The organism is Amycolatopsis sp. NPDC004378, from assembly GCF_053602455.1.
The window spans coordinates 334,215-389,037 of sequence record NZ_JBSGDR010000001.1; the positions used below are offsets into that span (position 1 = coordinate 334,215).

Sequence of the window (54,823 nt, forward strand, 5' to 3'; positions counted from 1 at the left end):
TCGACGTGCCGCCGACGCCGGAGCTGATCGAGGGCGTGCGGAAGCTCCCGGTCGCGGCCGACGAGCCACGACTGTCCGATGTGGACGTCACCGCGCCCGACCCCGGGTTCCGGCTGGCCCGGCTGCTGCGGCCGGTCCGCTGGCCGCTGGCCGTGGTGATCGCGCTGGTGGCGGCCGACGCGCTGGCGTCGATCGCGCTGCCCGGGCTGTACCAGTTCGGCGTCGACCACGGCGTCCGGACGGGCGTCGAGTGGATGATCTGGCTGGCCGCCGGGATCGGCGCCGCGGTGATCGCGGCCGACTGGGCCGTGGTGTTCGCGCAGACGCGCCTGACGTCCCGGGTCGGCGAGACGGTGCTGTACGCGCTGCGCGTCCGCAGTTACGCGCACCTGCAGCGGCTCGGGCTCGACTACTACGAGCGCGAGCTGTCCGGGAAGATCATGACCCGGATGACGACGGACGTCGACGCACTGTCGACGTTCCTGCAGACCGGGCTGGCCACCGCGGTGGTCAGTGCGCTGACGCTGGCCGGGATCACGGCCGCGCTGCTGGTCACCGACGCCGGGCTGGCGCTGTACGCGCTGGCGATGGTCCCGGTGCTGGCGGTGGCGACGGTGATCTTCCGGCGGGCGGCGTCGAAGGCGTACAACGAGGCCCGAGAGCGGGTCAGCGTCGTCAACGCGGACATGCAGGAGAACGTCAGCGGCCTGCGCGTCGCGCAGGCGTACACGCGCGAAGACCGTTCGGCGGAGGCCTTCGCTTCGCGCAGCGACGAGTACCGGCTGTCGCGGCTGCGGGCGCAGCGGTACGTCGCGACGTACTTCCCGCTGGTGGCGCTGTTGTCCGACCTGGCGACGACCACGGTCCTGGTCGCGGGCGCGAACCGCGTCTCGGCGGGCACCCTGTCGGCCGGCGTGCTGCTCGCGTTCCTGCTGTACCTGCAGCAGTTCTTCTCGCCGATCCAGCAGCTGTCGTCGGTGTTCGACGGCTACCAGCAGGCGCGCGTCGGCCTGAACCGGATCGGCGACCTGCTGCGGACGCCGACGTCGGTGCCGGCGGCGGAGAACGCCGTCGCGGTGCCCGCGCGGCTGCGGGGCGAGGTCTCGTTCAAGGAGGTCGAGTTCTCCTACACCGGCACGGAGGCGAAGGCGCTGGAGCAGTTCTCGCTGGACGTCGCGGCCGGGGAGACGGTCGCGCTGGTCGGCGCGACCGGCGCCGGCAAGTCGACGGCGGTGAAGCTGGTCGCGCGCTACTACGACGCCACCGGCGGCGAGGTCCGGATCGACGGCACGGACGTCCGCGAGTACGAGCTCGCCGGGCTGCGGCGCCGGATGGGCGTGGTGCCGCAGGAGGCGCACCTGTTCTCGGGCACGGTCGCGGACAACGTCCGCTACGGCCGCCCGGCGGCGTCCGACGCGGAGGTCGAGGCGGCGGTCCGGTCGGTGGGCGCGTTCGACGGCGTCGCGGCCCTGCCGGCGGGCTTCCTGCAGCCGGTGGGCGAACGCGGCCGGTCGCTGTCAGCGGGCCAGCGCCAGCTGGTCGCGCTGGCCCGGGCGGAGCTGGTGGACCCGGACGTCCTGCTGCTCGACGAAGCCACGGCGGCCCTGGATCCGTCCACCGAAGCGGCCGTGCTCCGCGCGACGGAGACGGTGTCCCGTCGCCGCACGACGTTCGTGGTGGCCCACCGCCTGGCCACGGCGGCCCGCGCGGACCGCATCGTGGTCCTGGACCACGGCCGCATCGTCGAAACCGGAACCCACGAAGAACTCCTGGCGGCCAACGGCCCCTACGCCCGCCTCTGGGCCCTCGGCTGACGTGCGCAAAGAGTCGACACGCGTGATGGGAAGGTCGACACGCGTGTCGACTCTTCAATCACGGGTGGTGCCTCTTTGGGCACGAAAGTTCGTGGCCCGGCGGGCGGGGCGCTGGGAGCATGGCGGGCATGTTCGAACAGCAACGGGCACCCGACCGGCAGGTCCGGGCCGCGCAGACCGGGACGACCGTCCGGGTCTACCAGGCCTACACCCCCGCCATCGCCGACGCCGCGCTCGAAAAACAGACTTTCGTCGCGCCGTTCAAGCGGGACCGGATGACGTGGATCAAGCCGTCGTTCCGGTGGATGGCCTACCGCTGCGGCTACGGGAGCAAGCCGGGGCAGGAGCGCGTCCTGGCGATCGACATCACCCGCGACGGCTTCGAGTGGGCCCTCGCCCACGCCGCGCTCAGCGTTCCGCGCCCCGGCCAGGACCACCACGAGTGGAAGCGGCAGCTCGAGACGAGCCCGGTGCGCGTCCAGTGGGACCCGGAGCGAGACCTCCACCACACCGCGCTGAACTTCCGCGCCATCCAGGTCGGGCTGGGCGGCGAGGCGGTCGACCGCTACGTCGACGAGTGGATCACCGCGATCACCGACGTCACGCCGCTGATGCGCGACATCTCCGGCCTCCTGGCCACCGACCAGCTGCACAAGGCGGTCAAGCTCGTCCCCCACGAGCCGCCGTACGACCTGCCGGCCGGCCTCGCGGAAGCCATCGACGCCACGGCTTAGGGCAGCGCCCGCCACTTCAGCGAGCCCATCCCCGCCGCCTCGACGTCCGGGCGACCCGCCCAGCGGAACGTCCCCGGCCGCACGTGGACGCCGGCGCCGACCAGCCAGTCCGGCTCGCCGGGCTCGACCCACTCCATCTCCTCGAAGTCCGCCGGCGTCGACCAGACGGCCGAGCACGAGTCGCACATCAGCACGACCGCTCCGGACTCCGTCACCAGCGGCCTGACCAGGCCCTGGTCCCAGAACGAAGGACATTCGACCAGCCACATCCCACCAGTGGAACCCGCCGCGGTGAACGCCCGGCGGACACCGCGCGAACCCGGCCGGAAGAGCCCGAAAACCCTGTACCCGGTCCAGCGCTTAAGGTTCCCTTAGCACATCTTGATCGAGTCAGTGACCGATCCCCTAGTGCGCCACGCCTCACACAGGCCGGTTCCATCACATCGCGGTCACCGAGGGGGTTAGCCTGGTAGGCGCATCAGCGGATTCATGATCGAGATCGAGACGGATAGAGGCGAGCCCAAGCCGTGTCCAGCAGCAGCCCTGCGTCACAGTTCGGCCCCAACGAGTGGCTGGTCGAAGAGATGTACGACCAGTTCCTCGCCGACCCTTCCTCAGTCGATGCCGCATGGCACGACTTCTTCGCGGACTTCAAGCCGACGCAGAACGCTCAGGCCAAGGCCGACTCGGCCCGGCAGCAGGCCGAGTCGAAGCCCGCGACGAACGGCCAGGCGGCGCAGCCGTCGCCGAAGGCCGTGCAGAACGCGGAGTCGGCGGCCAAGCAGGCGGCCACCAAGCCCGCTCCGGCGAAGCCGGCGCCCGCCAAGCCGGCGCCGAAGCAGGAGCAGAAGCCGAAGGCCGAGCCGAAGAAGGACGAGGCGGAGTCGAAGCAGCTGCGCGGCGCCGCGGCGGCCATCGCCAAGAACATGGACGCGTCGCTGAGCGTCCCGACCGCGACGAGCGTGCGCGCGGTGCCGGCCAAGCTGATGGCCGACAACCGCATCGTCATCAACAACCACCTCAAGCGCACCCGCGGCGGCAAGATCTCCTTCACGCACCTCATCGGCTACGCGATGGTGCGCGCGCTGAAGAGCTTCCCGAACATGAACCGGCACTACCAGCTGATCGACGGGAAGCCGTTCGCGATCACGCCGGAGCACGTCAACTTCGGCCTCGCGATCGACATGAAGGGCAAGGACGGCTCCCGCACGCTGGTCGTCGCCTCCATCAAGAACTGCGAGGACATGACGTTCCTGCAGTTCTGGCAGGCGTACGAGGAGATCGTCAAGAAGGCCCGCAACAACAAGCTGACCGCGGACGACTTCTCCGGCACCACCATCTCGCTGACCAACCCGGGCGGCATCGGCACCAACCACTCGGTGCCGCGCCTGCAGGCCGGCCAGGGCGCCATCATCGGCGTCGGCGCCATGCAGTACCCGGCGGCGTTCGAGGGCACCAGCGAGAAGACGCTGGTCGACCTCGGCATCAGCAAGATCATGACGCTGACCTCGACGTATGACCACCGCATCATCCAGGGCGCGGAGTCCGGCGAGTTCCTCAAGCGCATCCACCAGCTGCTGCTCGGCGAAGACGGCTTCTACGACGACGTCTTCACCAGCCTGCGCCTGCCGTACGAGCCGATCCGCTGGGTCGCCGACATCCCGGACGGCCCGGTCGACAAGACCGCCCGCGTCATCGAGCTGATCGACGCGTTCCGGATGCGCGGCCACCTGATGGCCGACACCGACCCGCTGAACTACCGCCAGCGCAGCCACGCCGACCTCGACGTCCTCTCCCACAACCTGACCCTGTGGGACCTGGACCGCGAGTTCCCGGTCGGCGGCTTCGCCGGCCAGGAGCGGATGAAGCTGCGCGACATCCTGGGCGTGCTGCGCAACTCCTACTGCCGCACGGTCGGCATCGAGTACACGCACATCCTCGACCCGGAGGAGCGTCGCTGGATCCAGGACCGCGTCGAGATCCCGCACGAGAAGCCGGACCCCGCGGTCCAGAAGTACGTGCTCTCGAAGCTGAACGCCGCCGAGGCGTTCGAGACGTTCCTGCAGACCAAGTACGTCGGCCAGAAGCGGTTCTCCCTCGAGGGCGGCGAGACGGCGATCCCGCTGCTGGACACGCTGCTGGACAAGGCCGCCGAGCACGAGCTCGACGAGGTCGTCATCGGCATGCCGCACCGCGGCCGGCTGAACGTGCTGGCGAACATCGTCGGCAAGCCGATCAGCCAGATCTTCCAGGAGTTCGAGGGCAACCTCGACCCGGGTCAGGCGCACGGCTCCGGTGACGTGAAGTACCACCTCGGTGCCGAGGGCAAGTACTTCCGCATGTTCGGCGACGGCGAGACGAAGGTGTCGCTGACCGCGAACCCGTCCCACCTGGAGACGGTCGACCCGGTGCTCGAGGGCATCGTCCGCGCGAAGCAGGACATCCTCGACAAGGGCGGCGAGGGCTACACCGTCCTGCCGGTCCTGATGCACGGCGACGCGGCCTTCGCGGGCCAGGGCGTCGTGGCCGAGACGCTGAACCTGGCGCTGCTGCGCGGGTACCGCACCGGCGGCACCGTGCACGTCATCGTCAACAACCAGGTCGGCTTCACGACCGCGCCGGAGCACTCGCGCTCCTCGCAGTACGCCACCGACGTCGCGAAGATGATCGGCTCGCCGATCTTCCACGTGAACGGTGACGACCCGGAGGCCGCGCACTGGGTGGCCAAGCTGGCCGTCGAGTACCGGCAGGCGTTCCACAAGGACGTCGTCATCGACCTCATCTGCTACCGCCGCCGCGGGCACAACGAGGGCGACGACCCGTCGATGACGCAGCCGGCGATGTACGACATCATCGACACGAAGCGCTCGGTCCGGAAGACCTACACCGAGTCGCTGATCGGCCGCGGCGACATCTCCGTCGAGGAGGCCGAGGCCGCGCTGCGCGACTTCTCGAGCCAGCTTGAGCACGTCTTCAACGAGGTCCGCGAGCTGGAGAAGCACCCGGCGAAGGCGAGCCCCTCGGTCGAAGAGGAGCAGCAGGTGCCGGCGAAGGTCTCGACGGCGATCACCGCCGAGACGCTGCAGCACATCGGCGACGCGTTCGTGAACGTGCCCGAGGGCTTCACCCCGCACCCGCGCGTCAAGCCGGTCATGGAGCGGCGCCACAAGATGTCGCGCGAAGGCGACATCGACTGGGCGTTCGGCGAGCTGCTCGCGTTCGGGTCGCTGGCGATGGAGGGCCGCCTGGTGCGGCTGTCCGGCCAGGACTCCCGCCGCGGCACGTTCACCCAGCGGCACTCGGTGTTCATCGACCGCAAGACCGGCCAGGAGTACTCGCCGCTGCAGAACCTGGCCGACGGTCAGGGCCGCGTGATGATCTACGACTCGGCGCTCTCGGAGTACGCGGCGGTCGGCTTCGAGTACGGCTACTCGGTGGCGAACTCCGAAGCGCTCGTGATGTGGGAAGCGCAGTTCGGTGACTTCGTCAACGGCGCGCAGACCGTCATCGACGAGTACATCTCCTCCGGCGAGGCCAAGTGGGGCCAGCGCTCGGACGTCGTGCTGCTGCTGCCGCACGGCCACGAGGGCCAGGGCCCGGACCACACCTCCGGCCGCATCGAACGCTTCCTGGCGCTGTGCGCCGAGGGTTCGATGACGGTGGCGGTGCCGTCCACCCCGGCGAACTACTTCCACCTGCTGCGCCGCCACGCCCTCGACGGCATCCAGCGCCCGCTGGTCGTCTTCACGCCGAAGTCGATGCTGCGCAACAAGGCCGCGACGTCGGCGGTCGAGGACTTCACCGGCCAGTCCCGGTTCATGTCCGTCATCGACGACGTGACGCCGGACCCGGCGAAGATCCGCAAGGTGCTGCTGACCTCCGGGAAGCTGTACTGGGAGCTCGTCGCCGAGCGGGCCAAGCGTGAAGCGGACGACGTCGCGATCGTGCGGATCGAGCAGTACTACCCGCTGCCGAAGAAGAAGCTGGTGGCGGCACTCGAGCGGTACACGAACGCGGCGCAGGTCGCGTGGGTCCAGGAGGAGCCGGAGAACCAGGGCGCGTGGCCGTTCTTCGGCCTGAACCTGCCGCGGAAGTTCCCGGAGCTGCTCTCGAAGCTCGAGGTCGTCTCGCGGCGTCCGATGGCGGCGCCGTCGGCCGGCTCGTCGAAGGTGCACGAGGTCGAGCAGAAGGCGCTGATCGCGAAGGCGTTCGACTGATCGCTTGACGGTCCGTGAAGGCCGCTTTGAGGGACTCGGAGTTCCTCGAGGCGGCCTTCACGGCTTTCCGGGGCACGCAAAACGGCGTTGCCGTCGCGTGGCGCTCGCGGCAAGGTGACGACCATGCTGATCCGCCGCGAAACGCCCGCCGACCACGCGACCGTCCACGCGATCCACAGCGAAGCCTTCCGGCGCGAACCCGGAGTCACGCCGGTCGAAGCCCCGCTGGTGGACGAGTTGCGTGCCGACGGCGACCTGGTCGACGCGCTGTCGCTGGTGGCGGTCCGGGACGGCGAGGTCGCCGGGCACGTCTGCTGCAGCCGCGCCCGGGTCGGTGAGGACACGACGTCGGCCGTCGGGCTCGGGCCGATCGGCGTGCGGCCCGCGCACCAGGCGAGCGGCGTCGGCGCGGCGCTGATGCACGCGGTCCTCGGCGCGGCGGACGCGCTCGGGTACGGGCTCGTCGTCCTGCTCGGCAACCCGGACTTCTACACGCGCTTCGGCTTCGTGACGGCCTCGACGCTGTCGATCGCGGCGCCCGAACCGGCCTGGGGCAAGCACTTCCAGGCCCGCACGCTCACCGGCTACAAGCCCACGCTGGCGGGCGCCTTCGCGTACGCGCCGGCGTTCTCCCGGATCTGAACAGGAGCCCTGGCATGTACGCACCGAGTTCGTCCGTCGGCGTCCGGATCAACCGCGAGCAGCACCCGTCCCGGCTGGTCGACCTCGCGCGTCAGGCCGAAGACGCCGGCCTCGACGAGGTCTGGCTGGTCGAGGACTGCTTCTGGGCGGCCGGGATCGCGACGGTCGCGACGGCGCTGGCCGTGACGTCGACGATCAAGGTCGGCATCGGCGTCCTGCCGGCGGTCGCGCGCAACCCGGCGATCGCGGCGATGGAGCTGGCCGCCCTGGCGGAGCTGCACCCCGGCCGGCTGATCGGCGGGTTCGGCCACGGGGTGGCGTCGTGGATGCGGCAGATCGGCGCGTACCCGGCGTCGCCGCTGGCGGCGCTGGAAGAGACGCTGGTGGCGGTCCGCCGGCTGCTGGCGGGCGACCGCGTCTCGGTGGCCGGCCGGCATGTGGACCTGGACGAGGTCGAGCTGGTGTTCCCGCCCGCGACGGTCCCGCCGCTGCTGGCGGGCGTCCGCCGGCCGAAGTCCCTGGCGGTCGCGGGTGCCGCGGCGGACGGCACGGTCCTGGCCGAGCCGTCGCCGCCGGAGTTCGTCCGGACGGCGCTGGCGGGCATCGCCCCCGGCCGCGCGCAGGACGGCGCCCCGCCCCACCACGCGGTGGTGACGTACAACTGGCTGGCGCTCGGCGACCGCGAACGAGCCCGCCGGACGGTCGCGGAGTCGCTGACGCCCGGCGCGCGCGTCCAGGTCGAAGGCCTGCCCTTCGCCGGCGAGCTGCTGGCCCTGGCCGACTCGGCGTCCACAGTGGACGAACTGGCGGCGGGCCTGCGCCCGGAGTGGATCGACCGGCTGGCCGTCTGCGGGAGCCTGGCGCAGTGCGTGGCCGCGGTCCGCGCGCTCCACGAAGCCGGGAGCGGCTCGGTGGTGCTGCTGCCGCTGCCGGAGGAACCGCCGGAGCGCGGCATCGAGGAGGCGGGCAAGGTCGCGACGGCCGTGCGGGCCTGAGGCGTCAGCGCGCGAGGCGGCCCGCGATGCCGTCGAGGAGGCAGTCGAGGCCGAGGGCGAAGGTCTGGTCGGCGTCCAGGTGGACGGCGTCGTGGATGACCTTCGCCATCGCGGGGAACTGGCCGCTCGCGAACGTCCGCGTCAGGTAGGGCCCGTAGGTGGCCTGCCACTGCCGCTTGTCCATCCCGCTGGTCCGCGCGGTGCGCCGCTCGGTGATCTCGCGGCGCACGGCGCCGATCACGTACGCGTTGACGGCGTCGATCACCGGCATGACGTCGTCCACGCCGACGCCGTCCAGCGCGGTCACCACGGCCTCGCCCCTGGCCAGCGCGTTCGGCCCGATCTGGGGCCGGCCGCCGAGCAGGTCGGCGAGCCATTCGTGCCGGTGCGCGGCCCGCCGGGTCTGCTCGGCGAGCGAGCGCAGCACCTCGCGCCAGCCGTCCCCGGCCGGCCGGATCTCCGACTGGATCGCGTCGACCATCAGGTCGAGCAGCTCTTCCTTGGTGTCGATGTAGCCGTACAGCCGCATCGGCCCGACGTCCAGTTTCGCGGCGACCTTGCGCAGCGACACCGCCGCGAGGCCGTCCGCGTCGGCCAGCCGGATCGCGGCGGCCACGATCCGCTCGCGGCTCAGCGGGGCCGGCACCGGCCGTTCCGGCGGCTCGGGCCGCTCCCACACCACCATGGACGGTGACAGTACATCGTCCCGTCCGATACAGTGTATTGACAGATACACCGTATCGGAGGGGGATCGATGACCACGAACATCGCCGTCGTCGGAGCTGGGCTCGGCGGCTTGGCGCTGGCCCGCGTGCTGCACGTCCACGGCATCGAAGCCGTGGTGTACGAACGCGAGCCGTCGCGCGACGCACGCGGACAGGGCGGCATGCTCGACATCCACTCGGGGCAGCGGGCGCTGCGCGAAGCCGGCCTGATCGAGGAGTTCTTCGCGATCGCCCGCGGCGAGGGCCAGGACATGCGGCTCCTCGAGCCGGACGGCACCCTGCTGCTGCAGGAGGACACCCCCGAGGACGCCCCGATGCTGCGGCCCGAGGTGGACCGCGCCGACCTGCGCGACCTGCTGCTGGACTCGCTCCCCCCGGACGCCGTGCGCTGGGGCCACGCGTACGCGGCCGCGAGCGACGGCGTGCTGCACTTCGCCGACGGTGGTAGTGCGCCGTACGACCTGCTGGTCGGCGCCGACGGCGCGAACTCCCGGGTCCGCGCCCTGCTCACCGGCGCCCGGCCGCGGCACCTCGGCCAGAACGCCGTCGAACTCCGCATCGCCGACGTCGACCGCACCCACCCGGGCCTGGCGGCGATGGTCGGGCGCGGCAACTACTGGGTGATCGGCGACGGGCGATCACTGGCGGCGCAGCGCAACGGCGACGGCAGCGTCCGCGTCGGCCTCAGCTTCTACAACACGGGCGAGGACTGGTTCGCGACGACCGGAATCCCGTTCGACGACCCGGCCGCGGCCCGGGCGCGGCTGCTGGACCTGTTCGCCGGCTGGGACCCCCGCTGCACCGCGCTGATCGCGGCGAGCGACGACGAGATCGTGCCGCGGTCCCTCACCACGCTCCCGATCGGCCTGACCTGGCCGTCCCGGCCGGACGTGACCCTGCTCGGCGACGCCGCGCACCTGATGCCCCCGGTGGGCGAGGGAGCGAACATGGCCCTGCTCGACGGCGCGTTGCTCGCACTCGCGCTGGCCGCGCGCCCGGACGACGTTCCGACCGCGATCGAGGAGTACGAACGCGAGATGTTCGAACGCACCGGCGCGGCCGCGCGGATGTCGGCGAGCATGCAGGAACTGCTGATGTCGCCGGACGCGAGCCGGCGGCTGCTGGAGTTCTTCCAGCCGGGCTGAGCGATCGGCTAGGACTTCAGGTTGTTGCGGGTCAAGAAGTCCTCGGCGATGTCCAGGGGGTTCCGCTTCTTCTCGGTGAACTCGACGTTCAGCTCGGTCAGCTGGTCGGTCGTCAGCGCCGCCGAAACGCGGTTCAAGGCGGCCACTTCGGACGGTGACAGCGTTCCCCGCGCCACCAGCGGCACGATGTTCTGCGCCGGGAACATGTTCTTGTCGTCGGTCAGCGGCACGAACCCGTTCGCCGCGATCGTCGACGACGTGCTGAACAGGTCCGCCACCTGGACGTCGCCGGACTTCAGCGCCGCCACCGTCACCGGTCCGCCGGTGTCGGTCGTGCGGATCTCCTTGAACTCGCAGCCGTACAGGGACTTGATCTTGTCCTTCCAGCGGCTGCTCCACTGACCCGGGCCGCCGAACACCAGCTCGCGGCACCGCGGGCCCAGGTCGGAGACCGTCCTGACGCCCGTGGACGCCAGCTGCGGGCCGACGACCAGCAGGTCCTTGTCCTCGGCGGGCGCCTGGTCCAGCACCTCGAAGCCCGGCGGGATCTTCTGCCGCAGCTGCGCGTAGACGTCCTGCGGGGTCGTCGAGGTGGCGTTCTTGTCGAAGTAGCGCAACAGGTTCCCGCTGTAGTCCGGCACCACCGACAGCGACTTGTCCTGCAGCGCCTTGACGACGACCTCGCGGCTGCCGACCGGCGGCCGCACCGTGACGTTCGTGGCGCCCGCGTTCTTCAGCGCCCCGGCGTAGATCTGGGCCAGCAGAAGACTTTCCCCGACGTCCGAAGCCCCGATGATGATGTCGCCGGACGCCCCGCCCTCGCCGCCACCCGCCAGCGGGTTGCCGCAACCGGCGACCAGCAGCACCACCGCGAGGAGAGACGCGAGCCGTTTCACGCCGTCACCTTCTTCACGGCCGACGCGAGCCGGACACCACGCGGTACCAGCGCGCGGTTCAGCAACGCGAAGAGCAGGTCGAGGACGATCGCCAGCAGCGTCGTCAGCAGCGCGCCCGCGATCACCTCGGAATAGTCCAAAATGGCCAGTCCGTCGAGCAGGAACCGGCCCAGGCCACCGAGTCCGACGTACGCGGCCACCGCGGCCGTCGCGACGAGCTGCAGCACGGCGTTGCGGATGCCGCCCAGCACGAGCGGCAGCGAGATCGGCACCTCGACCTGCCAGAGCCGCTGCCAGCCGGTCATCCCGATGCCCTGGGCGGCGTCGACCACGCCGTGATCGGTCGCCTGCAGCCCCGCGTACGTGCCGGCCAGGACCGGCGGCACCGCCAGCACGACGAGCCCGATGATCGTCGAGGTGACGCTTTCGGTGAAGAGCAGGAACAGGAACGTCACGAGGCCCAGCGTCGGCAGCGCGCGGATCACGTTGCCCGCGCCCACGAGCGCGACGCCGCCGCGTCCGGTGTGGCCGACGAACAGTCCCAGCGGGACCGCGATCACCAACGCGATCACCAGCGACAGGAACGTGTAGCCGAGGTGCTCCAGCAGCCGTTGCGGGATCCCGTCGGGTCCCGACCAGTGCGCCGGGTCGCCGAACCAGTGGACGAGGTCGGTGATCATGCGGCAGCCACCCGTTCCCACGGCGTCAGGAGGTTCCGGAGGCCGATCAGGACCAGGTCGACGACCAGCGCCAGCAGCAGGGTCAGCACGATGCCGACGACGATCGGCGAGAAGTACTCGCGCTGGAAGCCGTCGGTGAACAGCACGCCGAGGCCGCCGGTGCCGATCAGCGCGCCGACGCTGACCAGGCTGATGTTGCTGACCGACGCCACCCGCACGCCGGCCGCGAGCACCGGGACCGACAGCGGCAGCTCCACGGCGAAGAACCGGCGCACCGGCTTGTACCCGACGGCCGTCGCGGCGGCGATCACCGGCGGCGGCACCGCGTCCAGCGCGTCGAGCACCGGCCGGACGAGCAGCGCCGTGGTGTAGATGGTCAGCGCGACGACGACGTTGACGCTGTCCAGGATCTTCGACCCGATCAGGCCGGGGATGACGACGAACAGCGCGAGCGACGGGATCGTGTAGAGCAGGTTGGCCAGCACTGTGAGGACCTGCCGGGCCGGTCGCCAGCGGTGCCCGAGCCAGCCGGCCGCGATCGCCAGGACGATGCCCACGACCAGCGGGAGCAGCGCGAGGTAGACGTGGTCACCCAGGTCGCCGAGGATTCCGGCGCGGTTGTTCCCGCTGCTCAGGTACTGCCCGAGCTCGGCGAAAAAGCTCATGACGCCTGCGGCGTCGCCTCGATCACGTCCAGGACCTGTCTTGCGACCACGGCACCGAGCACACGGTGTTCTTCGTCGACGACCACGCCGAGGCTGGCGGGCGACGACAGCGCCGCGTCCAGCGCGCCCCGGATCGGCGTCCCGCGGACCCACAGCGACCCGCCGGCCACGAGGTCGTCCTCGGTGAGCGAGCCGTCCACAGTGGAGTTCGGCGGGAGCCAGCCGCGGGGCTGCTTGTCCGCGTTGACCGCGAGCCGCCAGCCGTCGCTCGCGGCCACTGTGGACCCGACCTCGACGAGCTCCAGCTCCTTGACCTCGACGCCCTCGGCGGAGAGGAACGACAGGCCGCGGTAGCCGCGGTCCTTGCCGACGAACGACGCGACGAAGTCGTCCACCGGGTGGCGCAGCACGTCGGCGGGCGTGCCGTACTGGGCGAGCTTGCCGCCGACCCGCATCACCGCGACCTTGTCGCCGAGCCGGACGGCTTCGTCGATGTCGTGCGTGACGAACACGATGGTCTTGCCCAGCTGCGACTGCAGCCGCAGCAGTTCGTCCTGCAGGCCCTCGCGCACGATCGGGTCGACCGCGGAGAACGGCTCGTCCATCAGCAGCACCGGCGAGTCCGCGGCGAGCGCGCGGGCGACGCCGACGCGCTGCTGCTGGCCGCCGGAGAGCTGGGCCGGGTACCGCTTGCCGAGCTCGCCGGGCAGCCCGACGGTCTCCAGCAGCTCCGCGGCCCGCTTGCGCGCCTTCGCCTTGTCCCAGCCCGACAGCAGGGGCACGGTCGCGATGTTGTCCAGGACCGTCCTGTGTGGAAAGAGCCCGGCGTGCTGGATGACGTAGCCGATGCCGCGGCGCAGCAGGGCCGGGTCGCCCTCGGCGACGTCCTTGCCGTCGAGCAGCACCTGGCCGCCGGTCGGCTCGACCATCCGGTTGATCATCCGCAGTGACGTCGTCTTCCCGCAGCCGGACGGGCCGACGAACACGGTGATCGTGCCGTCCTCGACCGTCAGGCTCAGCTTGTCGACGGCGACCGTCCCATCCGGGTACTGCTTGGTCACGTCGCGGAATTCGATGGCCACTTGCCCACTCCCCATGTCCGGTGGAATCGACCGTAGCCGAGTCCGCGGCGGTTGGCACGGTGTTCCGCAGGGTGGTGACTACGCTGAATGCCCGTGAAGGCACTCGACGACGTCCTCGCCGCGCACGGTGTCGGCGTCCGCCCGCTGTACCGCGTCATCGACCTCTTGCGCACCGGCGAACACGACCTCGGCGAGCTCGTCCGGCTGAGCACCGCGCCGCGCCGCAGCGTCGAGGACGTCCTCGCCGCGCTGGGCGACGACCTCGACCGCAGCGGCGACCGGCTCCGGATCGCCCCCGGTGTCGCGGCGTCGTACCTGCGGTACAGCGCGCCGCGCTTCGGCGACCCGCTCGACGAAGCCGTCGCGGCGCACGAGCTGCTGCCGAAGGTCGCCGAGTGGGTCGCGGAGGTGCCGCCGCCGCTGGCCGCGCTCGACCACGTGCAGGCGACGCCGGAGACCGTCCTGCGACGCGCGTTGTGGCTCGACGCGCACTACGACCTCGCGTCGGCGCGCGTACTGTTCCTCGGCGACCACGACCTGACGTCGCTGGCGGTGCACGCCGTCTGCCCGGCGGCGTCCCTGACCGTCGTCGACCTCGACGAGCGCGTCCTCGCCCACCTCGACGACCGCGGCGGGCGGGAGATCGCCACCGCGCACGCGGACCTGCGCGTCGGCCTGCCACCCGCGGTCACCGGCCGGTTCGACCTGGTCTTCAGCGATCCGCCGTACACACCCGAAGGCATGGGCCTGTTCGCGGCGCGCGGCGTGCAGGCGCTGCGGGAGCCGAGCGAGGGACGGCTGCTGTTCGCGTACGGCTACAGCCCGCGCCACCCGGCGCTGGGCGCGCAGGTGCAGCGGTCGCTGGCCACACTCGGGCTGACGTTCGAGGCGATCCTGCCGGGCTTCAACCGCTACTTCGGCGCGCAGGCGATCGGCAGCGCGGCGGACCTGTACGTCTGCCAGCCGACGGCGAAGGCGAAGAAAGTCCGCGGTGGCAAGGCGATCTACACACACGGGCCGCAGTCGGTCGAAGCGGCCGGGACGAAGCCGGCGCTGCTGGAGAAGCTGAAGGAAATCGCCGTCGCGGACGGGCTTTCGCTGGAGTCGCGGCCGGTGGACTGGTCGATCTCCGGGCCCGAGGGCGACGCGGTCGCGATGGACCTCTCGGCCGACCCCGGCCCGTGGCTGCTGCGCACGCTGCTGGGCACGAACGCCCGGCGCCTCGCGCTGCTGGTCCCGAACGCGCACCCGGACCTGGCTTCCCAGGCCGCGCAGGAGGCCCTCGCCGCGCTGATCGGCCGGAAGTACGCGCTGCGGTACCTGCGCAGCACCCCGGACAACCGGCACGCGGTGGTGGTCGCCGATGCGGTGGAGCAGCAGGACGAGGTCCTGACCCGCGCCCACGCGCGGCTCGCGAACGTCTCCCTCGACGTCCCCGAGGACCTCACCGACCTGCGCCTGGTCGACGTCCCCCGCCACCGCCTGGCCGAACTCCTCTGACACGCCGAAGGCGGCACTTTCACGTGAAAGTGCCGCCTTCGCGAACCGCGAGAGGTCAGTCCGTGACGCCGTCGGCTTCCGCGGCCTTCGCCACCGCCGCGGCCACCTCGGGCGCGACACGCGGGTCGAGCGGCGAGGGGACGATGCGGTCCGGGCCCAGGTCGTCCATCGCCACCGACACGATCGCCTCGGCGGCCGCCAGCTTCATGCCCTCGGTGATCGCCCGCGCGCCCGAGTCCAGGGCACCGCGGAAGACACCCGGGAACGCCAGCACGTTGTTGATCTGGTTCGGGAAGTCGCTGCGCCCGGTGGCCACGATCGACGCGTAGCGCGCGGCCACGTCCGGGTGCACCTCCGGGTCCGGGTTGGACAGTGCGAACACGATGCCGCCGCCCGCCATCCGGCCCAGCAGGGACTCGTCGATCGTCGCGCCGGACAGGCCGAGGAACACGTCGGCACCCTCGAGCGCCTCCGCCAGGCCGCCCTGGAGACCGGCCTTGTTCGTCGTCGCGGCCAGGCGCTCCTTGACCGGGTTCAGGCCCGCGCGGCCCTCGTGGATGATGCCGCGCGAGTCGAGGACGGTGACGTCGCCGATGCCGGCCTCCTGCAGGATCCGGGCGCACGCGACCCCGGCCGCGCCGGCGCCGGAGACGACCACGCGCTGGTCGGCGATCGCCCGGTCGAGGACCAGGTTGGCGCCGCGCAGCGCGGCCAGCGTGACGATCGCCGTGCCGTGCTGGTCGTCGTGCATGACCGGGCAGTCGAGGGCTTCCTTGAGCTTGTCCTCGAGCTCGAAGCAGCGCGGCGCGGAGATGTCCTCGAGGTTGACGGCCCCGAAGGACGGCCGCAGCCGGACGAGCGTCTCGACGATCTCGTCGACGTCGGTGGTGTCGAGCACCAGCGGGATCGAGTCGAGCCCGCCGAAGGTCTTGAAGAGGACCGACTTGCCCTCCATGACCGGCAGCGACGCGCTCGCGCCGATGTCGCCGAGGCCGAGCACCGCCGTCCCGTCGCTGACCACGACGACCAGCCGGTCCGCCCACGTGTACCGCTTGGCCTTGGCCGCGTCCTCGGCGATCGCGCGGCTCACCTTCGCCACCCCGGGGGTGTAGGCGATCGAAAGGTCACGCGGGCTGGCGATCGGCCGCGTCGCCGCCACCGAGAGCTTGCCGCCCTCGTGCCCGGTGAAGATCTCTTCGTCGGTGACCGGCGTGCCGGCGGGGTCGCTCATGGGGTTTCCTGTCGTCGTTTCCGTCATTCGTCCAGTGGGAATGACGGAACTCGCGGATCGGACTTGGGTCACTGGAATTTCTCCTGGGCATGCGAGCTGGGACCACGGCAAGAGGGGAAAACCGTGGTTGCGTGAGGCTCATTCAGACGTCGCCCGGCGCGAGCCGGCCTGCCGTGTCGACCACCGGCAGTTGCGCCGGGCTGATCCGAATGAGCCTCATCCCGGCACGGCAGCCCAGCGCGGTAGCGCCGGCCTGTCGGCGAGGCGTCTCGTCGGCCATCGGTGCCGTGGGTCTGGCGATGGCCGCGGACGCGGCGGTCCGGTCATTGTGACAGGTCTTGCTCCGGGGGTGACCCCTTGGTGCGGTTGAGGTCACACCACCCCCGCATTTCCGGCAATTGCCAAGACGTCCGTTCGGTTTTTTAACCGCCCGATATGGTGACGCCATGGAATTCCGCCGGTTGAGCGTCCCGGACGCCTACGAGTTCTCCCCCCGGACGTTCCCCGACGACCGGGGCCTGTTCGTCGCCCCCTTCCAGGAGGAGGCGCTGCTCGCGGCGACCGGGCACCCGCTGCGCCTGGCCCAGTCGAACCACAGCGTGTCCCGGCGCGGCGCGATCCGCGGCATCCACTTCGCCGACACGCCTCCCGGCCAGGCGAAGTACGTCTACTGCGCGCGTGGTTCGCTGCTCGACGTCGTCGTCGACGTCCGCGTCGGCTCGCCGACCTTCGGCACCTGGGACGCCGCCCGGCTCGACGCGGGCAAGTTCAACGCCGTCTACGTCGCCGAAGGCCTCGGGCACGGCTTCATCGCCCTCGAGGACGACACCGTGATGGCCTACCTGTGCTCCGAGGGCTACAACCCGAAGGGCGAACACGGGATCACCCCGCTCGACCCGGCGCTGGACCTGCCCTGGCCGGCGGACCTCGAGCAGGTCCTCTCCGAGAAGGACCGCACCGCGCCCACGCTGGCCGAGGCGCGGGAGCAGGGCCTGCTGCCGCTGTACCAGGACTGCGTCGCCTACTACGACAAGCTGCGCTCGGCCCACTGAGCACCGCGCCACCGGGTCCCGCGTGGACCCTTGCGCATTTAGTAAGCGCGCATATAGTCTGCTCGCATGGCACTTTACGAGTACGAGCACAGCGAGACGTCCACCGCCCCCGCCGCCGCGATCTGGCCGCTCTGGGCCGACACCGGCCGCTGGCCCGAGTGGGACGCGGGCGTCCGCTCGGTGGTCGTCGACGGCCCCTTCGCGGCCGGGACCAGCGGGACCATGACCATGGACGGCATGCCGCCGATCCCGTTCACGCTGACCGAGGTCACCGAGGGCCGCAGCTTCACCGACGAGACCCGGCTGCCCGACGCCCACCTGCGGTTCGAGCACGTCCTGACCGACGTCGACGGCGGCACGCGGATCACCTACCGCGTCACCGTCGACGGCCCCGAAGGCTTCGGCGAGCAGGTCACGTCGGACACCCCGGACGCCATGCGCGCGCTGGCTCGCTTGGCCGAGGCTGAGGCAAGCTCGCGGGTATGACGGCCCCCGAGTCCCGCCTGCCAGGCCCCGAGCGCAGCCCCGGCTTCCTGCTGTGGCGCGTGACGCTGGCCTGGCAGCGGGCGATGCGGGCCGCGCTGGCCCCGCACGACCTCACGCACGTCCAGTTCGTGCTGCTGACGACCACGTGGTGGCTCACCCGCTCGGGCGAGCCCCCGACCCAGCGGCAGCTGGCCGAGCAGGCCGGCACGGACACGATGATGACCAGCCAGGTCGTCCGCAAGCTGGCCGGACGCGGCCTGCTCGCCCGCGCCGACGACCCGGCCGACGCCCGCGCGAAGCGCCTGGAAGTCACCCAGGCCGGCCTGGACCTGGTCGCGAAGGCCCTGAAGGACGTCGAAGCCGCCGACGCGTCCTTCTTCGCGGAAGTCGGCGACGACTTCACCGGCTCATTGGCGAAGCTCAGCCCTTGAGGTCCTCGGCGAGGACGCGCTCGATGTTGCGCTCGGCCAGGGCCGTGATCGTCACGAAGGGGTTGACGCCGGTGCTGCCCGGGATGAGCGAGCCGTCCGTGACGTACAGGTTGCGGTAGCCCTTGACCCGGCCGTAGTCGTCCGTCGCCTCGCCGAGCACCAGCCCGCCCAGCGGGTGGTAGGTGAAGCGGTTCTCGAAGGTGCGGGTGTCGCCGAACAGGTCGTAGCGGTAGATCGTCTTGTTCGCCCGGTTGATCTTGTCGAACAGGGCCTTCGCGGCGTCGACGGACGGCTGCCCCTGCGACGCCGTCCAGTGCAGCTTCGCCGAGTCGCTCGCCGCGTCGTAGGTGAAGTGGCCGCGTTCGGGGTTCTTCGTGATCGCCAGGTAGAGGCTGACCCACGTCTCGAGCCCGGCGGGCACCGGCGCGATCTCGGCGAACACCGGGTGCACCGGGTCCGCCCGGTTGTCGATGCCGAGCGCGGGCATGCCGGACTGCAGGCTGCCGGTGGTGTCCCAGACGTGGTTGGCGCGGCCGCACATGACGTTGCCGTTGGTGCCCCAGCCCCGCCCGACGGCGTCGGTCAGCTCCGGGAGCCGGCCGGTGTCGCGGGCGCGCACCAGCAGCTCGGTCGAGCCGACGCTGCCCGCGCCGAGGAACAGGTGCTTCGCGGTCACGTGCCGGGTGCCCAGGTCCGTGCCGCGCTCGTCGATCTCCCGGACGGCCAGCGCGTACGTCCCGTCGGGCTGGTGCCGGATCTCGCGGACCTCCTGGAGGGTCTTGATGGTCACGTTGCCGGTGCCGAGCGCGGCGGCCAGGTAGGACTTGTCGAGCGAGCGCTTCCCGTGGTTGTTGCCGTAGATGACCTCGGACGCGTCCGCCGAGCGCGGCACCTCGCCCGCCTCCTCGCGCCGCAGGTACTCCTGGTCGTAGACGCTGGGCACGAACACCGTGCCGAAGCCGGCCCGGTGCGCGGCCTTCCGCGAAACGCGGGCGTACTGGTAGGACCGGCACGTCTCGAACCAGCCAGGGTCGACGACGTCGACGCCGAGCCCGGCCCGCGCCCGCGGGAAGTACCGGCCGTACATCTCTTCGGCGTCGACCCGCGGCAGGATCTCTTCGAAGTAGGACCGCTCGGGCGTCACGGCCATCGCGCCGTTGACCAGCGAGCCACCGCCGACGCCGCGGCCGAGGTACACCGCCATGTCACCGAAGTTCACCCGGTCGAGCACGCCCGCGTAGCGCCCGATGTCGCGGTTGACGAGGTCGAGCCAGAGGAACGACGCGAGCGGCGCCTCGGTGCGGTCCTTGAACCACATCGCCCGCTCGTCGGGCTTGAGCATCGGGCAGAAGACCTTGCCGTCGGCGCCGGGCGTGGCCCACAGCCGGCCCATTTCGAGCATCAGCGTGGGGATCCCGGCTTCGCCGAGCCGCAACGCCGTGACGGCCGCGCCGTAGCCGGTGCCGATCACCACGGCCGGGGAGTGGCCCGGCAACGGCGTCGCGGCCGCGGGCCGCGCCGAAACCGTGGTCAGCCCGAGGGCGGCGGCGGAGTTCAGGGCGGCCAGGCCGAGGAACCGGCGGCGGGAGAAGGCAGACATGGTGCCGAGCATGCCCGAACCGAGTGAACGGTGTTAACTAACTAGAACACGTTTCACCCAGTCGAGGGAATTTCCGGTCTTCCCCTGGGGGTGATCCCGGATGTCCCGCGGCCGCGGGGCGAGCAGGCTCACGCCATGAACTTTCTCGCACTGGGGGCAGTCGCGGTGACCGTGGCCGCACTGGGGATCACGTCCGGAACGGCGTCCGCCGACACACTGCCGACCTTCGACTTCACCGACTGCCCGGCACCGCCGGCGAACGCCGACCCGGGCACGTGGCGCTGCGAAGCCTTTGTCTCACAGGGGAAAATCACCATTCACGACCAGGAGATCCCCCTCGGGGAGATCCGCCTGACGTTCAGCGAGGGCCGGGTGAACGGCCAGTACGCGCAGGTCTTCGGCACGCTGCGGCACGCGCCGGTGCGCGTCCCGGGCCTGGCGGGCACGACGCTCCAGCTGCGCTACGGCGGTTACTCGGACTTCCAGAGCAACGACGAGCGCCGGGGCGAACTGGACGTCTACGCCGTGCTGCGCCACCCGTTGCTGCGCAAGGACTGCCGGATCGGCGTCCTGCACACGGTCGTCCACGACGACCCGGCCGTGCCGCCGACAGTCATCTCGAAGACGCCGACAACCGTGCACTTCGGCGTCGTGGACACGACTCTGGCCGTCCCCGCGACCACCGGGTGCGGCCCGCTGGGCAAGCTCGCCGACCGCCGGCTCGGCCTGCCGTCGCCGTCCGGCGAGAACGCGTTCCACCAGACGACGTACGTGCAGTACAAGCCGCTCTAACGCTTCTTCGGCGTCACCCAGATCGTGATCGTCCCGGTGACCACGGGCTTGCCGCTCGTGTCCGAAATGGTCACCGGGACCTCGAGCTCGAAGCCGTCGTCGCCGAAGTCCGGCAGCCCGGGCAGCGACGCGACCGCACGCAGGCCCGTCTCGGCCTTCGCGACGTACTGGACGTTCATGCCCTTCGGCAGCCAGCGGTGCGTCGGCGGGACGGTGGCTTCGGCGAGCATGCCCATCGCGATCTCGGCGAGGTTGCAGGCGGCGATGGCGTGGAACGTGCCGATGTGGTTGTAAACACCCCACCACTTCGGGGCGCTCACTTCGCAGTGGCCGGGACGCAGCTCGCGCACCGAGGGCAGCACCGTGCGGAAGTACGGCACGCGCAGGCACATCGCGGCGCTGAACAGCTGCTTCCCGCCCGGCTTCGCGGCCAGCTTGTGCCACAGCGCGAACGTCGGCGTCTCGGCCATTTCGGGTCTCCTCGAGCTAAGCTACTGCTCAGTAGCTAAGCAGACGACCTGCTGGCGCGCAAACCGCCGGATATATTCGCCCGCGTGGCGAACCGTCTCTTCCTCCTCCGGCACGGCCAGACCGAGTGGTCCCTGAACGGACGGCACACCGGCCGGACCGACATCCCGCTGACCCCGGCGGGCGAAGGCCAGGCGCTGGCCGCGGGCGGCACGCTCCGGAGCCTGGTCGGCGGGCCGTCGCTGGTGCTGTCGAGCCCGCGCGGACGGGCGCTGCGGACGGCCGAGCTGGCCGGCCTGCGCATCGACGAAGTCACCGAGGACCTCGCCGAGTGGGACTACGGCGACTACGAAGGCGTCACCACCGCGGAGATCCGCGAAACCGTGCCGGGCTGGACGGTCTGGACGCACCCGGTCCCCGGCGGCGAAAGCGCCGCGCAGGTGTCCGAGCGCGCGGACCGAGTCCTGGCCCGCGCGCGCGAGGACATCGAGGCCGGCGACGTGATCCTGGTCGGGCACGGGCACTTCAGCCGTGTGCTGGTGGCCCGCTGGATCGGCCTGCCCGCGACGTCCGGTGTCCACTTCGGACTCGACGCGGCCGGCATCGCGGTGCTCGGCGACGAGCGCGGCGAGCCCCAGATCGAACACCTCAACCTGCCACCCGCCCTGGAGGACTGACGTGCCCGACGACCGCATCCGCCGGATCAGACCCGACGACGTCGAGGCCGCCGTCGGCCTGGCGTACGCGCTGGCCGACTACGAGCGCGCCCCGGACGAGTGCCACCTGACCGCCCCGCAGCTGCACGAGGCGTTGTTCGGCGCCGCGCCCAAGCTGTTCGGGCACGTGGCCGAAGTGGACGGCGAAGTCGTCGGCTTCGCGGTGTGGTTCCTGAACTTCTCGACCTGGCGCGGCGTCCACGGGATCTACCTGGAGGACCTGTTCGTCCGCCCGGCCCACCGCGGGTCCGGCCTGGGCAAGGCGCTGCTGGCCGCACTGGCGGCGGAGTGCGTCGCGAACGGCTACGGCCGCCTCGAGTGGTCGGTGCTGGACTGGAACCCGGCGACGGAGTTCTACAAGGCGCTGGGTGCGGTGGCGATGGACGAGTGGACCGTCAACCGGCTCACCGACGAACCCCTGCGCGCCCTGGCCGCCCAGGCGTAGAAGAGCCGGTTCAGTCCTCTTCGCGGCCTTCGCGCTCGGCGCGGCGTCCGGCGAGACCGCCGCGCTCGGCGGCTTCTTCCTCGGACTCGCCTTCGCGCACGCCCAGCGCCCAGGCCCGCGAAGGGGCGCGGAACAGCAGCACCAGCGCGGCGATGCCGAACAGCGCGACCGGCACGCCCCACACCGGCTCGCCCGACGGGCCGAGCAGGTACCAGCCCAGCCCGACCACGATCAGCGCGATCACCACCCCGGGCGAGCGCGCCCACGTGTGGCCGAGCACGAGCCCCGCCGACGCGGCCAGGAACGCCAGCGCCACCACGATGAACGTGCCGGACTCGACGTAGACGTTGTTGCCCGGCTGCACGGCCGACCCCAGGCCGTTCACCAGCACGACCACCCCGAACACCAGCAGGGCGAGCGACGGCACCGCGGTGACCACGCCGGCCAGCCGGACCTCACGGGGAGCGGGCGAGAGCTTCACTGCGGCGGCCTTCCGGGGAACTGGTCGAGGTGCTTTGCGGGTGCACAGTGGACGCGACCAGGGCGGGTCACCGTGCGTGAGCCAATTCGATCGTATGCCACCCGGTCGGCCGTTTTCGCGAGACCGCCCGGGCACTGAGAATTCAAGGGTCGTCGATGAGCGGGCGGTCGGCCCGGGTGCACTTGTCACGACGAGCGGACACTCGCAGGCAAAGGAGGGCCGCCCGCCACAGGGTCTCGAAGGTCTGTCCCGAGGGGTCGCCGCCACCACTTCCGCACCGGTGCGCGCGGGCGGGTTCGCCACTGAGCTTCCCGTCACCTTGCGCGGCCGGAAGGTTCTCGGGTGCCCGGAAGTCACCTACCCTGCGGTAGTGCGCGCAATCCTCGTCGTGAACCCCCAGGCCACCTCGACCACCGCCGGTGGCCGGGACGTCCTGGCGCACGCGCTCGCCAGCCAGGTGAAGCTCGACGTGGTCGAAACGGACTACCGCGGGCACGCCATGGCCGTCGCGCGCTCGGCCGCGCGGGATGGGATCGACCTGGTCGTGGCCCACGGCGGCGACGGCACGGTCAACGAGGTCGTCAACGGCCTCCTGGCCGATTCCGATGGCGACCCGACCCAGATCGGCCGTATCCCGGCCTTGGGCGTCGTCCCCGGCGGCTCGGCCAACGTGTTCGCGCGCGCCCTCGGCATCTCGTCGGACCCCGTCGAAGCCACCCACCAGCTGCTCAGCGCGCTGGAGGGCGAGCGGTCGCGCCGGGTCGGGCTCGGCCTGGCCGACGGGCACTGGTTCACCTTCAACTCCGGCCTGGGCTGGGACGCCGACGTCGTCGGCCGGGTCGCGAAGCGCCGCGGCAAGCAGACCACCGCCGGCCTCTACATGCGGGCCGCCGTCCGCTCCTACTTCCGGCCGCCGCTGGGCCGGCCGGCCCTGACGATCCGCGTCCCGGGCGAGGAACCCGCCGAAGCGCTGACCGCTTTCGTGTCGAACACCGATCCGTGGAGCTACCTGGGCGAGCGTCCGGTCCACCTCAACCCGGGTTGCTCGTTCGAGACGGGATTGGGTCTGTTCGCGTTGAACGGTCTCGGGTTGCCCACGGTGTTCAAGCATGTACGCCGTGCTTTGGCTACGAAGAGCAACCAAAAAGGCAAACGTCTCGTGCGTCACGACGACCTGCCGATGATCCGCATCGACGCAGCTGAACCGGTAAACTTCCAGGTGGACGGCGACCTCGTCGGCCAGCGGACCAGGGTGGAATTCTTCAGCGTCCCGAATGCACTCACGGTAATCGTGTGACGACGGGACCACTGATCGCCTGCGGCAAAGTGCACTTTGCCGTTCGTCGACGCAGAACCTCCACTCACCGCATCAGCCTTCCCTTCGGCGGGCTGTTTCGGAGAGAAACCGCAGGTCAGAGGGGTCGCTCGGCCGGGTGACCTGACTCACCGATCTCCAAGAAACCCTTGTCGAAAGCGGTGCTTCGTGAAAGCATTCACAAGCACCCAAAAAAACGACCGCCATGACGACTGTGGCGCGGCCCTCCCGCGCCGTATGAAGGAGCTCACGAACATGGACTGGCGCCACGACGCGGCCTGCCGAGACGAGGACCCCGAGCTGTTCTTCCCGGTGGGAACCAGCGGTCCTGCTCTGTCGCAGGTAGCGCAGGCGAAGGCCGTGTGCCACCGCTGCACCGTTGCTTCCGACTGCCTGGCCTGGGCTTTGGCCAGTGGCCAGGACGCCGGCGTGTGGGGCGGTATGAGCGAGGACGAGCGACGCGCGCTCAAGCGCCGCCGTACGCACATCGGCACGCGTACCAACGCCTGACATTTACGTAGCAGCACCAGGACCGCGGAAGAAAATCTCCCGGCAGGCACCTCTGTGCCACGCCGTCTGGGGCGATACCTACCCGGTCCGAGCTTAACAAGCGAGGCGAAACCACCTGGCGACGGGTGTCGTGAACCCTCACCAGGGCTTTCGAAGTCCTCCCGCGAAGCGCTGAACGGCCCGGCACCTCTGCACCAGGTGCCGGGCCTTCATCGTGTCGACCCCCCAATCACGCGTGATGCCCCTCCAATCACGCGTGATGCCTCCCCAAACACACGTGATGCCCGCCCGATCACGCCGCCGCGGCGGGAATGCCCCCGTTCGAACAGGGGCAAACCACCCGTTCGGGCAGGCGGAACGTCAAAGGCGACGCGAAAGCGGGATGCGCAACGCAGCTTCCGTCCCCGTCACCCGGGTCGACGACGCCTCCGTCCGCACCTTCCGCAGCGAAAGCGACCCCCGCAGCTCGGACTCCACCAGCGTCCGCACGATCTGCAGACCCAGCCCGTCCGAACGCTCCAGCGAGAACCCCGACGGCAGCCCGCGGCCGTTGTCGCGGATCACGACGTCCAGCCAGCGCGCCGAACGCTCCACGATCAGCTCGACCTTGCCCGACCGGCCCGCCGGGAACGCGTGCTCGACGGCGTTCTGCACCAGCTCGGCCAGCACCATCACCAGCGGCGTCGCGATCTCCGCGACGACCACCCCGAACGAGCCCGTCCGCTTCAGCCCGACCTGCGACTCCGCCGTCGCGACCTCGCCGACCATCGGCAGCACGTTGTCGAGCAGCTTGTCGAGGTCGACGCGCTCGTCCACCGAGATGGACAGCGCCTCGTGCACCAGCGCGATCGACGTCACCCGGCGCACCGACTCGGCCAGCGCGAGCCGCGCCTCCTCCGACGTCGTCCGCCGGGACTGCAGGCGCAGCAGGGCCGCGACCGTCTGCAGGTTGTTCTTCACCCGGTGGTGGATCTCCCGGATCGTCGCGTCCTTCGACAGCAGCGCCCGGTCACGCCGCTTGACTTCGGTGACGTCGCGGACCAGCACCAGCGCGCCCGCCGCCTGCCCGGCCGGCCGCAGCGGCAGCGCGCGGAACAGCACCACCGCGCCGCGCCGCGAGTCGGCCTCCGTGCGGCTCGACGGCTTCCCGTCGAGGGCCTCGATGATCCGGTGGGACACCTCGGTCGCGTCGAACGGGTCGCGGATCAGCGACCGCGTCAACGGCGCCAGGCGCGTCCCGACCAGGTCGGACTCGTGCCCCATCCGGTGGTAGGCGGACAGGCCGTTCGGGCTGGCGAACACGACCGTGCCGCTCGAGTCGAGCCGGATCAGGCCGTCCCCCACCCGCGGCGACGTGTGCGTGTCGGTCGCGTTGCTGCCGCTCGGCGGGAACGTGCCGTCGACGATCATCTGGCACAGGTCGCCGGCGCTGCCCAAGTACGCGATCTCCAGCGGCGAGGGCACCCGAGGCGCGGCCAGGTTCGTCTCGCGGCTCATCACGGCGATGACGTCGTCGTGGAAGCGCACCGGGATCGCTTCGCGCCGCATCGGCAGGTCGCGGTACCAGTGCGGGTCCTCTTCGCGGCAGATCCGCACTTCGCGCATGGCCTTGGCCAGCTGCGGGTGCTCGTCCACGGTGAACCGCGTGCCGACGACGTCCTCGGGGTGCGCGGTGGGCGCCGTCGTCGGCCGCGCGTGCGCGACGCAGACGAAGTCGCCGCCGTCGGGCTGCAGCTCCTCGGTGACCGGGACCCAGAGCAGGAAGTCGGCGAAGGACAGGTCGGCCAGCAGCTGCCACTCGGCGACGACGGTCTGCAGGTGGTCCGCGGCCTCCCCGGGGAGTCCGGTGTTGTCGGCGAGCAGTTCGGCGAGGGTCGACACGGCGTTACTCGACCACCCCGAGCAGGTCGCCCTGCTGGACCCGGTCACCCTTCGCCACCGCGAGGCTGGTCAGCGTGCCGGCCTGCTCGCTCACGGCGGGCAGCTCCATCTTCATCGACTCCAGGATCAGCACGGTGTCGCCGGCGGCCAGCGCGGCGCCCGGCCGTGCGACGACCTGCAGCACGGTGCCGACCATTTCGGCCCTGATCTCGCCCATCGACACCCTCCTCGCGCCCGGCTCGCCCACCCCATCCAACCAGAACGGGACGTCATGACACACTTGAGAGGTTGACCAGCTTTGACGACGAGGAGTGAACATGTCGAAGCGCGCCCGCAAGCGTCGCAGCCGGAAGAAGAACGCCGCGAACCACGGCGGCAAGCCCAACTCCTGAGCCTGCGCCGGCACGCAAAAGGCCCCCGCACCGAAGTGCGGGGGCCTTTATCGTGCTCGGGCGCTATTCGGACCGCTGCTCGAGGGTGATCTCGGTGCGTTCCACGGTGACGCCGCCGCGCGTGGCGACGGTCTGGCGGATCGACGCGCGCAGCCGGCTCTTCAGCTCGGCCGGGGCGTGGTCACCGCCGCACTTGCGGGCCAGCAGCTGCTTGATGTGCTCGTCGATGCCGTACTCCTCGAGGCACGGCGGGCAGTCGTCGATGTGGGCGCGCAACGCGGCGTCCCGCTCGGGGCTGCACTCGCGGTCGAGGAGCAGGTAGATGTCGGCGAGCGCCTCTTCGCAGCGGACCTTGTCCGACGCGCCCTCGCACATGTCGTTCATCGCCCGGCCACCTCCTCCTTGGCCCCCCGGATGAAACCGCGTTCACGGGCGACGTCGGCGAGCAGGTCGCGCAGCTGGGCGCGGCCGCGGTGCAGGCGGGACATCACGGTGCCGATGGGCGTGTCCATGATCTCGGCGATCTCCTTGTACGCGAAGCCCTCGACGTCGGCCAGGTAAACGGCCAGCCGGAACTCCTCGGGCAGCTTCTGCAGCGCGGCCTTCACATCGGTGTCGGGCAGGTTGTCCATCGCCTCGACCTCGGCCGACCGGAGCCCGCTGGAGGTGTGGCTCTCCGCCTTGGCGATCTGCCAGTCGGTGATCTCCTCGGTGGGCTGCTGCACCGGCTGCCGCTGCCGCTTGCGGTAGCCGTTGATGTAGGTGTTGGTCAGGATGCGGTACATCCACGCCTTGAGGTTCGTGCCCGCCTTGAAGGAGGCGAACGCGGCGTAGGCCTTCAGGTAGGTCTCCTGGACCAGGTCCTCGGCATCGGCGGGGTTGCGGGTCATCCGCATCGCGGCCGAGTACAGCTGGTCGAGCAGCGGCATCGCGTCCCGCTCGAAGCGCTCGGCGCGCTCGGCCTCGGTCGCTTCTTCCGACGCTGGGTTCTGCGTGCTCGGCAAACCGTTCCCTTCCCGCTCGGCGTCGATGCGCGTACGCGCATACGGCAGACCCGAGTTTACGCGGGGGCCGGGCACACCGCGGTTCGCCGGGGCCTCAGGGCGGCGACGGCTGCGAGAGCGTGTGGTGGCGAGCGTTGTGGTCACGCCCGGTACAACCGATCGGGGGGTGCGCGCATTCCCTAGACTCCGGCCCATGGCTGGCAAGGGCACCCCGGCGACAGCGTTGTTGGGCAAGCGGAAAGTGGCCCACACGCTGCACGCGTACGACCACGACCCGCGCGCGGAGTCGTACGGGCTGGAGGCGGTGGAGGCCCTCGGCCTCGACCGCGCGCGCGTGTTCAAGACCCTGGTGGCGGACGTCGACGGCCGCCTCGTCGTGGGTGTGGTCCCGGTCACGGGCCAGCTGGACCTGAAGGCCCTGGCGGCCGCCGCGGGCGGCAAGAAGGCCAAGATGGCCGACCCGGCGGCGGCCCAGCGGGCGACCGGGTACGTGCTGGGCGGCATCTCGCCCCTGGGTCACCGGAGCCGGCTGCCGGTGGTGATCGACGTCTCGGCTTCGCAGTTCGAGACGGTGTTCTGCTCGGCCGGCCGAAGGGGTCTCGAGGTGGAGCTGGCCCCGGCCGACCTGATCGAGCTGACGGCCGCCGTGGTGGCGGCGATCGCGGCCTGACCTGCGGTTCGGGTCAGGCCAGCGGGCGCAACACGCGGGACAGCCATTCCGTCGCCGCCCGCGAGACCGTCTCCAGGTCCTTGCCCAGGCTGTGGTCGCCGTCCACCAGGACCAGCTCCTGGTGGGGGCCCGGCTTCGGGCGGCCGAACGGGTCGCGCTCGCCCTGGATGACCAGGGTCGGGACCTCGACCGCGTCGAACTCCGGCTGGCGCGTCTTCTCCGGCCGGCCCGGTGGGTGCTCCGGGAACGCCAGGCAGAGCACCGCCACCGCCTGGCCCGCGGACGCCGTCCGGCAGGCCACCCGCGCGCCCGAGGACCGGCCGCCGAACACGAACGGCAGGCCGTCGAAGCGTTCCGACAGCTCGTCCGCGATCGTCAGCCAGGCCGCGTCCAGCTGGTTCGCCGGGGCCGGGGCGCGGCGGCCCGCCACCTTGTACGGCTGCTCCACCAGGGCCACGTGCACGCCGGCCGCCTGGGCCGCGCGCGTCACCGCCACCAGGTCCTTCGCGCCCAGGCCACCGCCCGCGCCGTGGCCCAGCATGAGGACCGCCGTGCCCTCCTCGGCGCAGTGGAGGTAGACCCTGGCCAGGCCGTGCGCGGTGTCGATCTTGAGCGCGGTCATGACTGCGGCACGTCGAAGAGAGCACCCTCTTGAGCTGGGTCGACGCGCTCCAGCAGCTCGGGCCCGTTGTTGCGGACGTTGTTCACCAGCGTCGAAATCGGCCGCAGCTCCAGCGACGCGACGATGTCGTCCGGCGTCGGGACCAGCAGGTCCTTGATGTCCTCGCGGTCCGGGTCCAGCCACCCGTCCCAGTGCGCCTTCGGCACGATCAGCGGCATCCGGTGGTGGACGTCGGTGAGCTGGCCCGCCGCGTCGGTCGTGATGATCGAGAACGTGATCAGCGGCGACGCGTTGTCGTCGTCCTTCGGCCGCCAGCTCTCCCAGATCCCGCCGAACGCGATCGACGAGCCGTCCGGCTCCGTCATGTAGAACGGTTCCTTCTCCTTGCCGGTGCGGCGCCACTCGAACCAGCCGTCCGCGGGCACCAGGCAGCGGCGCGACACCAGCGCGCGGCGGAAGGCGGGCTTCTCGGCGGCCGTCTCGGCGCGGGTGTTGATCATCCGCGAGCCGACCGACGGGTCCTTGGCCCAGAACGGCACCAGGCCCCACTTCATCATCCGCAGCGAGCGCACGGCGGGCTCGTCCTCGAGGACCTGGCCCTCGTCGTCGCGCGGGTGCCGCTGCACGACCGTGACGACGTTCTTCGTCGGCGCGACGTTGTGGTCGGCGCGCGCGTGGCCCTCGGTGAGGTCGATCGCGTCGAACTCTTCGATCAGCTTCGCCGGGTCCTTCGTGGCGGCGTAGCGCCCGCACATGGGCCAACCTCCTCCGCGGGACAGGACGCCATCGTTACACGCAGGCCAGGGCCGTGGCGAGCGGCATGGGATCATTCGGGTGGGCATCGGCGCACGGGAGGACGACGGGTTTGGCGCGCAACGACTGGAGCAAGCTGGACGAGTCCGACGTCCGCGTGCGTCCGGGCAAGGGCACCCGGCCCCGCAGCAAGCGCCGTCCCGAGCACGCCGACGCCGTCAACGCCATGGTCATCGGCAAGGACCGCGGGCGCTGGACCTGCGCGGTCGACGCCGATCCGGAGCGGGTGGTCACCGCGATGCGGGCCCGCGAGATGGGCCGGACGCCGGTGGTGGTCGGCGACCGGGTCGGGATCGTCGGCGACGTCTCCGGCAAGCCGGACACCCTCGCGCGCATCGTCCGCGTCGACGAGCGCACCAGCTCGCTCCTGCGCACGGCCGACGACACCGACCCGTACGAACGGCTGGTCGTCGCCAACGCCGAGCGCCTGCTGATCGTCACCGCGCTCGCCGACCCGCCGCCGCGCACCGGCTTCATCGACCGCTGCCTGGTCGCCTGCTACGCGGGTGGCGTCGAGCCCGTGCTCTGCCTGACGAAAGCCGACCTGGCCAGCCCGGACGAGCTCCTGGCGGGCTACGCGGGCCTCGACATCCCGGCCATCGTGACGCGGTACGACGAGGAGCCCGAAGGCCTCGCCGAGATGCTGAAAGACCGCGTGACGGCCTTGGTCGGCCACTCCGGTGTCGGCAAGTCGACTTTGGTGAACCGCCTGGTTCCGGACGCCGACCTGGCCGTCGGCGTGGTGAGCGGGGTCGGGAAGGGGCGCCACACGTCCGTCGCCGCGGTCGCGCTGCCGCTGCCGGACGGCGGCTGGGTGATCGACACCCCGGGCGTCCGGTCGTTCGGGCTGGCCCACGTCACCGCGGACGACATCGTCGACGCCTTCGAGGAGTTCGCCGAAGCCGCCGAGGAGTGCCCGTCGGGTTGCGGGCACCTCGGGCCGCCCGAGGATCCGGACTGCGCGCTCGACGACGTCGTCACCGAGGGCCGCGCGAGTGCCGAGCGGCTCGCGTCGCTGCGGCGGCTGCTGGCGTCTCGCGGCGGCCACGATGTGACTCGCACCACAGAGCCTTGAGACAACCGGGAACCGACACCGGACCGTCACCGTCTCAGTGGTAACTATTCGCCCGTTCGGGCGATATGCCGAACGGAAGATCCGAATCTGAGGGGAACTACATGCGCAAGACCACCTTGGTCGCCGCGGGCGCCGCGCTGGTGCTGACGCTGACGGCGTGCAGCAACTCCGGCACCGCCCAGCCGGCCGCCGCGGGCAACCAGCAGCAGGCGAACGGCGGCAGCGGCCTCGCCTCGCCGTTCACGGACGCGATCCAGCTGGCGTCGGCGTCCAAGCAGGGCACCGAGAAGTCCAAGTCGGCGAAGTTCACCATGGAGGGCTCGGCCGGCGGCCAGACCCTCAGCGCCAGCGGCGCGATGGCCTTCGACGGCGCGAACACCAAGTTCTCGATGACCATGACCGCGGCCGGCGAGACGACCGAGATGCGCATGGTCGACAAGGTCATGTACATCAAGCTGCCCGCCGACCAGGCGAAGCAGATGGGCACGGACAAGTCGTGGGCCAAGATCTCGGCCGACGGCACCGACCCGATCTCGCAGGCGATGGGCGCCGCGATGTCGCAGTCGGCGGAGCAGAGCGACCCGAGCAAGATCCTCGACCAGGTGTCGAAGGCGGGCCGGATCATCTCGTCCGACCAGACCGAGCTGAACGGCCAGCAGGTCAACCACTACAAGGTCGAGCTGGACGTCGCCAAGGCCATCGACCAGTTCACCGGCCAGGTCCCGGCCGCGCAGCGCGACAAGCTCACCGAGATGCTCAAGGGCAAGGACCTCAAGATCCCGGCCGAGCTGTGGCTGGACAAGGACAACCTGCCGGTGCAGGTCACCATGGACCAGGGCCCGATGATGCAGGCGATGGGCGCGCCGGCCGGCGACGCGAAGTTCACCATGAAGTACAGCGACTGGGGCACCCAGGTCGACGTGACGGCCCCGCCGGCCGAGCAGGTCGTCGACCTCGGCGAGCTGATGAAGAAGGCCGGTCGCTGACCGGACGACGCTGAGTAGCAGCGGCTCCCCCGAACGGGTTCGGGGGAGCCGCTGTGTTTTTGTTGCGCCATGCGCAGAACCGTCGTCGTGCTGCTGGCCCTGCTCGTCGGCGCGTGCTCCAGCCCGCCGCCACCGCCGTCGTTCACCGACGCGCGGACGCTGGCCGACGCCGCGACGGCGGCCACCACGAGCGGCGGCTCGGCGAAGTTCGCCACGGACGTCGCCGTCGGTTCGGTCCGGTCGAAGAGCCAGGGCCAGGCGAAGTTCGGCGCGGGCGGGACGGCGCAGGTGATGACGACGGACTTCGTCGGCGAGCCGATGGAACTGCGGCAGGTCGCCGGGAAGCTGTACGCGAAGGTCCCGGAGGGCTCGCGCGACGAAGTCGGCGCCGGCAAGCCGTGGGTGACGGTCGCGGCGGACGGCAGCGACCCGTTCTCGCAGGTGCTGGGCGGCAGCCTGGCGCAGCTGGCGGCGCAGAACGACCCGGCCCACACGCTGGGCGAGGTCCGGACGGCGGGCTCGATCGTCTCGGCCGAGCGCACCGACCTCGACGGGGTGGCCGCGGAGCACTACCGCGTCGACCTGGACCTGGCCCGGCTGGGCACCGACCTGCCGGCGGGCCTGTCGGCCGACTCGGCCGGTCAGCTCGGCGGCAAGTTCCCCCTGCAGCTGTGGCTCGACGGCACGCACCGGCCGTTGCAGATCGTCCTGGACCTTTCGCCGATCCTGCAGGGCTCCGAAGCGCGGATCACGACGCGCTACAGCGACTGGGGTGTCCCGGCGGACATCCAGCCGCCGCCCCCGGGCGAGGTGGGCTAGTCACGATTCGCCGGGACGCCTCGTCCGGCTCGGATGGTCGGGCGGCCGTTCCGAGATCGGACTGGTTCACGGAGGACTGAGCCGGGTGGCCGCCGCCACCACCAAGACACCCCCGCCACTCCCAGGGGGGCGTGCCCTGGTCCAGTCTATCGGCCACCCCTGACGGAAAGCCCCGCTGTCCCCAGGTTGTCCACAGGCCTCTCCCCCTGTGGACAACTCAGAGCAGCTCCAGCAGGAACGGCAGTTCCTGCGGCGCGTACCAAGCCAGTTCGTGGTCCTCGGCGTCGCCCAGGGTGAACTCCGCGTCCGGGTCGCCGAGGTCTGCCGCGTCGATCACCGCCGCTGCCGCCGCTACCGCGTCCGCTGCCTCGGCCGCGTCCACGTGGATCGCCGCCACCGCCTTCAGGGGGATCGGGCCGCCGATGCGGACCACCGGGGCGTCCAGGTCCGGGCGCAGCGTCACGCCCTCGACGTCCGCCGAGACCACCACCCGGCGCGGCTCGCCCTTCTCCTCCGCCGCGATCAAGCGCAGCGATGCGCGGGCCGCGTCCAGCAGGGCCGCGTACTCCAGCTCCTCGTCCGTGCCGCTCACGTACGCCTCGCGCAAGGCGGGCGTCAGCGCGAACGCCGTTCCGCTGCGGGCGCGGAACTCCCCCGACGATTCGAGGTCGCGAAGCATCGCGATGGTCGCAGGCAGATAGACCCTCACCAGTGCGCACCCTTCAGCTCTTCCAGGGACTCTTCGATCATCCCGGCCACGAGGTCGACGTCGAACGCGGCCTTGCGGTCGCCGTTGAGTCCGAAGTAGACGCCGCCGTGGTAAGACGTCACCCCGATCGCCAGCGCCTGGGTGCGCATCAGCGGCATGACCGGGAACATCTCGACCAGTCTGGCCTCTCCCGCGTACATCGGCACCTGCGGGCCCGGTGAATTGGTCACCATGACGTTGAAGATGCGCCCGGACAGCGACCCCGCCGCTCGCGCGCCGAGCGAATGGAGCGTAGCCGGGGCGAACCCGCCGACCTTGAGCAGCCCGCGCGCCGCCACCGGGCGGCCGGAGTCCAGGTGCTCGGCCATCGCGTGCCCGACGTGCTGCAGCCGCAGCACCGGGTTGGGCTCGCCCACCGGCAGGTCCACCAGGTACGCGGCGACCTGGTTGCCGACCAGCGCCGGCGTCGAGTACTCGGCCGTCTCCGCGTCGCGGACCGCCAGCGGCACCAGCGCGCGGACCGTCGCGTTCGGGGTCAGGGGTTCCTCGCGCGAAAGCAGCCACTCGCGCAGCGCGCCGGTGATCGCGGCGAGGACGACGTCGTTGACCGTGCCGCCGTGCGCCGCGCGGATCTTGCGGAAGTCCTCCAGCCGGGTGCGCACCACCGAGAACACGCGGCCGCCGGACACCCGGACGTTCAGCGGCCCGGTCGGCGCCGGGTGCACCAGCGTGCGCAGGGTCGACGCCACCCCGCCGACGGTCTCGGCGAACTTGCCCGCCGCCGCGAACGCGTCGTTCGCCGCCGAGCGGACGTTCTCCACCACCTCGCCCGGGCGCTGGACGCCTTCGCTGACCGCGTCCAGCACCAGCTGGGTCCGGCTGGGCTCGCGCCGCGGCGTCCAGATGTCCTCGAACGGCTCCGGCTCGGCCGGCGTCGGGTCGAGGATGAGCTGGCCGAGCTCGATCGTGCCGACACCGTCCACAACGGACTGGTGGGTCTTGGTCACCAGCGCGACGCGGTCGCCGGCCAGCCCTTCGATGAAGTACGCCTCCCAGAGCGGCCGCTCCGGCGCCAGCCGCCGCGACATCAGCCGCGCGACCAGGTCGAACAGCTGCTCGTCGCTGCCCGGCTGCGGCAGCGCCGAGCGCCGGACGTGGTAGTTCAGGTCGAAGTCGACGTCGTCCACCCACACCGGCCGCGCCAGGTGCCCCGGCACCTCGAGCACGCGCTGGCGGTAGCGCGGCAGGTACGCCAGCCGCGCCCCGACGAGGTCGAGCAGCTGCGCGTAGCTGAACCCGGACCGCGGCCGTTCGAAGATCGCCACCCCGCCGACGTGCATCGGGCTCGCGTGGTCCTCGACGTAGAGGAACGAGGCGTCCAGCGCGGAAAGGCGGTCGGGCATGAGCCGATCGTTGCACAGTGCGAGACTGCCCGGTGTGGGTGATGAGTCGACGATCTCGCCGAAAGACCGTTTTTTGACCGTCTACGGCCGGAAGCCGGTGCTGGAGGCGCTGGCCGACGACGGCCTGCGGGTGGACAAGGTCATCCTGGCCGACACCGCCCGCGGCCCCGGCGCGGCCGAGATCCAGCGCGCGGCGAAGGCCGCCGGCGTGCCGGTGCAGCGCGCCAGCGCCCACCGCGTCAAGGTCCTCGCCGGCAACGGCAAGCAGGACCAGGGCGTGCTCGCCGACGTCGTCGCGCCGCGGATGCGCGCGCTCGCCTCGGCGCTGGACGACCGGCGGCCGCCGTCCCGGGTGCTGCTGCTCGACGGCATCACCACGCCCGCGAACGTCGGCATGATCCTGCGCACGGCGACGGCCGCCGGGCTCGACGGCGTCATCGTGCCGCGCCGGGGCGTCGCGGCGCTGGACCCGCTCGTCGTCAAGGCGTCGGCCGGGGTCGCGTTCCGCGCGCCGGTGCTGCGCTGCGGCTCGGCCCGCGAGGCCGCCGAAATGCTCACCGAAGCGGGCTACGGCCTGTTCGCGCTGGGGGCCTCGGCGAAGGCGACGGTGTTCGACGTCGACCTGCCGCAGCGCGCCGCGTTCGTGCTCGGCGGTGAGACGGGCGGGGTCGGCGCGGACGTCGGCGAGCTCGTCACGGAATGGGTGTCGATTCCGATGCCGGGTGACGTCGAGTCGCTGAACGTCTCGGCAGCGGCGGCGGTCTTGTCGTTCGAATTGGTCCGCCGGGGCCGCTGACGTTCACGGTTCCGGGAACAGGGCGCCGAGCTCGGTGAGCGTTTCGTCGACCGACCGGTGGTGCACGCCGACCATGCCCGCCTCGACGGCGCCGCGGATGTTCGCGGCGGAGTCGTCGACGAACGCGCAGCGCGTGGCGGGCAGCCCGAGCCGCTCGGCCGCGATCAGGTAGACCGCCGGATCCGGTTTGGCGACCCCGACCTCCCCGGAAAACACGAGGGCGTCGAAATAGTCGAGCATCGTGTTCTTGACCTCGGCCGACGCCCCGGGGGCGTTCGACAGGAGGGCGGTGCGGACGCCTCGCTCGCGCGCGGTCAGCAGGTAGTCGTAGAAGCGGCCGGCGTCGGGATCCGTGAGAACTCCGGCGAAATCGACCAATAACCCCTTCAGCACCCGGCACACCATAGCCGGGGCGCCGACGCGTTGTCTCGCATGACGCAACAAAGAGCCGGGTGATTACCGCACGTGCGCACGCGAATCCACGGGTTCGGTGACTCTTTCCCGAATCGGGCGATTCCCGTGGCCTTTTGACCCGGTTCGGCCCTCTAAGCGGTGGAGGCGGCGAAATGCCGCGGCCGGGGAGGGGAGGAAATGATCGAGGAACACCGCGTGAGAACGCTGACGCAGTGCGAAGCGGCGCGTCGTGCCGAACGGCCGTCGACGGTGGTCCCGCAGGGCCACCGCCGGGGCGACGCCCGCTGGCCGGTGCCGAGGAAGCTCGAGGCGAGCGAGGTGAACCACCTGCTGAACATGCTGCTGGAGGCCTACGACGGCCGCCGCCCGCTGCCGCAGATCCGCGGGCTGGTGGGGCCGGAGGTCTACGCCGGGCTGGCCGGGCCACGCCCGATCCGGCGGCGGCACCGGCTGTGCCCGGTCCACACGTGCACGCCGGTGCCGGGGGTGGTGGAGGCGTGCGCCCGCGTGGAGGCGGACGGCCGGTCGTTCGCGCTGGCGGCCCGCTTCACCCGAACGCCGTCGGGCTGGCAGTGCGTGCGCTTCGCGCTGTTGAAGCCGCGGCGGACGGCCCAGCCACAGCGTCGGCGGGCGGCGGCGTGAGAAAGGCAGGTTCGACGCGCTCCCCGCCTCCCGAGCCGGGCGGCCCGACTGTGGCGTTAGGACACACCTGACGCCACAGTGGACGCGTCCGTCTCGTCGCCCGCGACCACAAAAGAAGGGGCGCGCACGGAATCCCGTGCGCGCCCCTCCTCCGGGTCACGTCAGCGACGCGGGCCCTTCTTGCCCTTCTTCGACGCGTCGCGCTGGGCGGCACGGCGCTCACGCCGCGTGCCGCCGGCACCACCCGCGGACTGGTCGGAGCCATCGCTGTGGGACTCGACCTCGCCGTCCTCACCCGGGCCGGACAGCGTCATGCCGGACTGCTGGCCACCGCCGCCGAGGCCCTTGCCGCGCAGCGCGGCCGGGACGGACTCGGCGTCGGTCGTCGGCGGCTGCGGCGGTGCCGGGCGCGCGTGGCGCCCTTCCGAAGCCTGGCCGTTGCCGTTGCCCGAAGCGACGCCCGTGGGCAGCGCGGCGGCCTCCTCGGCCGGCGGCGCCTCGGCCCGCTCGACCTGCAGGTTGAACAGGAAGCCGACGGCTTCCTCCTTCAGCGAGTCGAGCATCGCGCGGAACATGTCGAAGCCCTCGCGCTGGTACTCGATCAGCGGGTCGCGCTGCGCGAGCGCCCGCATGCCGATGCCCTGCTTGAGGTAGTCCATCTCGTAGAGGTGCTCGCGCCACTTGCGGTCGAGGACCGTCAGCATCACCTGGTGCTCCAGGGTCCGCATGCCCTCCGGGCCGACGAGCGCGTTGATCTCCTCTTCGCGCTTGTCGTAGGCGTTGCGCGCGTCCTGCAGCAGCGCCTCGCGCAGGCCGTCCGCGTCGAGGTCGCCGTCCTCCACCAGGTCGTCCCAGTCGAGGCTGACCGGGTAGAGCTGCTTCAGCGCCGTCCAGAGCTTCTCGTGGTCCCAGTCCTCGGAGTAGCCGCTGGAGGTCGCACCGTCCACATAGGCGTTGACGACGTCCTCGAGCATGCCCTCGATCTGGTCGCGCAGGTTCTCGCCGGCGAGGACGCGGTGGCGCTCGGCGTAGATCACCTTGCGCTGCTCGTTCATGACCTCGTCGTACTTGAGGACGTCCTTGCGCTGCTCCATGTTGATCTGCTCGACCTGGGTCTGCGCGCTCTTGATGGCCTTGGAGACCATCTTGTGCTCGATCGGCACGTCGTCGGGCAGCCGCATGGTCGTCATGACGCGCTCGACCATGGTCGCGTTGAAGCGGCGCATGAGCTCGTCACCGAGCGAGAGGTAGAAGCGGGACTCGCCCGGGTCGCCCTGACGGCCGGACCGGCCGCGGAGCTGGTTGTCGATGCGGCGCGACTCGTGCCGCTCGGTACCCAGCACGTAGAGCCCGCCGGCCTCGCGGACCTCCTCGGCCTCGGCCTTCGACTCGGCCTTGACCTGCTCCAGGACCTCGGGCCACGCGGCCTCGTACTCCTCGGAGTGCTCGACCGGGTCCAGGCCGCGCTCGCGCAGCACCTGGTCGGCGATGAGGTCCGGGTTGCCGCCGAGCACGATGTCGGTACCGCGGCCCGCCATGTTCGTGGCGACCGTGACGGCGCCCTTCTGGCCCGCGCGGGCGACGATCAGCGCCTCGCGGTCGTGGTGCTTCGCGTTCAGCACCTCGTGCGGCACGCTCAGCTTCACCAGCAGCTTCGACAGGTGCTCGGACTTCTCGACGCTCGTCGTGCCGACCAGGACCGGCTGGCCCTTCTCGTGCCGCTCGGCGATGTCCTCGGCGACGGCTTCGAACTTGGCCTGCTCGGTCTTGTAGATCAGGTCGGCCTGGTCGACGCGGATCATCGGCCGGTTCGTCGGGATCGGCACCACACCCAGCTTGTAGGTCTGGTGGAACTCGGCGGCCTCGGTCTCGGCCGTACCGGTCATGCCGGACAGCTTGTCGTACAGGCGGAAGTAGTTCTGCAGCGTGATCGTGGCGAGCGTCTGGTTCTCGGCCTTGATCTCGACCTTTTCCTTGGCCTCGATCGCCTGGTGCATGCCCTCGTTGTAGCGGCGGCCGACCAGGATGCGCCCGGTGAACTCGTCGACGATCATGACTTCGCCGTTGCGGACGATGTAGTCCTTGTCCTTGTGGAAGAGCTCCTGGACCTTCAGCGCGTTGTTCAGGTACCCGACCAGCGGGGTGTTCGCGGCCTCGTACAGGTTCTCGATGCCCAGCTGGTCCTCGACGAACCGGACGCCCTTCTCCGTGACGGCGACGGTGCGCTTCCGCTGGTCGACCTCGTAGTGGTACTTCGAGTTGATCAGGTTCGTCTTCTCGGTGCGCTCGCGCGACCCCATCGTGGTGGTGTCGATGCCCTGCATCAGCGGGGCGAGGCGGGCGAACTCGACGTACCAGCGCGAGGACTGGTCGGCCGGGCCGGAGATGATCAGCGGCGTCCGGGCCTCGTCGATGAGGATCGAGTCCACCTCGTCGACGACGGCGAAGTTGTGCCCGCGCTGCACGCAGTCGTCGAGGCTCCACGCCATGTTGTCGCGCAGGTAGTCGAAGCCGAACTCGTTGTTCGTGCCGTAGGTGATGTCGGCGTTGTACTGGGCGCGCCGGACGTCCGGCTGCTGCTCCGACAGGATCACGCCGACCTCGAGGCCGAGGAAGCGGTGGATGCGGCCCATCCACTCCGAGTCGCGCTTGGCGAGGTAGTCGTTCGTCGTGACGACGTGCACGCCCTTGCCGGGGATGGCGTTCAGGTAGGCCGGCAGGACGCAGGTCAGCGTCTTGCCCTCACCGGTCTTCATCTCGGCGACCTGGCCGAGGTGCAGCGCGGCGCCGCCCATCAGCTGCACGTCGAAGTGGCGCTGGCCGAGCACCCGCTTGGCCGCCTCCCGGACGACCGCGAAGGCCTCCGGCAGCAGTTCGTCGAGGGACTCGCCCTCGCCGTTGCGCTTGCGGAACTCGTCGGTCTTGGCCCGCAGCTCGGCGTCGGTCAGGTCCTTGACGTCGTCTTCGAGGGTGTTGATGTGATCGGCGATGTTGCGCAGCCGCTTCACCATCTTGCCCTCACCCGCGCGGAGCAGGCGGTTCAGCACCATCCGGTCGACCTCACTAGCTGATCATGAGTGCGCCCAGGCCGGTCCCAGGCAGGTTTTCCCGTGGCGGCGGCCGTGGTCGGCGCCACCTTCCCACCCCATCGTAGGGAACGGTGGGCGTCGTGTGCACACGCCGTACGTCCTGACATGCGGAAGGCCCGCACGCGAGCCGCGTGCGGGCCTTCCGGCAGGCCTCCTTAAGACCGGCTCAGCCGAGCCGGATCACGCCGTAGTCGAAGCCTTTCCGCCGGTAGACCACGCTGGGCCGGCCCGCGTCGGAGTCGTTGAAGAGGTAGAAATCGTGGCCGACCAGCTCCATCTCGTAGAGAGCCTGGTCCACCGTCATGGGCTCCGCGGTGTGCTGCTTCTCGCGAACGACGCGACCGGGCTGGTGACCGAGGTCGTCGTCGGCCCAGCTCTGCTGCTGGGGCAGGTGTATCTCTTCGGCACTCGCGAAGCCGTTCGTCTGCGGTTCGGCTTCGGGTGCGTCCAACACCGCGGTCCGCGCGGCGGGACTGGCTGCGGCCGGGGATCCGCCACCCGGCAGCGCAGAGGTCGCTTCGGCGACCGATTCCGGGCGGCTGCGCCCGTAGTGCACGCGCCTCCGGTCGTGCGTCCTCCGCAGCCGGTTCTCCAGCTTGGTGACTGCGGAATCGAGCGCTGCGTAGAAGTCGGCGGCACACGCTTCTGCGCGTACGGCCGGGCCCCGCCCCTTTCCGGTGATTTCGACGCGCTGGCAGCTCTTGGCCTGGCGCCGGTTGGGTTCGTGGAACAGCTCCACGTCGTACCGGATGACTTTCCTGTCGTAGCGCTCGAGGCGGGCCAGCTTTTCGCTGACAAGCGCCCGGTAGTGGTCGGGCACCTCCACGTTGCGGCCCTTTACGACGATGTCCATACACGACCTCCCTCGCTTCGAAGACTGCGAGCTGTTGAGTTCACACACGGCGCCGGTATTGCGGGGACGGAAGCCCGGATCGCGGGCTGAGAAGGAACTCGGGGCGGACCACGACGTCTCGTGCCGGTGCCCGAACGCGGACTCAGCGCACCTCCGGCGCCAGGGACATGGGCTCGTCACCTCCCTGCCTGCGGGGATTGCTGATTGCGGAGCACGTTAGCTTCCTCACGCCCGTTACAACAGCCCCCGAGCCGGGGGATGTCGAGGAATGAGACTCCGTCACCCCGCGCAGTGAGCGGAGGGTGAACACCAGAAAACACCCGCTGGTCGGACGCGGCGCGAAGACCGCGCTTTCACACGGACGGCGCATCGCCGCCCCACGCTGGACGCCGAGGGTGACGGCCCCGCCCACCGCAGCCGCCACCCCGGTGGAGTGGCGCGGCGGCCGAGTGGTCTTGATCGACACCCTCATGCCCGGACAACGGGCGCGGGCGTTCTCGCGTTCCCGGCCGATGTCACTCGTGTAGGTGACGGGCGGGTCACCCGGGCGTTGGTGGAGTCAGGGGTTCGGGGGTGGCCGGGGTTCGTGTGGTGACGGAGTTGCGGTTGTGGCGTGTGGGTTTCACGGGATTCGCGATGCGAGCCGTTGCGGGCGACCGCTTCAAAGCCCGCATTGCATCGAGCGCAACGGAGTCCCCCACGGCGCGCAAGTGGTTGCCGCGAACCGGGTGCGGAGTCGGACGAGCGCGGTGGGGCGGTGGCCGTGGATCACCCCGCCGAGAGCAGGGTCAGGACCGCTGCCACCGTGAGGCCCTCCGCCGCCAGCGCTCGGACGCAGGCTGCCGCCGTTGCTCCCGTGGTGATCACGTCGTCCAGGACCACCACCGTGCTTCCCGGTGGCGGGCGGCCTGCCTCGCGGAACCGGAGGCGGCCGGCGAGGTTCGCCGCTCGCTGGGCGCGGTCCAGGCCCACCGCGTCGCGGACTCCGCCGGCCAGTTCCAGCGCTGGGGCCACCGTCACCTCGAAGCCGCGCGCTGCCAAGGTTTTCGCCGCCGACTTGGCCAGGCGCTCCACGTGGGGGCCGCCGCGGGTGCGGGATGCCGGGCGGCGGCTCGGGGCCGGGACCAGGCACAGTGCGGGAACGGTTCCGGTACCGGTTTCCGCTCGCCACGCCCCAGAGCCGCTTGACACCGAGGGCCGACCAGCAGAAGCAGCGACACCCGGCGCAAACCGCGCAACCGGCGCGGCCGCCGCAACCGGTGCGGCCGGCGCAAACCGCGCAACCGGCGCGGCCGCCACAGCAGGCACAACCCCCGCAGCCGACGCCGCGACCTGGGCCCTCAGCGGCAGAACGGCCAGCGCCTCCGCCAACGCCCACCCCAGCGAGGGCGCCAGATCCCGCCGCCCGCGTTCCTTGTACGCGATCAGCAACCTCCGGGCCACGCCTCGGTACCGGGCCAGCGAGAACACCCTCACCAGCCCCGCCGTCGGCACCCGGACGACCTCGGACACCGCGCCCCAAACTCCCGCGCACCGGGCGCAGCACGGGGACCCTCGGGCTCCGCAGGCCGCGCACCGGGCCGGGATCAGCATTTCGAGCAGCATGCGGACAGTGTCGCGGCCACCACCGACAGTTTCGAACGTCCGGACGTCACCCGATCAAGTGATCTCAGCCCGGGTAGAACGGATCCGCGTCCTTCATCGAGTGGTCCTGCGGCCGCCACACCTCGCCCAGCACCGACGCCGTCCACAGGCCGCTTGCGTCCGCCACCACGATCGGGCGGCCCGCCGCCGCCGTCACGCCGTGGACCGTCGGGGTGAGGTTGGAGCTGTTGAACGCATCCAGCCGCTGGCCGTCGACTGTCACGCGGACCACCGGCTGCGAGGGCGACTTCGTCACCGCCACCAGGGTGTCCTGGGCCAGCCAGTCGACGTCGAGCACTTCCTGCAGGTCGTGGGGCTGGAGGACCCGCGGCTCGCGCAGGGACACCGAATCGCCGGTGCCGACCACCGAGGCCACCCACAGCCGGCCGCCGACCACCGCTGCCACCCGGGCGCCGTCGCGGGAGAAGCGCAGCTCGGAAATGGCGCCCTGCTGGAGCAGGTCCGCCGCGTTGACCGTCAGCGCCGTCCACTGGCCGTTCGGGTTCAGCACCATCCGGCCCACCGTCAGCTGGTCCGCGACCGTCCACACTTCGCCGCCGCCCGGGCGCCACGTCGGGCGGCTCAGCGTGGTGCCGCCCAGGCTGACCGGCGGCAGGTCGTGCCCGACGTCGCCGATCCGCAGGCGGACCTTGTCGCCGTCGCGCTCCACCACCGCCAGGCGCTTGCCGTCGAGGGACTGGGCCGCGCTCACGATGTCGTAGCCGCCGTTGCCCGCCGGGCCCGGGACCGGCGCGCCGTCGCCCAGCGACCGCAGCCGGCCGCCGACCGTCATCATCCCCAGCTGCGTCAGGATCGGCGACAGCGAGGCGTTGTACGCGGGCAGGTCGGTCGGCCGCCAGTCCGGGTGGTTCGCGACCAGTGGGGCGCCGTCGGCGAGGATCCGGATCCGCGCCGACGTGACGTACTGCAGCGTCAGGACGATCTGGGCGGCGATCAGGTTCCGGGTGTCGTCGGCGACGCCGGAGAGCCCGCTCAGCGACACCACCAGCGTCCCGTCGTCGAGGCTCTTGACGTTCGTGTCGATCTCGACCGGCTCGACGAGCAGGTTCTTCACCGACCCCGCCAGACTCGTCGACGGCCCGCTGACCAGCAGGTTCAGCACCTTGCTCGGCAGCCCGGACTGCGGCTTCGCGACGACGTACCGCCGGTCGGGGACGAACGTGGCCGACTGCTCCGAGTAGAAGCTCACCGGCACCGGGGTGTAGTTCTCGCTGAAGTCGGACTCGGTCGCGTACAGGTCGGGCGGCGGGTCGACGATCCGCCACTGGCCGTTCGCCTGCTTGCGCACCTTCACCTGCAGCGCCGCCCCGGTGTAGTCCGACACGAACGCGCTGTTCTGGTCGAGCGTGCCGACGTCGATGCCGCGCACGTTCACGAGCACCGTGTTCGGGTCCGGCTGCGGGGCGGGGTCGAAGACCGTGCCGAAGGTGTTCTGGATGATCGTGAGGCTGCGGCTCGGGTGCCAGTTCGCCCGGCTCTGCTCGTCCAGGTAGGCGCGGGCGGCCGCGTTGTTCTGGCCCGGCTTGAGCGTCGCGCCGATGTAGTCGCGGACCAGCGTCAGCGCGTCGATGTTCGGCTTGGGCTCGGGCACCACGTCGCCCGAGCCCTGTCCCTGGCGCTCCCCGGAGACGACGACCGGCTGCGACTCCAGCGGGACGTTCGCGCACCCGGCGACCAGCACCAGGCACAGCACCGCGAGACCGAGCTCTTTCCACCGACCTGTCACTGACCGATTTCCTCACGTTCGGCGAAGATCGCCTCCGGCGCCGGCGTCACCTCGATGATCCCGAGCGGCACTTCGGCGGCGACGCGGTCGGGCGGCGGCAGGACCAGGGGCGGCCGGCCGGCGGGCACGTCCTGGCGGCGCGGCAGCAGCAGCCGGAAGCAGGCGCCGTCGCCGGGTTCGCCCCACGCGTCGAGCTCGCCGCCGTGCAGGCGCGCGTCCTCCTGGCTGATCGCCAGGCCGAGGCCGGTGCCGCCGGTGCGCCGGTTGCGCGACGGGTCGGCGCGCCAGAACCGGTTGAACACCAGGTCGGCCTCGCCGGGCCGCAGGCCGACGCCGTGGTCCCGGACCGTGACGGCGACCGCGGTCTCGTTGGCCCCGACCGTGAGCACCACCGGCTTGCCTTCGCTGTGGTCGACGGCGTTGCCGAGCAGGTTGCGCAGGATCCGCTCGACGCGCCGGGCGTCGACCTCGGCGATGACCTCTTCGTCGGGCAGCACCAGTTCCACCGAGCTGCCCGCGTTGCCGGCGATCACCCGCACCTGCTCGACCGCGCGGGTGGCGATCGGGCGGACGTCGATGAACTCCGCGGAGAGCTCCTCGACGCCGGCGTCGAGGCGGCTGATCTCCAGCAGGTCGCCGAGCAGGGACTCGAACCGGTCGAGCTCGTCGACCAGCAGCTCGGTCGAGCGCGCGAGGCCGGCCGGGAACTGCTCGCGGGACGCGTGCAGCACGTCCGCGGCCATCCGGACGGTGGTCAGCGGCGTGCGCAGCTCGTGCGAGACGTCGGAGGTGAACCGCCGCTGCAGCCCGCCGAACTCCTCGAGCTGGCGGATCTGGCGCTGGATGCTGGCGGCCATCCCGTTGTAGGACACCGCGAGCTTGGCCAGGTCGTCTTCGCCGAGCACGGCGAGCCGCTGGTCGAGGTCGCCGCCGGCGAACTGCTCGGCCGCCGCGGCGGCCTGCCGGACCGGGCGCACCACCTGCCGCGTCACCAGGTTAGTGATGCCCGCCAGCAGGAGCAGCAGCACGAGCCCGCCGACGAGCAGGGTGTTCTGGACGGTGGCGACGGTGTTCTGCTCGGTCGTCAGCGGGAACAGCAAGTAGAGCTGCAGCGGGCTGGCGACGGTGTTGAGCGGCGTGCCGACGATCAGGTACGTCGTGCGGCCGCCGTCGGTGTCGGTGACCGTGTGCTCGAGCCAGCTCATCTCGTTGGCTTCGACGAACTGCCGCAGCCGGGGCGGCACGCTGTCGAACGGGCCGGCGGAGGAGGGCGGGTCACCGGACTGGTCGCGGCCGCCGCTGGCGAGCACCGGGACGAACGTGCCCGCCGCCGAGCCGGCCGCGTCCTGGCTGGTCGGGGTGATCGCGATCTTCTTCAGCGCGTTCTGGAGGCGGTTGGTCATCGCCTCGTCCGTCTCGCCGCCGAGGCCGACCAGCTCACCCGCGGCGGTGTCCGCGGCCGCGCGGGTCTGCGCGATCGCGGCGTCGCGCTTGGTGTCCAGCAGCCGCTCGGTGATCTGGTTCTGCAGCACCATGCCCAGCACGAACACCACGGCCGAAGACAGCGCGAGCGTCGACACGGTGACGCGGAACTGCAGCGAGTGCTTCCACAGCTCGTTGAACGCGATCGCGCGGCGGCGCGCGAAAACGACGACACGCCGCACCAGGCGTGCCGTCGAACGCGCGAACGCGGGGAGCCGTCTGCCGGTCTCCGTCGTCATGGAGCGATCACGGCGGGCCGGCCTTGTACCCGACGCCGCGAACGGTCAACACCACCTCGGGGTGCTCCGGGTCCTTCTCCACCTTGGAACGCAGGCGCTGGACGTGCACGTTCACCAGCCGGGTGTCGGCCGCGTGCCGATAGCCCCACACCTGCTCGAGCAGCACCTCGCGGGTGAACACCTGGCGCGGCTTGCGGGCCAGTGCCACCAGCAGGTCGAACTCCAGCGGGGTCAGCGGGATGGCCTTGCCCTCGCGGGTGACCTCGTGCCCCGGCACGTCGATCGCCAGGTCGCCGATCGTGAGCGACTCCGCCGGTTCGGCCTCGGTGCGGCGCATGCGGGCCCGCACCCGCGCGACCAGCTCCTTCGGCTTGAACGGCTTCACCACGTAGTCGTCCGCACCGGACTCCAGGCCGAGCACGATGTCGACCGTGTCGCTCTTGGCGGTGAGCATGACGATCGGCACCCCGGACTCGGCGCGGATCGCCTTGCAGACGTCGATCCCGTTCATCCCGGGCAGCATGAGGTCGAGCAGGACGAGGTCGGGCTTCAGCTCGCGCAGCGCGGGCAGCGCGCGGGAACCGTCGGCGACCACGGCCGTGTCGAACCCCTCCCCACGGAGCACGATGGTGAGCATCTCCGCGAGGGCGGGGTCGTCGTCGACCACGAGAACACGTGCCTTCATGTCCACATATTCGCACTAGTTGCGACGCCCGTACGCGCGACCCGCGTGTTTGACCACCAGAAAGATCAAGATCGCGACGGGTTCCTGCTCCATACGGGTGCCGCTGGACGGTCCGTGAAGGCCGGCACCCGGCCTTCACGGACCTGCGGAAAGGGGCTCAGGGAACGGCCGGGACGGGCGCGTCCACGAGGACGGCGTCACCGTCGACGACCACGCGGTACGTGCGTACCGGGTGCTTCGCGGGCAGGCACGTGGGCAGGCCGGTGCGCAGGTCGAACTGCGCGGCGTGCAGCGGGCACTCGACGAAGCAGCCCTCGAGCCAGCCGTCGGCGAGCGAGGCGTCCTGGTGGGTGCAGGTGTCGTCGACGGCGAAGAAGCCGCCTTCGGTGTGGAACACGGCGATGGGTACCGGGCCGTCGAGGCGCAGGGCCTCCCCCACGGGCAGGTCGGCGACGGCACACGCTCGGATCATCGAGTCCTCCGGAGAACGTCTGACGGGATGCCGGGGCGGTTCGTGAAAGTTGCGCATTGCGCGACGCTGCGCTCCCTGCGCAACAATCAGGCGCCGACGGCACCCACGTCAAGAGATTCGCCCACTCAGCCGATAGGAACGGCTCCGAGCGGATAGTGTTGCGCTATGCGGAACCAGGACTCTGCTGACGCAACCTCGGCGGGAAAGCACGCCGCGGCCGGCGGCAACGCAACTCAGAGCCAGGTGCAGTCGGTCGACCGGGCGATCAGCGTGCTGGAACTGCTCGCCCGCAACGGGGAAACCGGCATCACCGAGATCGCGGGCGAGCTGGGCGTCCACAAGTCGACGGCGTCGCGGCTGCTCAGCGTCCTGGAGTCCAGAGGCCTCGTCGAGCAGCTCGGCGAACGCGGCAAGTACGCGATCGGGTTCGGCATCGTGCGGCTGGCCGGGGCCGCCACCGGCCGGATGGACCTGGCGAAGCTCGGCCGCACCAGCTGCCTGTCGCTCGCCGAGGAGCTGGGCGAGACCGTGAACATCGCGATCGCCGACGACGGCGTCGCCATCAACATCAGCCAGGCCCGTGGGTCGGCGGCGATCACGACGCAGAACTGGACCGGCCAGCGGACGCCGCTGCACGCGACCTCCAGCGGCAAGATCCTCTTGGCGTACATGGGGGATTCCGAACGCAAGCGGGTGCTGAAGCGGAAGCTGGAGCAGTACACGCCGCGCACGACGGTCGAGCCGGAAGAGCTGATGACCGAGCTGGAGCGGGTGCTCGAAGACGGCTACGCGGCCTGCTACGAGGAGCTCGAACTCGGCATGCACGCGGTCGCCGTGCCGATCCACGGCCCGGGCGGCGACGTCGTCGCCGCGATGAGCGCTTCCGGGCCGTCGTACCGGCTTTCGAAGCAGCGCGTGAAGCAGATCGTGCGCCCGATGACCGAAGCCGCGGACGACCTTTCCGCGCAGCTGGGCTACTTCCGGGACTAGGGGTACAGCCGCGCGGACCGCGTTTCCCGGGTACGCCACCAGTTCCGGGGCGCGAGCGCCCGCGCGTCTACGCCGAGCCGCAGCAGTCCCCGCCGCCACGTGGGCACACTCTCCGGCGGCACGGGACCGAGGATGTCCTGCCGGGCCACCTTTCGGGCGCTTGACAGCGCGTCTCGCATGACGCACTTTGTTGCCGAAGACGCAACCTCGTCGCCCGGAGGAAACGCGATGGCAGCACGGCCCCGGGTGGTCGTCGTCGGCGCCGGCCTGCTCGGCTGCGCGCTCGCCGACGAGCTGACCGAGCGCGGCTGGACCGACGTCACCGTGCTGGGCGACGGCGAGGCCGGCGACCACCCGGGCCTGGTGTTCCGGACCCACGCGGACCGCACGCTGACCGAGTTCGCGAAGTACACCGCCGAGAAGTGCGGCGGCCTGGACGGCCAGTGGTGCTTCAACCCGGTCGGCAGCCTCGAGGTCGCGACGACGCCGGAGCGTCTCGACGACCTGAAGCGGCGGCACGGCTGGGCGACGTCGTGGGGCGTGCGCGGTTACCTGCGCACGCCCGGCGAGTGCGCCGACCTGCACCCGCTCCTCGACGCGGACCGGGTGCTGGGCGGGTTCCACGTCCCCGGCGACGGCCTGCTGCACCCGCGGCGCGCGGCCGAAGCCCAGGCCCGGCGGGCGAAGGCCCGCGGTGCCCGGTTCACCGCCGGGGAGGTCGTGGCCGTCGACCGCGCGGGCGGGCGCGTGACCGGCGTCGTCACGTCGGTCGGGCGCCTGCGCGCCGACGTCGTCATCGCCTGCGACGGCTTCGGCGAGCCCGAGCCGCCACGGCTGCCCCACCGGTACGCGCGGACATCGCCGCTGCCGGAGCTGGCCGGGCACAACGACGAACACGTCCAGGCCGGGTTGCCGGTGCTGCGCCACCTCGACAGCGGGATGTACGTCCGCGAGCACGTCGACCGGCTCGGCGTCGGCGCGGCGGAGGCGGACACGGCCGCCGCGCTGCTGCCCGCCCTGCGCGACGCCGGGTTCGAGGCCACCACGACGGTCCTGCGGCCCGGCACCCCGGACGGGATGCCGCTGCTGGGCGAGCACCCGGACCTCGACGGCTTCTGGCTGGCGAAAGCCGTCCTGGCCGAACACTCCGCCGGGGTCGCGCGCGAACTGGCGCGCTGGCTCGTCGACGGGCAGCCCGCACTCGCCCTGCACGGCTGCGACCTCGCCCGGCGCACCGCCGGGCCGCCGCGGACGAGTCCCTTCCACGAACGGCAGATCGCCCTCGGCGCGCACTTCGACGAGTCGTCGGGCTGGGCGCGACCGGCGCGGTACTCGGCCGAGGTCGCTGCCGAGGCGCTCGTCGCCCGCGAGCGCGTCGCGATGTTCGACCTGACGTCCGTACCGCGCCTGGCGGTCACCGGTCCCGGCGCGCTGCCGTTCCTGCAGGCGATGACGACCGCCGACCTGGCGAAACCGCCGGGCACGGTGACGGAAACGCTCCTGCTCGGCGAAGACGGTGGGGTGCGCGGCGTGCTGACCGTCGCCCGCCTCGGCGACGACCGGTTCCACGTCGGCGCCGGCGGACGGCTGGACTTCGCCTGGCTGAGGCGGCACCTGCCCGGCGACGGCACGGTGCAGGTGCACGACACCACACCCGGCACCTGCTGCGTCGGCGTGTGGGGGCCGCTCGCGGGCACCGTCCTCCCGGAACTGTCCACAACGGACTTCTCGGCCGAGGAGACCTTCGTCGGCGACGTCCCGGTCGTCGCGTTGCGACTGTCCACTGTGGGCGAACCGGGCTGGGAGCTGCACACGACGGCGGACCTGGGCCGCCCGTTGTGGGACGCGCTGCGGGAGCGCGGCATCGCCGTCGCCGGGCACCGGGCGTTCCTCGGCCTGCGACGGGAGGCCGGGGTGCGCACGCCCGGCGTCGACTTCACCGCCGAGCACGACCCGTACGAGGCCGGGCTCGGGCCCGCCGTCCGGATGGACAAGGGCTACTTCCTCGGGCGCGACGCCCTGGTGGGCCGCTCGGCGGCGACCGCGAGCCGGCGGCTCGTCCGCCTCACGACCGAAAACGTCCTCGAGGGCAAGGAACCGGTGTACGTCGACGGCCGCCCCGCCGGGTACGTCACGAGCGCCGGGTCCGGCCCCACCACCGGCAAGGCCGGCGCGTACGCCTGGCTACCCGCGGAGTACGGCCGGCTCGGGACGCCGGTGGAGATCGGGTACCTCGGCGGGCGCGTGCCGGGGAGGGTCGCGTGACGCACTACGACGTGATCGTGCTCGGGCTCGGCGGGATGGGCAGCGCCGCGGCGTACCGGCTGGCGCAGCGCGGGCAGCGCGTGCTCGGCATCGACCAGTTCGCGCCGGTGCACAACCGCGGGTCGAGCCACGGCGGTTCGCGGATCACGCGCCAGGCCTACCTCGAAGGCCCCGAGTACGTCCCGCTCCTGCTGCGCGCGCACGAACTGTGGGACGGCCTCGAGCGGGACAGCGGACGGCGGCTGTTCACCCGCTGCGGCGGGCTCATGGTCGGCACGGCGGGCTCGCGGACGATCACCGGCAGCGTCGCGTCGGCCCGCGCGTTCGGCATCCCGCACGAGCTGCTGGACGCCGGCGAGATCCGCCGCCGGTTCCCGACCATGGCACCGTCGGCGGACGAGGTCGCGTTGTACGAGCCGGGCGCCGGGCTGGTGTCACCCGAAGGCAGCGTCGCCGCGCACCTGCAGCTCGCCGCGCGCTGCGGCGCCGAGCTGCACCACGAGGAGAAGGTGTTCACCTGGAGCACGATGTCCGGCGGGGTGCGCGTCGGGACGTCGCACAACTACTACACGGCCGACCGGCTGGTGCTGTGCCCCGGCGCGTGGGCCGGCGAGCTGCTGCGCGACCTCGGCGTCGCGTTCGGCGTGCGGCGGCAGGTGCAGTACTGGTTCGCGCCGTCCGGCGGGATTTCGCCGTTCGAGCGGCATCCCGTGTACATCTGGGAAGGCGACGGCTACACGTTCTACGGGTTCCCGGCGCACAACGCGGCCGCGGACGGCGTCAAGGTCGCGTTCCACAGCGACGGCCGCGAGTGCACGCCCGACGGCATCGACCGGACGGTGTCGGCTGACGAGATCCACGAGATCGCCTCGGTCGTCAAACGGCACCTGCCGACGTTGCCGGGAGCGTTCCTCCGCGCGGCGACGTGCCTGTACACCGACACGGCCGACGAGAGCTTCGTCATCGCCCCGCACCCGGCCGAAGACCGGGTGGTGCTGGCGTGCGGGTTCTCCGGCCACGGCTTCAAGTTCGCGCCCGTGGTCGGGGAGATCATTGCGGACCTGGTGGTCGACGGCGCGACGGCGCACCCGATCGGCTGCTTCGACCCGGCTCGGCTACTCGGCCAGTAGCTCCGTGGCGAGGGCTTCGAGGTCGACGCCCGCGACGCCGTCCAGCACGTGCCACGGCGCCAGCCAGCCCGCCGCGGCCAGCTCGTCGTACACGGCCGCGCAGCGCTGCTGCAGGGCGTCGTCGGTCTCGAAGGCGTCGCGCTCCCGGTCGGTTTCGGCTTGTGCACGGCGTTCCGCGCGTTCGGCGGCGACAGCGGGCGCGACCCGCAGCAGCAGGTGCGCGTCCGGGCGGGGCAGGCCGAACCGGTCGACTTCCAGCTCCCACACCCACTTCACGACGTCGCCCGTCGCGTCCTGCTCCAGGCGCGCGGCCGCGTACGCGGCGTTGGACGCGACATAGCGGTCGAGGAGCACGACGTCGTGCGTGTCCCGCAGCGCGCGGATGTCGTCGGCCGCGCCGCTGCGGTCGAGCGCGTACAGCACGGCCATGCCGTACACCGAGTCGGCGAGGTCGCCGTGCCCGCGGTGCAGGGCCTCCTTGACGAGGTCGGCGTGCACGCTCTTGCCGTAGCGCGGGAACGCCAGCGACGCGATGCTCGCGCCCTTCGCCCGCAGTTGCGCTGTCAGCCCGTCGGCCAGCGTCCGCTTGCCCGCGCCGTCGAGCCCTTCGATGACCACCAGTCGACCCACGGCTCAATTATGTGGTGGACCGGCGGGCCCGGTGGAAGCGGATCGACACCGGGCCCGCCGGTACGGCTCACGCGGCGTGCCGCCGCAGGTGGAGGAGGTAGCCGGCGCCGCTGACGGCCAGCACCCCCACGAGGATCAGCAGCGGCACCCAGCCGGTGTCGTGGCCGGACGGCGCCGGGCCGCCGTCGCCGCGGGGCATCACCTGGGACGTCGCGTCGTAGCCGCCGGCCTCGCCCTTGCGGGCGTAGTCCGAGCCGGGGAGCTTGTCCCCGTAGCGCGCCGCGACGGTGCGCTGGTAGTCGGCGACGGTGATCACCGCTGCGCCGTCCGAAAGCGGCGTCACGCGGCCGCCCTGGACCGCGTACCAGGCGTCGACCTGCGGCTCGTGGAGCAGCTGGGCGCCCGCGGGCAGCTTGCGCGCGTAACCGCTCTCGATGTCGCCCGAGGCGATGTTGCCGACCTGCCAGGCGCCGTCGGCCCCGCGGACCGACCAGAGCGTCGCCGTCCGGCCGTCCGAGGCCCGGGCGGGCACGGCGAAGTAGGCGAAGTCACCGGGCGACGCGCCCGGCTTGCCGACGACGAAGTCCGGCGAGAGCTCGTAGACGGGGTACGCGTCCGCGTCGACCTGCACCGAGATCGGCCCCCGCGCGTCCGGGGCTTGGGCGAAGAACCGGACCAGGACGTCCTGGAGCCCCGCGGCCGCGGTGTGCGCGGCCACGGCGTCGGCGCTGCTGATGCCGGCGGCCTGGGCCGCGCCTGACACCGGGGCCGTCATCAGCAGCGCCGCGCCGGTCAGCACGGCGAGCACCAGCGCCCGCCTGCTCATCGGGCGATCCCGGTGAGCGTGTGCGTCCAGGTGAAAGACGAGTTCTGCGCGTAGTACCCGTAGGTCGACCAGTTGTAGCGCTTGGCCGGCCCCGGATCACCCCAGTACACCCAGTCGCCGCTGGTGTCGTAGCCGTAGAGGACGTGCGTGTGGCCGCCGCCCGAGCGGTACCCGACCCGCGTCTCGACCGGCCGGTTCGCCGAGGTCTGCTTCCGGACGTCGGCGAAGGAGATCTGCCGGTCGAGGTAGCGGCCCGGCGAGGCGAAGCCCAGCTTCGCGAAGGCGCGCTGCGGGTCGGCGAGCGTGCCGGGCAGGTTCGCGCAGTCCGGACCGGACTCGCCGTGGGCGAGCTGGCAGAACCGCGTCTGGCCGACGGCGGCGCCGTGGTAGGCCGCGATGGTCGCGCCCGAACCCGCCCAGCACCACTGGTTCTTCTCCTGGGCCTGCAGCGTGATCCGGTTCCGGAAGGTCGACGGCACTCCGGGCGCGGCTCCGGCGGTGACCGGCGCGACCAGGCACAACAGCAGGCTCACGGCCACTGCGACGTGAACCCGGCTCGACTTCACCAGCACGGACGGCCTCCTGCTCGAACGTGGGCGAACCAGCGGTGGTCACAACGGTGAACAACGTGGTCACCCGGAGCAAGAACGCCATCCGGAGGAACGGACCGTTCCGGGGCACAGCCGGAACGCGGAACAGTCACCATTACGTGGCCAACCACCCTGAACGGGGGTCGGCCGGGGCACTCTACGCTGCTAACGTGAACGTTCCGCGGTGTTCACGCCCAGCGCACACACTGGTCGGGTGAAGGGACGAGCGGTGGCACAAGACGGGAACCTCCCACTGATCATCGATGGCGCCCGCACGACCCGGGCATCGGTCGCCGAGTTGCCGAAAGAGCTGACCGAGGCGCTCCGCACCGGCGAGTTCCACCACGCCCTGAGACTGGCGATCGCCTACCGCGGCCTCTCGCTGGCGCGCCTGCGCGCGCACCTCGCGCTGCGCGGGGTCCAAATCGGACAGTCCACGCTGAGCTACTGGCAGCGCGGCCTGCGGCAGCCCGAGGTACCCAAGGCGCTCCCGGCGGTCCGGGCCCTGGAATCGGTCCTCCAGCTGCCCGCGGATGCGCTGGTGGTGCTGATCGGGCCGCGCCTGGTCCGGCGCGGCCACCAGCCGGCGGCGTCATTCCACGACCTGCGGTCCGGCGACATGGGGTCGATCGTCGAGGACCTGCTGGCCGAGCTCGGCGCGTACCCGTCGTCGAACCACTACAACGCCGACCTCGAGCTGCTGTCGGTCCACGACACGATCACGTTCGACGCCGAACACCGCCAAGTGAGCCTGCGCACGCGGCTGGTGACGCGGGCCCGGCGCCACGGCCCGGACCGGTACCTGACCGTCTACAACGGCGACCCGGGCTGCCGCATCGACGACGTCGAGCTGATCACCGACGAGGGCTGCCGCGTCGGGCGCATGAGGCGCAACCCGGACGCGGACACGATGGCGACGGAGCTGCTGTTCGACCGCAAGCTCGCCGAGGGCGACATCCACGTGTTCTGCTTCGAGGTCCGCGACGACTCGGGTTCGGCGTCGCCGGGGTACTACCGGATGCTGCGCGACCGCTGCGCGAGCTACCTGGTCCAGCTGCGCTTCGACCGCAACGCGCTGCCCGCGCGCTGCACGCGTCAGGTCCGGGCCCGCGACGACGCCCTGCCGGTGGTGGCGGAGGAGCTGGCGTGCGACATGGGCGGCGTGAGCAGCGCGTTCTTCAGCGACGCCGGCCCGGGTCTGGCCGGCGTCGCCGTCGAGTGGAACTAGCGCCCGCGGCGCTTGGCCCGGGACTTCGCCTTCGCCAGGGCTCGCCACACGGCCCGGTGGGTAGTCCGGGCGCACAGGGAAACCGGTGAAGCCAAGAACGGGCTC

Annotated in this window: 55 protein-coding genes (1 of these 55 running past the window's edge); 26 read left to right on the forward strand and 29 right to left on the reverse strand. The window is 71.4% G+C overall.

The genetic code is table 11. The features are described 5' to 3' along the window. Together ACWEN0_RS01675 and ACWEN0_RS01680 are read left to right on the forward strand one after the other, a co-directional pair. Nucleotides 1-1,814: the end of an ABC transporter ATP-binding protein gene (locus tag ACWEN0_RS01675; protein ID WP_451967969.1), read on the forward strand. 1,933 nt of this gene lie to the left of the window's left edge; 1,814 of the gene's 3,747 nt are visible here — the last part of the coding sequence; its start codon lies off the left edge, out of view; it ends in the stop codon at nucleotides 1,812-1,814. Nucleotides 1,815-1,942: 128 nt separating this feature from the next. Further along, a complete protein-coding gene (locus tag ACWEN0_RS01680) occupies nucleotides 1,943-2,548 on the forward strand; it encodes a DUF4291 domain-containing protein (protein WP_451967970.1) in 606 nt (201 codons plus the stop codon). On the opposite strand, the gene ACWEN0_RS01685 is transcribed toward ACWEN0_RS01680, so the two are convergent. Further along, entirely contained in the window at nucleotides 2,545-2,817 is a 273-nt protein-coding gene (locus ACWEN0_RS01685; RefSeq protein ID WP_451967972.1) for a hypothetical protein, read from the reverse strand. The genes ACWEN0_RS01680 and ACWEN0_RS01685 overlap by 4 nt on opposite strands. Nucleotides 2,818-3,075: 258 nt before the next feature. On the opposite strand from ACWEN0_RS01685, the gene ACWEN0_RS01690 reads away from it, so the two are divergent. The 3 genes from ACWEN0_RS01690 to ACWEN0_RS01700 all read left to right on the forward strand — a co-directional run bounded on the left by ACWEN0_RS01690 (nucleotide 3,076) and on the right by ACWEN0_RS01700 (nucleotide 8,402). Beyond that, nucleotides 3,076-6,765 (forward strand): multifunctional oxoglutarate decarboxylase/oxoglutarate dehydrogenase thiamine pyrophosphate-binding subunit/dihydrolipoyllysine-residue succinyltransferase subunit, encoded by a 3,690-nt coding sequence (locus ACWEN0_RS01690; RefSeq protein ID WP_451967974.1) that lies wholly within the window; start codon nucleotides 3,076-3,078, stop codon nucleotides 6,763-6,765. A gap of 123 nt (nucleotides 6,766-6,888) precedes the next feature. Next, nucleotides 6,889-7,407, forward strand: coding sequence for a GNAT family N-acetyltransferase (locus ACWEN0_RS01695; protein ID WP_451967976.1), 519 nt, complete (start codon nucleotides 6,889-6,891; stop codon nucleotides 7,405-7,407). Between the two features lie 14 nt (nucleotides 7,408-7,421). Then, nucleotides 7,422-8,402 carry an LLM class flavin-dependent oxidoreductase gene (locus tag ACWEN0_RS01700; RefSeq protein WP_451967978.1) on the forward strand — a complete coding sequence of 327 codons (981 nt, stop codon included), beginning with the start codon at nucleotides 7,422-7,424 and terminating at the stop codon, nucleotides 8,400-8,402. A 4-nt stretch (nucleotides 8,403-8,406) separates the two neighbouring features. Here ACWEN0_RS01700 and ACWEN0_RS01705 read toward each other — a convergent pair whose 3' ends face one another. Beyond that, nucleotides 8,407-9,087, reverse strand: coding sequence for a TetR/AcrR family transcriptional regulator (locus tag ACWEN0_RS01705; RefSeq protein ID WP_451967980.1), 681 nt, complete (start codon nucleotides 9,085-9,087; stop codon nucleotides 8,407-8,409). A 69-nt stretch (nucleotides 9,088-9,156) separates the two neighbouring features. On the opposite strand from ACWEN0_RS01705, the gene ACWEN0_RS01710 reads away from it, so the two are divergent. Then, nucleotides 9,157-10,272: an FAD-dependent oxidoreductase gene (locus ACWEN0_RS01710; protein ID WP_451967982.1), complete on the forward strand. Its 1,116-nt coding sequence runs from the start codon at nucleotides 9,157-9,159 to the stop codon at nucleotides 10,270-10,272. An 8-nt stretch (nucleotides 10,273-10,280) separates the two neighbouring features. Here ACWEN0_RS01710 and ACWEN0_RS01715 read toward each other — a convergent pair whose 3' ends face one another. From ACWEN0_RS01715 to ACWEN0_RS01730, 4 genes are read right to left on the reverse strand one after another with little or no spacing between them, the layout of a single operon-like run. After that, nucleotides 10,281-11,168, reverse strand: a complete 888-nt coding sequence (locus ACWEN0_RS01715) for an ABC transporter substrate-binding protein (RefSeq protein ID WP_451967984.1) — start codon at nucleotides 11,166-11,168, stop codon at nucleotides 10,281-10,283. Next, complete coding sequence (locus ACWEN0_RS01720) at nucleotides 11,165-11,848, reverse strand: ABC transporter permease (RefSeq protein WP_451967986.1); 684 nt, start codon at nucleotides 11,846-11,848, stop codon at nucleotides 11,165-11,167. Before ACWEN0_RS01720 ends, ACWEN0_RS01715 begins: the two co-directional genes overlap by 4 nt. After that, entirely contained in the window at nucleotides 11,845-12,513 is a 669-nt protein-coding gene (locus ACWEN0_RS01725; RefSeq protein ID WP_451967988.1) for an ABC transporter permease, read from the reverse strand. The genes ACWEN0_RS01720 and ACWEN0_RS01725 overlap by 4 nt, the downstream gene beginning before the upstream one ends. Then, nucleotides 12,510-13,595 (reverse strand): ABC transporter ATP-binding protein, encoded by a 1,086-nt coding sequence (locus ACWEN0_RS01730; protein ID WP_451967990.1) that lies wholly within the window; start codon nucleotides 13,593-13,595, stop codon nucleotides 12,510-12,512. The genes ACWEN0_RS01725 and ACWEN0_RS01730 overlap by 4 nt, the downstream gene beginning before the upstream one ends. 93 nt (nucleotides 13,596-13,688) lie before the next feature. Between ACWEN0_RS01730 and ACWEN0_RS01735 the strand changes: the two genes are divergently transcribed. Further along, nucleotides 13,689-15,095 (forward strand): bis-aminopropyl spermidine synthase family protein, encoded by a 1,407-nt coding sequence (locus ACWEN0_RS01735; RefSeq protein WP_451967992.1) that lies wholly within the window; start codon nucleotides 13,689-13,691, stop codon nucleotides 15,093-15,095. Between the two features lie 55 nt (nucleotides 15,096-15,150). Here the strand turns inward: ACWEN0_RS01735 and ACWEN0_RS01740 are convergent, their stop codons facing one another. Then, a complete protein-coding gene (locus ACWEN0_RS01740; RefSeq protein WP_451967994.1) occupies nucleotides 15,151-16,326 on the reverse strand; it encodes an NAD(P)-dependent malic enzyme in 1,176 nt (391 codons plus the stop codon). A 446-nt stretch (nucleotides 16,327-16,772) separates the two neighbouring features. Here ACWEN0_RS01740 and ACWEN0_RS01745 point away from each other — a divergent pair, with 446 nt between their 5' ends. From ACWEN0_RS01745 to ACWEN0_RS01755, 3 genes are all read left to right on the forward strand, one after another. After that, a complete protein-coding gene (locus ACWEN0_RS01745) occupies nucleotides 16,773-17,378 on the forward strand; it encodes a dTDP-4-dehydrorhamnose 3,5-epimerase family protein (protein ID WP_451967996.1) in 606 nt (201 codons plus the stop codon). A 66-nt stretch (nucleotides 17,379-17,444) separates the two neighbouring features. Continuing rightward, the gene (locus ACWEN0_RS01750; RefSeq protein ID WP_451967998.1) at nucleotides 17,445-17,864 is read left to right on the forward strand and encodes an SRPBCC family protein; all 420 of its coding nucleotides are present in this window, start codon (nucleotides 17,445-17,447) and stop codon (nucleotides 17,862-17,864) included. Further along, nucleotides 17,861-18,295 carry a MarR family winged helix-turn-helix transcriptional regulator gene (locus tag ACWEN0_RS01755; protein WP_451968000.1) on the forward strand — a complete coding sequence of 145 codons (435 nt, stop codon included), beginning with the start codon at nucleotides 17,861-17,863 and terminating at the stop codon, nucleotides 18,293-18,295. The genes ACWEN0_RS01750 and ACWEN0_RS01755 overlap by 4 nt, the downstream gene beginning before the upstream one ends. On the opposite strand, the gene ACWEN0_RS01760 is transcribed toward ACWEN0_RS01755, so the two are convergent. Next, nucleotides 18,285-19,895, reverse strand: coding sequence for a GMC oxidoreductase (locus ACWEN0_RS01760; RefSeq protein WP_451968002.1), 1,611 nt, complete (start codon nucleotides 19,893-19,895; stop codon nucleotides 18,285-18,287). The genes ACWEN0_RS01755 and ACWEN0_RS01760 overlap by 11 nt on opposite strands. Nucleotides 19,896-20,030: 135 nt before the next feature. Between ACWEN0_RS01760 and ACWEN0_RS01765 the strand changes: the two genes are divergently transcribed. Further along, nucleotides 20,031-20,687, forward strand: coding sequence for a hypothetical protein (locus ACWEN0_RS01765; RefSeq protein ID WP_451968004.1), 657 nt, complete (start codon nucleotides 20,031-20,033; stop codon nucleotides 20,685-20,687). Here the strand turns inward: ACWEN0_RS01765 and ACWEN0_RS01770 are convergent. Beyond that, a complete protein-coding gene (locus ACWEN0_RS01770) occupies nucleotides 20,684-21,157 on the reverse strand; it encodes a hotdog fold domain-containing protein (protein WP_451968006.1) in 474 nt (157 codons plus the stop codon). The two genes, ACWEN0_RS01765 and ACWEN0_RS01770, sit on opposite strands and share 4 nt — an antisense overlap. Before the next feature lie 84 nt (nucleotides 21,158-21,241). Here ACWEN0_RS01770 and ACWEN0_RS01775 point away from each other — a divergent pair, with 84 nt between their 5' ends. Both ACWEN0_RS01775 and ACWEN0_RS01780 read left to right on the forward strand, forming a co-directional pair. Next, nucleotides 21,242-21,832 (forward strand): acid phosphatase, encoded by a 591-nt coding sequence (locus ACWEN0_RS01775; RefSeq protein WP_451968008.1) that lies wholly within the window; start codon nucleotides 21,242-21,244, stop codon nucleotides 21,830-21,832. A gap of 1 nt (nucleotide 21,833) precedes the next feature. Beyond that, the gene (locus ACWEN0_RS01780; protein ID WP_451968010.1) at nucleotides 21,834-22,316 is read left to right on the forward strand and encodes an N-acetyltransferase family protein; all 483 of its coding nucleotides are present in this window, start codon (nucleotides 21,834-21,836) and stop codon (nucleotides 22,314-22,316) included. Between the two features lie 10 nt (nucleotides 22,317-22,326). On the opposite strand, the gene ACWEN0_RS01785 is transcribed toward ACWEN0_RS01780, so the two are convergent. Next, complete coding sequence (locus tag ACWEN0_RS01785; protein ID WP_451968012.1) at nucleotides 22,327-22,797, reverse strand: hypothetical protein; 471 nt, start codon at nucleotides 22,795-22,797, stop codon at nucleotides 22,327-22,329. A gap of 370 nt (nucleotides 22,798-23,167) precedes the next feature. Between ACWEN0_RS01785 and ACWEN0_RS01790 the strand changes: the two genes are divergently transcribed. Further along, nucleotides 23,168-24,094 (forward strand): diacylglycerol/lipid kinase family protein, encoded by a 927-nt coding sequence (locus ACWEN0_RS01790; protein ID WP_451969802.1) that lies wholly within the window; start codon nucleotides 23,168-23,170, stop codon nucleotides 24,092-24,094. A 273-nt stretch (nucleotides 24,095-24,367) separates the two neighbouring features. Beyond that, entirely contained in the window at nucleotides 24,368-24,622 is a 255-nt protein-coding gene (locus ACWEN0_RS01795; RefSeq protein WP_072481920.1) for a WhiB family transcriptional regulator, read from the forward strand. A 360-nt stretch (nucleotides 24,623-24,982) separates the two neighbouring features. Here ACWEN0_RS01795 and ACWEN0_RS01800 read toward each other — a convergent pair whose 3' ends face one another. Further along, nucleotides 24,983-26,503 (reverse strand): sensor histidine kinase, encoded by a 1,521-nt coding sequence (locus ACWEN0_RS01800; RefSeq protein WP_451968014.1) that lies wholly within the window; start codon nucleotides 26,501-26,503, stop codon nucleotides 24,983-24,985. A gap of 4 nt (nucleotides 26,504-26,507) precedes the next feature. Further along, nucleotides 26,508-26,720: a biotin/lipoyl-binding carrier protein gene (locus ACWEN0_RS01805; RefSeq protein ID WP_451968016.1), complete on the reverse strand. Its 213-nt coding sequence runs from the start codon at nucleotides 26,718-26,720 to the stop codon at nucleotides 26,508-26,510. A gap of 100 nt (nucleotides 26,721-26,820) precedes the next feature. Between ACWEN0_RS01805 and ACWEN0_RS01810 the strand changes: the two genes are divergently transcribed. Then, a complete protein-coding gene (locus ACWEN0_RS01810; protein ID WP_370444718.1) occupies nucleotides 26,821-26,895 on the forward strand; it encodes a 50S ribosomal protein bL37 in 75 nt (24 codons plus the stop codon). Nucleotides 26,896-26,958: 63 nt separating this feature from the next. On the opposite strand, the gene rsrA is transcribed toward ACWEN0_RS01810, so the two are convergent. Both rsrA and ACWEN0_RS01820 read right to left on the reverse strand, forming a co-directional pair. Next, nucleotides 26,959-27,279, reverse strand: coding sequence for a mycothiol system anti-sigma-R factor (rsrA, locus tag ACWEN0_RS01815; protein WP_257918242.1), 321 nt, complete (start codon nucleotides 27,277-27,279; stop codon nucleotides 26,959-26,961). Then, complete coding sequence (locus tag ACWEN0_RS01820) at nucleotides 27,276-27,899, reverse strand: sigma-70 family RNA polymerase sigma factor (protein ID WP_257918241.1); 624 nt, start codon at nucleotides 27,897-27,899, stop codon at nucleotides 27,276-27,278. Before ACWEN0_RS01820 ends, rsrA begins: the two co-directional genes overlap by 4 nt. 193 nt (nucleotides 27,900-28,092) lie before the next feature. On the opposite strand from ACWEN0_RS01820, the gene ybaK reads away from it, so the two are divergent. Further along, nucleotides 28,093-28,569 (forward strand): Cys-tRNA(Pro) deacylase, encoded by a 477-nt coding sequence (gene ybaK / locus ACWEN0_RS01825; protein ID WP_451968018.1) that lies wholly within the window; start codon nucleotides 28,093-28,095, stop codon nucleotides 28,567-28,569. 13 nt (nucleotides 28,570-28,582) lie between these two features. Here ybaK and ACWEN0_RS01830 read toward each other — a convergent pair whose 3' ends face one another. Further along, nucleotides 28,583-29,191, reverse strand: a complete 609-nt coding sequence (locus ACWEN0_RS01830; protein ID WP_451968020.1) for an alpha/beta hydrolase family protein — start codon at nucleotides 29,189-29,191, stop codon at nucleotides 28,583-28,585. Next, the gene (locus tag ACWEN0_RS01835; RefSeq protein WP_451968022.1) at nucleotides 29,188-29,946 is read right to left on the reverse strand and encodes an SOS response-associated peptidase; all 759 of its coding nucleotides are present in this window, start codon (nucleotides 29,944-29,946) and stop codon (nucleotides 29,188-29,190) included. The genes ACWEN0_RS01830 and ACWEN0_RS01835 overlap by 4 nt, the downstream gene beginning before the upstream one ends. Nucleotides 29,947-30,056: 110 nt before the next feature. On the opposite strand from ACWEN0_RS01835, the gene rsgA reads away from it, so the two are divergent. From rsgA to ACWEN0_RS01850, 3 genes are all read left to right on the forward strand, one after another. Then, nucleotides 30,057-31,079 (forward strand): ribosome small subunit-dependent GTPase A, encoded by a 1,023-nt coding sequence (gene rsgA / locus ACWEN0_RS01840; protein WP_451968024.1) that lies wholly within the window; start codon nucleotides 30,057-30,059, stop codon nucleotides 31,077-31,079. A 101-nt stretch (nucleotides 31,080-31,180) separates the two neighbouring features. Continuing rightward, entirely contained in the window at nucleotides 31,181-32,065 is an 885-nt protein-coding gene (locus ACWEN0_RS01845; RefSeq protein WP_451968026.1) for a hypothetical protein, read from the forward strand. A gap of 69 nt (nucleotides 32,066-32,134) precedes the next feature. Further along, complete coding sequence (locus tag ACWEN0_RS01850) at nucleotides 32,135-32,884, forward strand: hypothetical protein (protein ID WP_451968028.1); 750 nt, start codon at nucleotides 32,135-32,137, stop codon at nucleotides 32,882-32,884. 217 nt (nucleotides 32,885-33,101) lie between these two features. Here the strand turns inward: ACWEN0_RS01850 and ACWEN0_RS01855 are convergent, their stop codons facing one another. Next, nucleotides 33,102-33,593 carry a DUF6912 family protein gene (locus ACWEN0_RS01855; protein WP_451968030.1) on the reverse strand — a complete coding sequence of 164 codons (492 nt, stop codon included), beginning with the start codon at nucleotides 33,591-33,593 and terminating at the stop codon, nucleotides 33,102-33,104. After that, a complete protein-coding gene (locus tag ACWEN0_RS01860; RefSeq protein ID WP_451968032.1) occupies nucleotides 33,590-34,996 on the reverse strand; it encodes a WS/DGAT/MGAT family O-acyltransferase in 1,407 nt (468 codons plus the stop codon). The genes ACWEN0_RS01855 and ACWEN0_RS01860 overlap by 4 nt, the downstream gene beginning before the upstream one ends. Nucleotides 34,997-35,030: 34 nt before the next feature. On the opposite strand from ACWEN0_RS01860, the gene ACWEN0_RS01865 reads away from it, so the two are divergent. After that, a complete protein-coding gene (locus ACWEN0_RS01865; protein ID WP_451968034.1) occupies nucleotides 35,031-35,792 on the forward strand; it encodes a TrmH family RNA methyltransferase in 762 nt (253 codons plus the stop codon). Nucleotides 35,793-35,795: 3 nt separating this feature from the next. Here the strand turns inward: ACWEN0_RS01865 and ACWEN0_RS01870 are convergent, their stop codons facing one another. Then, a complete protein-coding gene (locus ACWEN0_RS01870) occupies nucleotides 35,796-36,170 on the reverse strand; it encodes an HAD-IA family hydrolase (RefSeq protein WP_451969803.1) in 375 nt (124 codons plus the stop codon). Nucleotides 36,171-36,401: 231 nt separating this feature from the next. On the opposite strand from ACWEN0_RS01870, the gene ACWEN0_RS01875 reads away from it, so the two are divergent. Next, nucleotides 36,402-36,848 (forward strand): Rv3235 family protein, encoded by a 447-nt coding sequence (locus ACWEN0_RS01875; protein ID WP_451968036.1) that lies wholly within the window; start codon nucleotides 36,402-36,404, stop codon nucleotides 36,846-36,848. Nucleotides 36,849-37,009: 161 nt separating this feature from the next. Here the strand turns inward: ACWEN0_RS01875 and secA are convergent, their stop codons facing one another. The 7 genes from secA to ACWEN0_RS01910 form a co-directional block, all read right to left on the reverse strand. Next, complete coding sequence (secA, locus tag ACWEN0_RS01880) at nucleotides 37,010-39,898, reverse strand: preprotein translocase subunit SecA (protein ID WP_451968038.1); 2,889 nt, start codon at nucleotides 39,896-39,898, stop codon at nucleotides 37,010-37,012. 205 nt (nucleotides 39,899-40,103) lie between these two features. Further along, nucleotides 40,104-40,790 carry a ribosome hibernation-promoting factor, HPF/YfiA family gene (hpf, locus tag ACWEN0_RS01885; protein ID WP_451968040.1) on the reverse strand — a complete coding sequence of 229 codons (687 nt, stop codon included), beginning with the start codon at nucleotides 40,788-40,790 and terminating at the stop codon, nucleotides 40,104-40,106. Between the two features lie 768 nt (nucleotides 40,791-41,558). After that, entirely contained in the window at nucleotides 41,559-41,864 is a 306-nt protein-coding gene (locus tag ACWEN0_RS01890; RefSeq protein WP_451968042.1) for a hypothetical protein, read from the reverse strand. A 595-nt stretch (nucleotides 41,865-42,459) separates the two neighbouring features. Then, the gene (locus ACWEN0_RS01895; RefSeq protein WP_451968045.1) at nucleotides 42,460-44,181 is read right to left on the reverse strand and encodes an LpqB family beta-propeller domain-containing protein; all 1,722 of its coding nucleotides are present in this window, start codon (nucleotides 44,179-44,181) and stop codon (nucleotides 42,460-42,462) included. After that, on the reverse strand, nucleotides 44,178-45,902 hold the full coding sequence (gene mtrB / locus ACWEN0_RS01900) for an MtrAB system histidine kinase MtrB (protein ID WP_451968047.1): 1,725 nt from the start codon (nucleotides 45,900-45,902) through the stop codon (nucleotides 44,178-44,180). The genes ACWEN0_RS01895 and mtrB overlap by 4 nt, the downstream gene beginning before the upstream one ends. Before the next feature lie 7 nt (nucleotides 45,903-45,909). Beyond that, nucleotides 45,910-46,587, reverse strand: a complete 678-nt coding sequence (gene mtrA, locus ACWEN0_RS01905; protein WP_005150760.1) for an MtrAB system response regulator MtrA — start codon at nucleotides 46,585-46,587, stop codon at nucleotides 45,910-45,912. 157 nt (nucleotides 46,588-46,744) lie between these two features. After that, nucleotides 46,745-47,059, reverse strand: a complete 315-nt coding sequence (locus tag ACWEN0_RS01910) for a bifunctional 3-phenylpropionate/cinnamic acid dioxygenase ferredoxin subunit (RefSeq protein WP_451968049.1) — start codon at nucleotides 47,057-47,059, stop codon at nucleotides 46,745-46,747. A 165-nt stretch (nucleotides 47,060-47,224) separates the two neighbouring features. On the opposite strand from ACWEN0_RS01910, the gene ACWEN0_RS01915 reads away from it, so the two are divergent. The 3 genes from ACWEN0_RS01915 (at nucleotide 47,225) to solA (ending at nucleotide 51,444) form a co-directional block, all read left to right on the forward strand. Then, nucleotides 47,225-48,049: an IclR family transcriptional regulator gene (locus ACWEN0_RS01915; protein WP_451968051.1), complete on the forward strand. Its 825-nt coding sequence runs from the start codon at nucleotides 47,225-47,227 to the stop codon at nucleotides 48,047-48,049. Between the two features lie 228 nt (nucleotides 48,050-48,277). Then, on the forward strand, nucleotides 48,278-50,314 hold the full coding sequence (locus ACWEN0_RS01920; RefSeq protein WP_451968053.1) for an FAD-dependent oxidoreductase: 2,037 nt from the start codon (nucleotides 48,278-48,280) through the stop codon (nucleotides 50,312-50,314). After that, the gene (gene solA, locus ACWEN0_RS01925; protein WP_451968055.1) at nucleotides 50,311-51,444 is read left to right on the forward strand and encodes an N-methyl-L-tryptophan oxidase; all 1,134 of its coding nucleotides are present in this window, start codon (nucleotides 50,311-50,313) and stop codon (nucleotides 51,442-51,444) included. Before ACWEN0_RS01920 ends, solA begins: the two co-directional genes overlap by 4 nt. On the opposite strand, the gene ACWEN0_RS01930 is transcribed toward solA, so the two are convergent. From ACWEN0_RS01930 to ACWEN0_RS01940, 3 genes are all read right to left on the reverse strand, one after another. After that, nucleotides 51,430-52,062, reverse strand: a complete 633-nt coding sequence (locus tag ACWEN0_RS01930) for a dTMP kinase (RefSeq protein ID WP_451969804.1) — start codon at nucleotides 52,060-52,062, stop codon at nucleotides 51,430-51,432. The genes solA and ACWEN0_RS01930 overlap by 15 nt on opposite strands. Before the next feature lie 79 nt (nucleotides 52,063-52,141). Then, nucleotides 52,142-52,900: a hypothetical protein gene (locus ACWEN0_RS01935; RefSeq protein WP_451968057.1), complete on the reverse strand. Its 759-nt coding sequence runs from the start codon at nucleotides 52,898-52,900 to the stop codon at nucleotides 52,142-52,144. Continuing rightward, nucleotides 52,897-53,472 (reverse strand): papain-like cysteine protease family protein, encoded by a 576-nt coding sequence (locus tag ACWEN0_RS01940; protein WP_451968059.1) that lies wholly within the window; start codon nucleotides 53,470-53,472, stop codon nucleotides 52,897-52,899. Before ACWEN0_RS01940 ends, ACWEN0_RS01935 begins: the two co-directional genes overlap by 4 nt. 247 nt (nucleotides 53,473-53,719) lie before the next feature. Between ACWEN0_RS01940 and ACWEN0_RS01945 the strand changes: the two genes are divergently transcribed. Beyond that, nucleotides 53,720-54,718 (forward strand): hypothetical protein, encoded by a 999-nt coding sequence (locus ACWEN0_RS01945; protein ID WP_003085563.1) that lies wholly within the window; start codon nucleotides 53,720-53,722, stop codon nucleotides 54,716-54,718. Nucleotides 54,719-54,823: the final 105 nt, after the last annotated feature.

Bases quoted from the DNA above. Each gene is read 5' to 3' on its own strand.
- ACWEN0_RS01680 (WP_451967970.1), top strand. From the start codon at position 1,943: ATGTTCGAACAGCAACGGGCACCCGACCGGCAGGTCCGGGCCGCGCAG.
- ACWEN0_RS01685 (WP_451967972.1), bottom strand. From the start codon at position 2,817: ATGTGGCTGGTCGAATGTCCTTCGTTCTGGGACCAGGGCCTGGTCAGG.
- ACWEN0_RS01695 (WP_451967976.1), top strand. From the start codon at position 6,889: ATGCTGATCCGCCGCGAAACGCCCGCCGACCACGCGACCGTCCACGCG.
- ACWEN0_RS01700 (WP_451967978.1), top strand. From the start codon at position 7,422: ATGTACGCACCGAGTTCGTCCGTCGGCGTCCGGATCAACCGCGAGCAG.
- ACWEN0_RS01705 (WP_451967980.1), bottom strand. From the start codon at position 9,087: ATGGTGGTGTGGGAGCGGCCCGAGCCGCCGGAACGGCCGGTGCCGGCC.
- ACWEN0_RS01710 (WP_451967982.1), top strand. From the start codon at position 9,157: ATGACCACGAACATCGCCGTCGTCGGAGCTGGGCTCGGCGGCTTGGCG.
- ACWEN0_RS01720 (WP_451967986.1), bottom strand. From the start codon at position 11,848: ATGATCACCGACCTCGTCCACTGGTTCGGCGACCCGGCGCACTGGTCG.
- ACWEN0_RS01725 (WP_451967988.1), bottom strand. From the start codon at position 12,513: ATGAGCTTTTTCGCCGAGCTCGGGCAGTACCTGAGCAGCGGGAACAAC.
- ACWEN0_RS01740 (WP_451967994.1), bottom strand. From the start codon at position 16,326: ATGAGCGACCCCGCCGGCACGCCGGTCACCGACGAAGAGATCTTCACC.
- ACWEN0_RS01745 (WP_451967996.1), top strand. From the start codon at position 16,773: ATGGAATTCCGCCGGTTGAGCGTCCCGGACGCCTACGAGTTCTCCCCC.
- ACWEN0_RS01750 (WP_451967998.1), top strand. From the start codon at position 17,445: ATGGCACTTTACGAGTACGAGCACAGCGAGACGTCCACCGCCCCCGCC.
- ACWEN0_RS01755 (WP_451968000.1), top strand. From the start codon at position 17,861: ATGACGGCCCCCGAGTCCCGCCTGCCAGGCCCCGAGCGCAGCCCCGGC.
- ACWEN0_RS01760 (WP_451968002.1), bottom strand. From the start codon at position 19,895: ATGTCTGCCTTCTCCCGCCGCCGGTTCCTCGGCCTGGCCGCCCTGAAC.
- ACWEN0_RS01765 (WP_451968004.1), top strand. From the start codon at position 20,031: ATGAACTTTCTCGCACTGGGGGCAGTCGCGGTGACCGTGGCCGCACTG.
- ACWEN0_RS01770 (WP_451968006.1), bottom strand. From the start codon at position 21,157: ATGGCCGAGACGCCGACGTTCGCGCTGTGGCACAAGCTGGCCGCGAAG.
- ACWEN0_RS01795 (WP_072481920.1), top strand. From the start codon at position 24,368: ATGGACTGGCGCCACGACGCGGCCTGCCGAGACGAGGACCCCGAGCTG.
- ACWEN0_RS01805 (WP_451968016.1), bottom strand. From the start codon at position 26,720: ATGGGCGAGATCAGGGCCGAAATGGTCGGCACCGTGCTGCAGGTCGTC.
- rsrA (WP_257918242.1), bottom strand. From the start codon at position 27,279: ATGAACGACATGTGCGAGGGCGCGTCGGACAAGGTCCGCTGCGAAGAG.
- ybaK (WP_451968018.1), top strand. From the start codon at position 28,093: ATGGCTGGCAAGGGCACCCCGGCGACAGCGTTGTTGGGCAAGCGGAAA.
- ACWEN0_RS01830 (WP_451968020.1), bottom strand. From the start codon at position 29,191: ATGACCGCGCTCAAGATCGACACCGCGCACGGCCTGGCCAGGGTCTAC.
- ACWEN0_RS01835 (WP_451968022.1), bottom strand. From the start codon at position 29,946: ATGTGCGGGCGCTACGCCGCCACGAAGGACCCGGCGAAGCTGATCGAA.
- ACWEN0_RS01845 (WP_451968026.1), top strand. From the start codon at position 31,181: ATGCGCAAGACCACCTTGGTCGCCGCGGGCGCCGCGCTGGTGCTGACG.
- ACWEN0_RS01850 (WP_451968028.1), top strand. From the start codon at position 32,135: ATGCGCAGAACCGTCGTCGTGCTGCTGGCCCTGCTCGTCGGCGCGTGC.
- ACWEN0_RS01860 (WP_451968032.1), bottom strand. From the start codon at position 34,996: ATGCCCGACCGCCTTTCCGCGCTGGACGCCTCGTTCCTCTACGTCGAG.
- secA (WP_451968038.1), bottom strand. From the start codon at position 39,898: ATGGTGCTGAACCGCCTGCTCCGCGCGGGTGAGGGCAAGATGGTGAAG.
- hpf (WP_451968040.1), bottom strand. From the start codon at position 40,790: ATGGACATCGTCGTAAAGGGCCGCAACGTGGAGGTGCCCGACCACTAC.
- mtrB (WP_451968047.1), bottom strand. From the start codon at position 45,902: ATGACGACGGAGACCGGCAGACGGCTCCCCGCGTTCGCGCGTTCGACG.
- mtrA (WP_005150760.1), bottom strand. From the start codon at position 46,587: ATGAAGGCACGTGTTCTCGTGGTCGACGACGACCCCGCCCTCGCGGAG.
- ACWEN0_RS01910 (WP_451968049.1), bottom strand. From the start codon at position 47,059: ATGATCCGAGCGTGTGCCGTCGCCGACCTGCCCGTGGGGGAGGCCCTG.
- ACWEN0_RS01915 (WP_451968051.1), top strand. From the start codon at position 47,225: ATGCGGAACCAGGACTCTGCTGACGCAACCTCGGCGGGAAAGCACGCC.
- ACWEN0_RS01920 (WP_451968053.1), top strand. From the start codon at position 48,278: ATGGCAGCACGGCCCCGGGTGGTCGTCGTCGGCGCCGGCCTGCTCGGC.
- ACWEN0_RS01935 (WP_451968057.1), bottom strand. From the start codon at position 52,900: ATGAGCAGGCGGGCGCTGGTGCTCGCCGTGCTGACCGGCGCGGCGCTG.